Source organism: Kordia sp. (assembly GCF_022447245.1).
Classification (GTDB): domain Bacteria; phylum Bacteroidota; class Bacteroidia; order Flavobacteriales; family Flavobacteriaceae; genus Kordia.
Map to the genome: position 1 here is coordinate 1 of NZ_JAKVBC010000009.1, position 57,671 is coordinate 57,671.

52 protein-coding genes, 1 tRNA gene and 3 pseudogenes (1 of these 56 running past the window's edge) are annotated in these 57,671 nt (G+C 34.1%); 31 read left to right on the plus strand and 25 right to left on the minus strand.

Translation table 11 applies throughout. The annotated features are described in order from the left end of the window. Positions 1–475 precede the first annotated feature (475 nt). The 3 genes from MK119_RS07775 to MK119_RS07785 are packed head-to-tail and all read right to left on the minus strand — an operon-like array spanning position 476 to position 4,200. Positions 476–1,300: a T9SS type A sorting domain-containing protein gene (locus MK119_RS07775; protein WP_290672636.1), complete on the minus strand. Its 825-nt coding sequence runs from the start codon at positions 1,298–1,300 to the stop codon at positions 476–478. A gap of 4 nt (positions 1,301–1,304) precedes the next feature. Further along, the gene (locus MK119_RS07780) at positions 1,305–2,717 is read right to left on the minus strand and encodes a hypothetical protein (protein WP_290672639.1); all 1,413 of its coding nucleotides are present in this window, start codon (positions 2,715–2,717) and stop codon (positions 1,305–1,307) included. Positions 2,718–2,727: 10 nt separating this feature from the next. Beyond that, a complete protein-coding gene (locus MK119_RS07785) occupies positions 2,728–4,200 on the minus strand; it encodes an SUMF1/EgtB/PvdO family nonheme iron enzyme (RefSeq protein WP_290672642.1) in 1,473 nt (490 codons plus the stop codon). 333 nt (positions 4,201–4,533) lie between these two features. Here MK119_RS07785 and MK119_RS07790 point away from each other — a divergent pair, with 333 nt between their 5' ends. Next, positions 4,534–5,271, plus strand: a complete 738-nt coding sequence (locus MK119_RS07790) for a LytTR family DNA-binding domain-containing protein (RefSeq protein WP_290672644.1) — start codon at positions 4,534–4,536, stop codon at positions 5,269–5,271. 16 nt (positions 5,272–5,287) lie between these two features. Then, on the plus strand, positions 5,288–7,219 hold the full coding sequence (locus MK119_RS07795; RefSeq protein ID WP_290672647.1) for a tetratricopeptide repeat protein: 1,932 nt from the start codon (positions 5,288–5,290) through the stop codon (positions 7,217–7,219). Positions 7,220–7,273: 54 nt separating this feature from the next. Here MK119_RS07795 and MK119_RS07800 read toward each other — a convergent pair whose 3' ends face one another. The 11 genes from MK119_RS07800 to MK119_RS07850 form a co-directional block, all read right to left on the minus strand. Further along, positions 7,274–7,432 (minus strand): hypothetical protein, encoded by a 159-nt coding sequence (locus MK119_RS07800; protein WP_290672650.1) that lies wholly within the window; start codon positions 7,430–7,432, stop codon positions 7,274–7,276. Between the two features lie 251 nt (positions 7,433–7,683). After that, the gene (locus MK119_RS07805; RefSeq protein WP_290672653.1) at positions 7,684–9,330 is read right to left on the minus strand and encodes a hypothetical protein; all 1,647 of its coding nucleotides are present in this window, start codon (positions 9,328–9,330) and stop codon (positions 7,684–7,686) included. Positions 9,331–9,335: 5 nt separating this feature from the next. Beyond that, positions 9,336–9,872 (minus strand): hypothetical protein, encoded by a 537-nt coding sequence (locus MK119_RS07810; protein WP_290672656.1) that lies wholly within the window; start codon positions 9,870–9,872, stop codon positions 9,336–9,338. Beyond that, positions 9,869–11,116, minus strand: coding sequence for a DUF6638 family protein (locus MK119_RS07815; protein WP_290672659.1), 1,248 nt, complete (start codon positions 11,114–11,116; stop codon positions 9,869–9,871). Before MK119_RS07815 ends, MK119_RS07810 begins: the two co-directional genes overlap by 4 nt. A gap of 336 nt (positions 11,117–11,452) precedes the next feature. Further along, positions 11,453–12,094 carry a hypothetical protein gene (locus MK119_RS07820; RefSeq protein ID WP_290672661.1) on the minus strand — a complete coding sequence of 214 codons (642 nt, stop codon included), beginning with the start codon at positions 12,092–12,094 and terminating at the stop codon, positions 11,453–11,455. Positions 12,095–12,108: 14 nt separating this feature from the next. Continuing rightward, positions 12,109–12,789 carry a signal peptidase I gene (gene lepB / locus MK119_RS07825; RefSeq protein ID WP_290672664.1) on the minus strand — a complete coding sequence of 227 codons (681 nt, stop codon included), beginning with the start codon at positions 12,787–12,789 and terminating at the stop codon, positions 12,109–12,111. A gap of 5 nt (positions 12,790–12,794) precedes the next feature. Further along, positions 12,795–13,190: a nuclear transport factor 2 family protein gene (locus tag MK119_RS07830; RefSeq protein ID WP_290672667.1), complete on the minus strand. Its 396-nt coding sequence runs from the start codon at positions 13,188–13,190 to the stop codon at positions 12,795–12,797. Between the two features lie 16 nt (positions 13,191–13,206). After that, entirely contained in the window at positions 13,207–13,614 is a 408-nt protein-coding gene (locus MK119_RS07835; protein ID WP_290672669.1) for a nuclear transport factor 2 family protein, read from the minus strand. 2 nt (positions 13,615–13,616) lie between these two features. Beyond that, complete coding sequence (locus MK119_RS07840; RefSeq protein ID WP_290672672.1) at positions 13,617–15,581, minus strand: AAA family ATPase; 1,965 nt, start codon at positions 15,579–15,581, stop codon at positions 13,617–13,619. A 144-nt stretch (positions 15,582–15,725) separates the two neighbouring features. Then, a complete protein-coding gene (locus MK119_RS07845; RefSeq protein WP_290672675.1) occupies positions 15,726–16,787 on the minus strand; it encodes a hypothetical protein in 1,062 nt (353 codons plus the stop codon). 330 nt (positions 16,788–17,117) lie between these two features. Next, on the minus strand, positions 17,118–18,506 hold the full coding sequence (locus MK119_RS07850; protein WP_290672678.1) for a microtubule-binding protein: 1,389 nt from the start codon (positions 18,504–18,506) through the stop codon (positions 17,118–17,120). Between the two features lie 438 nt (positions 18,507–18,944). On the opposite strand from MK119_RS07850, the gene MK119_RS07855 reads away from it, so the two are divergent. Further along, positions 18,945–19,076: a hypothetical protein gene (locus tag MK119_RS07855; RefSeq protein ID WP_290672681.1), complete on the plus strand. Its 132-nt coding sequence runs from the start codon at positions 18,945–18,947 to the stop codon at positions 19,074–19,076. Between the two features lie 96 nt (positions 19,077–19,172). Continuing rightward, on the plus strand, positions 19,173–19,979 hold the full coding sequence (locus tag MK119_RS07860; protein WP_290672684.1) for a hypothetical protein: 807 nt from the start codon (positions 19,173–19,175) through the stop codon (positions 19,977–19,979). Between the two features lie 13 nt (positions 19,980–19,992). On the opposite strand, the gene MK119_RS07865 is transcribed toward MK119_RS07860, so the two are convergent. From MK119_RS07865 to MK119_RS07875, 3 genes are all read right to left on the minus strand, one after another. Then, a complete protein-coding gene (locus tag MK119_RS07865; protein ID WP_290672686.1) occupies positions 19,993–20,733 on the minus strand; it encodes a hypothetical protein in 741 nt (246 codons plus the stop codon). Positions 20,734–20,778: 45 nt separating this feature from the next. Next, on the minus strand, positions 20,779–21,261 hold the full coding sequence (locus tag MK119_RS07870; RefSeq protein WP_290672689.1) for a hypothetical protein: 483 nt from the start codon (positions 21,259–21,261) through the stop codon (positions 20,779–20,781). A 105-nt stretch (positions 21,262–21,366) separates the two neighbouring features. Then, positions 21,367–22,509: an acyl-CoA dehydrogenase gene (locus MK119_RS07875; protein ID WP_290672692.1), complete on the minus strand. Its 1,143-nt coding sequence runs from the start codon at positions 22,507–22,509 to the stop codon at positions 21,367–21,369. 146 nt (positions 22,510–22,655) lie between these two features. On the opposite strand from MK119_RS07875, the gene MK119_RS07880 reads away from it, so the two are divergent. From MK119_RS07880 to MK119_RS07920, 9 genes are all read left to right on the plus strand, one after another. Then, the gene (locus tag MK119_RS07880; RefSeq protein WP_290672694.1) at positions 22,656–23,738 is read left to right on the plus strand and encodes an anhydro-N-acetylmuramic acid kinase; all 1,083 of its coding nucleotides are present in this window, start codon (positions 22,656–22,658) and stop codon (positions 23,736–23,738) included. A 91-nt stretch (positions 23,739–23,829) separates the two neighbouring features. Continuing rightward, positions 23,830–25,056: a Glu/Leu/Phe/Val dehydrogenase dimerization domain-containing protein gene (locus MK119_RS07885; protein WP_290672696.1), complete on the plus strand. Its 1,227-nt coding sequence runs from the start codon at positions 23,830–23,832 to the stop codon at positions 25,054–25,056. Between the two features lie 21 nt (positions 25,057–25,077). Next, the gene (gene nhaD, locus MK119_RS07890) at positions 25,078–26,496 is read left to right on the plus strand and encodes a sodium:proton antiporter NhaD (RefSeq protein ID WP_290672699.1); all 1,419 of its coding nucleotides are present in this window, start codon (positions 25,078–25,080) and stop codon (positions 26,494–26,496) included. Between the two features lie 64 nt (positions 26,497–26,560). After that, positions 26,561–27,247 carry a MotA/TolQ/ExbB proton channel family protein gene (locus MK119_RS07895; protein ID WP_290672702.1) on the plus strand — a complete coding sequence of 229 codons (687 nt, stop codon included), beginning with the start codon at positions 26,561–26,563 and terminating at the stop codon, positions 27,245–27,247. 9 nt (positions 27,248–27,256) lie between these two features. Beyond that, complete coding sequence (locus MK119_RS07900) at positions 27,257–27,643, plus strand: biopolymer transporter ExbD (RefSeq protein ID WP_290672705.1); 387 nt, start codon at positions 27,257–27,259, stop codon at positions 27,641–27,643. After that, complete coding sequence (locus MK119_RS07905; protein WP_290672708.1) at positions 27,643–27,903, plus strand: hypothetical protein; 261 nt, start codon at positions 27,643–27,645, stop codon at positions 27,901–27,903. The genes MK119_RS07900 and MK119_RS07905 overlap by 1 nt, the downstream gene beginning before the upstream one ends. Before the next feature lie 133 nt (positions 27,904–28,036). Then, on the plus strand, positions 28,037–28,792 hold the full coding sequence (locus MK119_RS07910) for an energy transducer TonB (protein WP_366512783.1): 756 nt from the start codon (positions 28,037–28,039) through the stop codon (positions 28,790–28,792). A 153-nt stretch (positions 28,793–28,945) separates the two neighbouring features. Beyond that, positions 28,946–30,166, plus strand: coding sequence for a folylpolyglutamate synthase/dihydrofolate synthase family protein (locus tag MK119_RS07915; RefSeq protein ID WP_290672711.1), 1,221 nt, complete (start codon positions 28,946–28,948; stop codon positions 30,164–30,166). A gap of 67 nt (positions 30,167–30,233) precedes the next feature. After that, positions 30,234–30,308 (plus strand) — tRNA-Val (locus MK119_RS07920). 55 nt (positions 30,309–30,363) lie between these two features. Here the strand turns inward: MK119_RS07920 and murF are convergent. Both murF and gldJ read right to left on the minus strand, forming a co-directional pair. Then, a complete protein-coding gene (gene murF / locus MK119_RS07925; protein ID WP_290672714.1) occupies positions 30,364–31,635 on the minus strand; it encodes a UDP-N-acetylmuramoyl-tripeptide--D-alanyl-D-alanine ligase in 1,272 nt (423 codons plus the stop codon). A gap of 81 nt (positions 31,636–31,716) precedes the next feature. Next, a pseudogene (gldJ, locus tag MK119_RS07930) lies at positions 31,717–33,395 on the minus strand (gliding motility lipoprotein GldJ). Positions 33,396–33,620: 225 nt separating this feature from the next. Between gldJ and porU the strand changes: the two are divergent. From porU to MK119_RS07970, 9 genes are all read left to right on the plus strand, one after another. Beyond that, on the plus strand, positions 33,621–37,496 hold the full coding sequence (gene porU / locus MK119_RS07935; protein WP_290672717.1) for a type IX secretion system sortase PorU: 3,876 nt from the start codon (positions 33,621–33,623) through the stop codon (positions 37,494–37,496). Between the two features lie 38 nt (positions 37,497–37,534). Beyond that, positions 37,535–38,776 carry a type IX secretion system outer membrane channel protein PorV gene (porV, locus tag MK119_RS07940; protein ID WP_290672720.1) on the plus strand — a complete coding sequence of 414 codons (1,242 nt, stop codon included), beginning with the start codon at positions 37,535–37,537 and terminating at the stop codon, positions 38,774–38,776. A 266-nt stretch (positions 38,777–39,042) separates the two neighbouring features. Beyond that, positions 39,043–39,525 carry a cytidine deaminase gene (gene cdd, locus MK119_RS07945; protein ID WP_290672723.1) on the plus strand — a complete coding sequence of 161 codons (483 nt, stop codon included), beginning with the start codon at positions 39,043–39,045 and terminating at the stop codon, positions 39,523–39,525. A 252-nt stretch (positions 39,526–39,777) separates the two neighbouring features. Beyond that, on the plus strand, positions 39,778–40,776 hold the full coding sequence (gene pdhA / locus MK119_RS07950) for a pyruvate dehydrogenase (acetyl-transferring) E1 component subunit alpha (RefSeq protein ID WP_290672725.1): 999 nt from the start codon (positions 39,778–39,780) through the stop codon (positions 40,774–40,776). Positions 40,777–40,782: 6 nt separating this feature from the next. Beyond that, a complete protein-coding gene (locus MK119_RS07955; protein ID WP_290672727.1) occupies positions 40,783–42,426 on the plus strand; it encodes a pyruvate dehydrogenase complex dihydrolipoamide acetyltransferase in 1,644 nt (547 codons plus the stop codon). Positions 42,427–42,499: 73 nt separating this feature from the next. Continuing rightward, positions 42,500–42,748, plus strand: a complete 249-nt coding sequence (locus tag MK119_RS24265) for a hypothetical protein (RefSeq protein WP_366512784.1) — start codon at positions 42,500–42,502, stop codon at positions 42,746–42,748. Positions 42,749–42,819: 71 nt separating this feature from the next. Then, on the plus strand, positions 42,820–43,449 hold the full coding sequence (locus MK119_RS07960) for a M20/M25/M40 family metallo-hydrolase (RefSeq protein WP_366512786.1): 630 nt from the start codon (positions 42,820–42,822) through the stop codon (positions 43,447–43,449). Between the two features lie 107 nt (positions 43,450–43,556). Next, the gene (locus MK119_RS07965; RefSeq protein WP_290672730.1) at positions 43,557–44,237 is read left to right on the plus strand and encodes an SDR family oxidoreductase; all 681 of its coding nucleotides are present in this window, start codon (positions 43,557–43,559) and stop codon (positions 44,235–44,237) included. A gap of 102 nt (positions 44,238–44,339) precedes the next feature. Beyond that, positions 44,340–45,008: a YceI family protein gene (locus tag MK119_RS07970; protein WP_290672732.1), complete on the plus strand. Its 669-nt coding sequence runs from the start codon at positions 44,340–44,342 to the stop codon at positions 45,006–45,008. Here MK119_RS07970 and MK119_RS07975 read toward each other — a convergent pair. Next, the gene (locus MK119_RS07975) at positions 44,979–45,269 is read right to left on the minus strand and encodes a hypothetical protein (RefSeq protein WP_290672735.1); all 291 of its coding nucleotides are present in this window, start codon (positions 45,267–45,269) and stop codon (positions 44,979–44,981) included. The two genes, MK119_RS07970 and MK119_RS07975, sit on opposite strands and share 30 nt — an antisense overlap. Before the next feature lie 205 nt (positions 45,270–45,474). Then, positions 45,475–46,221, minus strand: a complete 747-nt coding sequence (locus MK119_RS07980) for a thioredoxin domain-containing protein (RefSeq protein ID WP_290672737.1) — start codon at positions 46,219–46,221, stop codon at positions 45,475–45,477. 224 nt (positions 46,222–46,445) lie between these two features. Between MK119_RS07980 and MK119_RS07985 the strand changes: the two genes are divergently transcribed. The 4 genes from MK119_RS07985 (at position 46,446) to MK119_RS08000 (ending at position 50,687) form a co-directional block, all read left to right on the plus strand. Beyond that, positions 46,446–47,948, plus strand: coding sequence for a ferritin-like domain-containing protein (locus MK119_RS07985; RefSeq protein ID WP_290672740.1), 1,503 nt, complete (start codon positions 46,446–46,448; stop codon positions 47,946–47,948). A gap of 18 nt (positions 47,949–47,966) precedes the next feature. Then, positions 47,967–48,758, plus strand: coding sequence for a hypothetical protein (locus tag MK119_RS07990; RefSeq protein WP_290672743.1), 792 nt, complete (start codon positions 47,967–47,969; stop codon positions 48,756–48,758). A 178-nt stretch (positions 48,759–48,936) separates the two neighbouring features. Next, positions 48,937–49,869: a DUF692 domain-containing protein gene (locus tag MK119_RS07995; RefSeq protein ID WP_290672746.1), complete on the plus strand. Its 933-nt coding sequence runs from the start codon at positions 48,937–48,939 to the stop codon at positions 49,867–49,869. Then, positions 49,869–50,687 (plus strand): DNA-binding domain-containing protein, encoded by an 819-nt coding sequence (locus tag MK119_RS08000; RefSeq protein WP_290672749.1) that lies wholly within the window; start codon positions 49,869–49,871, stop codon positions 50,685–50,687. Before MK119_RS07995 ends, MK119_RS08000 begins: the two co-directional genes overlap by 1 nt. A gap of 181 nt (positions 50,688–50,868) precedes the next feature. Here MK119_RS08000 and MK119_RS08005 read toward each other — a convergent pair whose 3' ends face one another. Then, the gene (locus tag MK119_RS08005; RefSeq protein ID WP_290672752.1) at positions 50,869–51,444 is read right to left on the minus strand and encodes a hypothetical protein; all 576 of its coding nucleotides are present in this window, start codon (positions 51,442–51,444) and stop codon (positions 50,869–50,871) included. Beyond that, entirely contained in the window at positions 51,441–52,352 is a 912-nt protein-coding gene (locus MK119_RS08010; protein ID WP_290672754.1) for a hypothetical protein, read from the minus strand. The genes MK119_RS08005 and MK119_RS08010 overlap by 4 nt, the downstream gene beginning before the upstream one ends. A 134-nt stretch (positions 52,353–52,486) precedes the next feature. Between MK119_RS08010 and MK119_RS08015 the strand changes: the two genes are divergently transcribed. Beyond that, positions 52,487–53,416 (plus strand): DUF4349 domain-containing protein, encoded by a 930-nt coding sequence (locus tag MK119_RS08015; RefSeq protein ID WP_290672756.1) that lies wholly within the window; start codon positions 52,487–52,489, stop codon positions 53,414–53,416. 110 nt (positions 53,417–53,526) lie between these two features. Next, positions 53,527–54,126, plus strand: a complete 600-nt coding sequence (locus MK119_RS08020) for a SprT-like domain-containing protein (RefSeq protein WP_290676957.1) — start codon at positions 53,527–53,529, stop codon at positions 54,124–54,126. A 3-nt stretch (positions 54,127–54,129) separates the two neighbouring features. On the opposite strand, the pseudogene MK119_RS08025 reads toward MK119_RS08020, so the two are convergent. Both MK119_RS08025 and MK119_RS08030 read right to left on the minus strand, forming a co-directional pair. Then, positions 54,130–54,429, minus strand: a pseudogene (locus MK119_RS08025) (nuclear transport factor 2 family protein); the annotation flags it as partial. 15 nt (positions 54,430–54,444) lie between these two features. Further along, the gene (locus tag MK119_RS08030; protein ID WP_290672759.1) at positions 54,445–54,585 is read right to left on the minus strand and encodes a hypothetical protein; all 141 of its coding nucleotides are present in this window, start codon (positions 54,583–54,585) and stop codon (positions 54,445–54,447) included. A gap of 174 nt (positions 54,586–54,759) precedes the next feature. Here MK119_RS08030 and MK119_RS08035 point away from each other — a divergent pair. The 3 genes and pseudogenes from MK119_RS08035 to MK119_RS08045 all read left to right on the plus strand — a co-directional run. Next, positions 54,760–55,836 (plus strand): annotated as a pseudogene (locus tag MK119_RS08035) (mannose-1-phosphate guanylyltransferase). A gap of 5 nt (positions 55,837–55,841) precedes the next feature. Beyond that, on the plus strand, positions 55,842–57,332 hold the full coding sequence (locus tag MK119_RS08040; RefSeq protein WP_290672762.1) for a DUF389 domain-containing protein: 1,491 nt from the start codon (positions 55,842–55,844) through the stop codon (positions 57,330–57,332). A 76-nt stretch (positions 57,333–57,408) separates the two neighbouring features. Beyond that, positions 57,409–57,671 carry the 5' end (the start) of a DUF3841 domain-containing protein gene (locus MK119_RS08045; protein WP_290672765.1) on the plus strand. 349 nt of this gene lie beyond the right edge of the window, so 263 of the gene's 612 nt are visible here — the first part of the coding sequence; it begins with the start codon at positions 57,409–57,411; the stop codon falls past the right edge of the window.

A 57,671-nucleotide genomic window follows, 5' to 3' on the forward strand; every position in this document is an offset into this window, starting at 1 on the left:
AAAACCCTTATCATAACTGATAAGGGTTTTTTTGTGTGAGAAATTTAAGAATTTAACTTCTAATCCTTCATGCCTTCCAACTTACTAATGCTGAAGAATACTTATTTTTAGTAATAGTAAATTGTTTTTTTTTACAATCGGTATTACTTTTTTTAGATGATCATTATAGTTGCTAGATATCATAAAGATTAGTCATAATACAATATTCATGGTAATATACGCCTAACTTAGAAAGTTCCTATGGTGTATAAATCTAAGAGTGATTCACTTAGATAAATTGAAAAAAATTGAATATTCAATCAATAAGAGTTTCCTGTAAAAAGAAATGTATCAAATATTTGGAGCTTGTGAATAAATTTGAGCTCCATGTTAGCCTATTTTTGTTTCAATAGATAGAGAATAACAGTATTTATAATATAGTAAACCTCTTGAGAGATCAACTCAAGAGGTTTGTGAAACAAAAAATAGAAGCTTATTATTTTACAATAAGCTTTTTGGTAGTCTTACTATTATTAGACGTTATGTTAACAAGGTATAAACCAGATGCAATATTGCTTACGTCTATAGTGTTGTCTGCAGATAATTGCATTGCAATCTGTTTTCCTGCATTATCAAATACTTCTATCTCAATATTTTTTATGTCAGTAGGAAGTACTATTTGTACAATATCACTTGCTGGATTCGGATATAAAGATAAAGTAGACAATTCATTTTCTTCTTCAACAGATAAAGTATTAAAGTCAAATGTACTCATACCTGATACTGCCGCTGCATTAGGATCAACAACATTTACAAACTGAGCCATTCCATTATCTATCATATCTGCCTGCATAAAAGATTTTAAAGGCGTAACTGTAGTAGCTAATGCTGAGTTATTTTCTAATATCCTCATTTCTCCAGATGTTGGACTTCCATTTACTGTAAAGGTAAACATATTAGAGTTGGTAGCTGCGGAAGGAGCTGGTAAAGCAGCTGGACTACCTAAAGTCTCAGTAACTAAATATCCATCAATAGCCACTTGTCCTATGGCAGTTCCATCAAAGAGCGTTGCACTCGCAGCACTCCCTAATGAAGTTGCAGAACCTGTATCAATTGTTACACCGTCAGGAAGGATTATGGTAAAACCATAACTCTGTACCGAAGTAGCAAAGTTATTAGAGCTTGTATTTGGTACAGCTTGTACTGTAAAGCTATATCCTCCATTATGTTGTAATGTATATGTGTAGCCATCTTGTGCTTTTAGCTGTATAGCTAGAAGAAAGATAAAGCTTGTGATCAATATTTTTATTGTATTTTTCATAAGATTAGTTTTCTGGTAATTGTTCTTGAATTTGATATGTACTAAAGTTTAGGAAATTGCCTGGATGCGCTAATACATTTTGTAATAGAATAGGTGTATCAGGTGTTGTTCCAGTGTACTGTGTACCTCCATCCATATTTATATCATGTACATTATATCCATTTATTACATAGGTAGGGAAATTTAAAAAGTCCCCAGGATCATTTAATACTTCTGAAAGTATACTTGGAGAGTCAGGTGTTGTACCTGAATATTGTACAATAGTATCTCCATTTGCATTTCCAGCCCATAAAGCCATATCACCGCTTCCCAACTGTACTCTTGAATTAGTACCAAATACAGCAGTAGAGTTTGTGGTAAAATCTACATTTGCTGAAGGTGCTACAGATAATGATCTCGTAGCTTGTGTCATCACACCTAAATGATTTCTATGTTTTACAGTTATAAAGTAATTACCTGTAACACCTCTTAAGATAACATCAGATGTCCCATCTAAGGCAACAATATCTCCATCACGTTGTACTAAGGCAGATGTGCCATCAATAACTAATGTATTATCTGCGCTACTTCTGATTTCAATCCACACCCAGTCAACAATATTATCAGCAGGCGCACCTACTCCAGAAATTCCACCATTATTAAATACATTGGAGTCTGTTATCATATCTGCTGGATCATAAGGACTGATTTTAGGAATCAAATTCCCTAAACGTAAATTATCATTCATTAAATCATCATCATCCGGGTTTAAGATAGGTCCTTGCAAGAATACCGCTGCTCGTACTCTTAAATCTACAATTTGGTTTGGATCTAAGAAACCGTTAAATTGATCAACATCAAATCCGTCACCATTGCTACCTTCGTATAATACCGTAAGTGATATATTGTCTAATGTAGTCGCTGTTAGAGCAGTAATGTCAAACCCATCACCATTACTACCTTCGTACAATACTGTCAGTGATGTATTATCGAGTGTAATTGCATCTAATGTATCTAGGTCAAATCCATCACCGTTACTTCCTTCATACAACACTGCAAGCGATGTATTATCTAGTGTGGTGGCGGCGAGTAATCTATTTGAAAACCCATCACCATTACTTCCTTCATACAATACTGTAAGCGATGTATTTTCAAGTGTAGTAGCGGCTTGAAGTCTGCTCGAGAATCCATCACCATTGCTTCCATCATATAATATTGCAAGTGAAGTATTATCAAGTGTAATAGCAGATAGTGTTCTGTTAGAGAACCCATCACCATTACTACCTTCATATAGTACTTCAAGTGAAAGATTAGTGAGTGTGATAGATGATCTACTTTCTAGGTCAAAACCATCACCATTCGATCCTTCAAACTGAGCAGCAACTTGTATACTATACAGGAGAGAAATAGACAATAAGAAAAGAATTCTTTTTTTCATCTCCTTCATCTTATGGTGCAGTTCTTACAGCTCTAAATCCTAAACGGTTATTTCCAATAGCAATTACTGTTGCTCCATCAAATCTATCAGAAACTCTAATGAAGTTGGATGAATTTAACCAACTTCCTCCTCTAAAACCATATCCGTCTCCTGTACTGTTATTTGGCCAGTTGGCTACAGTACCATTTCCAGTAGAACTGATAATTCCATTTCCATGAATACCTGTAAAGCTACGTCCTTGAGAAGTACCTACTGTGACACAACGCTCGTATAAGTTTCCAGACATTTCCATGATTCCATAGTACGTTCCACCAGTTTCTTCACGGTTGTTATTGATAGCACTCGCTGCAAAGATTCCGTTACGTAATGGTCCATCAATAGTTACATTTGTAGTTGCATAGCTTGCATTTCCTGTATTTGTTTCTGGATTGGTAATTCGCTCACTTGAAAAACCAGAGTTTACTAAATTGTATGCGTTAGAACCAATATTAGCACTTCCCCAGGCAAATTCTCCTGATTTTGGTAATACAGGTCCGCGACATGCTTTTTCGTATTCTAATTCCGTCATTGGGCGCATTCCTACCCAATCCATGTAGGCATTTATATCTGCTGGACTTAAATAACTGATGGGTCTATCGGGAGCAGAAGTTGTAGCACTTGCAGAGCCTCCTGTCCATGATATCGTATTTCTATCAATCTCCGAATCACTATTTTTGTGTGAAGCATCGGTAACGTCTCTATTTGTTTTTTGTATTTCAGTTAAACTGTTAAAGAATCCCAGCCATTGAGCTTCACTTACTTCATACTTCATACAGTAAAAATCATTATATCCTTTTGGCCAGGAAGCACCTAAAGTTCCAGCTTGGTCTCCACCATTAATATTGTCTCCTGTGTAATATAAGCTTCCAGCTGTATTCGCAATTGTAATAGCATTTTCAGAAGTTACCTGATAAGAAGAAGTAGTTGCAAATCCTCCTGAATAGAATTTGTTTGATTCGTTACCAGTAGTTCCTCCCAAGTAAAAAGAACCTTCTGGTACGTATACCATTTCAATAGCAAATACTTGAATATCTATAATGTCATCAGTATCTAAAGAGCCAATGTTCCAGCGTAATTGTGTATTTTGGAAGTTTACGCTTCCACTTCCGTCTGCAGATCTATAAATAAAAGCTCCCATACCATCAATTGTTACATCTAAAGTTGAGCCTGGTGCAGCTACTGAATTTGCTTGACTTACAATACCATGTAACCAACTTCCGTTATTTACTCTGTATTTGATAAATACCCAGGCTGCGTCCCAGTTAGATGGACCTGAGCTGATTCTCCATGAATTTTCCCAAAAAAGATCAAATTCTACATGTACCCAGTTTGAAGCTTCGTTCAAATTTTCAAGTGATATGTTATTCACTTGAATATTATTTGCCTTTGTCGAAGTGCTAAAGGCAAAGAAAATTAGCATTAAGAATAGTGTAAATTTTTTCATTACTTTGATTTTGATTGTTAGTATTTAGATAAATTGTATGTGTAATCTTGTAGCATTCATATGATATATTCTTGACTATCAAAATTTGGGGTAAGTCTAATATCGATTCAAATATATGTGAAGAAAAAGTTAAGAAGTGCAGTTTTTGTATAAATGGAAGCAAATGTTGTATAGATTGTTTTTGCGAAAAAAAAGATGAAAAAAAGTGAAAATCCCCTTGTTTGTTAACTATTTAAGAAACTAAACCGCATATACATATTTTTGAACCAATGATACGAACAACGTCAGAAATTAACCCGAAAAGTGTACCTTTAGGCTATAAAATTAACCCTTATGCTAAAAGCAATTTTAATAGATGACGAGCCAAAAGCCCTGGAAAGCCTTTCCTGGGAATTGGATAATTTTAGCGATGAGATAGAAATACTCGCTAAGTTTACTGATCCAGAGGAAGCATTGACCTATATAGAGCGAACTCCCTGTGATTGCCTTTTTTTAGATATTGAAATGCCTACCATGGACGGGTTTCAGTTTTTAAACCGACTGAAAACTAAAGACTTTGCCGTAATTATCACCACTGCTTACAATGAATATGCTATCAAAGCCTTAAAAGAAGAGGCTATTGATTATTTATTAAAACCCATAGATATGGATGATTTGAAAGTAGCTATTTCTAAAGTAAAAAAATATATTTCTAGAAACGATGTTTCCACTGAAAAATTTGAACGTATTCTATCTGATTACAATAGACGATTTAATAAAAAACGAATTACAATCAATACAGATGGAAAACTCATTTTTCTAGATTTAGATGACTTACTTTTCGCAGAATCTGATGGAAATTATAGTACATTGTATTTGACAAATTCAAAGAAAATAGTACTTACAAAAAAACTGAAAGAAGTCAATGCCATGTTGCCAGATGAACGATTTTTTAGAATTCACAATTCATATATTGTCAATTTAGACAAAATCAAAGAGTTTATAAAATCTGATGGTTACGTCATTTTGGTTTCTAATCATAAAATACCAATCTCAAGACAACGTAAAGCCGCGTTCTTGGAAAAATTATAAAGAAAATTTAAAATGTATGTACCAATTACTTAAGAATGCATTGTTCATTCTTTTTCTCTCCTTATCTGCCGTTAGCTTTTCGCAAAGTACCGATGCTACTTTTGTGGAAGTTGCCAATGCACTTTTACAAGAGAAACCAAAAGAATATGGTGTTCTCGATATAAAGTTAAAGAGATACAAAAGAGATTCACTTCAGCTTCAACAGCTTATAGGTTTATATAAAGAGAAGAAGTATTTAGAAGGAGAGAGTTATGCATTGAATGCGATGGGTGAGTATTGTCGAAATACTTCGCAGTATGCCAAAGCAATATCATTTCACGAAAGTGCTTTAGCGGTAGCTGAACGTGCTAATAACAAACAACTTCATGTGCGGTCACTCAATATGTTAGGTGTTGTGTATCGTAGACTTGAAGATATTCGAAAAGCGTTAGATTACCATCAAGAAGCGTTGGTATTAGCAGAAAGTATCGAAGATCAAACAGATGTTGTAAAAAAGAGTATTGCCGTTTCCCTGAATAGTATGGGAAATATTTATTTGGTCTTAGAGCAATACGATTTGGCAGTACAACGCTTTAAGAAATCTATGAAGATTGAAGAAAGTGTTGGGAATAAATTAGGTTTGGCAATTAATTATCATAATATAGGCTATGCTAAAGAAGCTACAGGAGATTTAGAAGGAGCTCTTGTTGATTATAAAGAATCCTTACATTATAATAATGAGATTGACTCTGATTTGGGACGCCTTATTTGTAAATCAACTATTGGTAGGATTTACATTCAACAAAAGGAATATCAAAAAGCAGTCAAAATGATCACTTCTGCTTTGGAGATTGGAAAAGGATTGCGTGATAATTTTCATCTTTCTGGCGTGTATCTTAATTTGGGTTGGGTACATATTGAATTGGAAAACTATAAACTAGCACAAACGTATTTGAATGAAAGCTTGACTTTATCTAAAGAGTTTAATTTAAAAAGTGCTGTTGCAGAAACGTATATGCATTTGTCTACATTGTCCAAAAGGCAAGGAAAATTTGAAGAGGCTTTATCTTTTAGAGAGCAATCCTACGAACTGAGTGAAAAGATTCGAAATGATCAAAATTTTAGATATGTGAATGACTTGATTGTTAAGAATGATCAAGAACGTTACAGTCAAAAAATTGAAAACCTAGAAAAAGAAAATGCTACCGTAAAGCAAACGTTGAAACGAAACAAAAGCATTTGGATTACAAGTAGTGTTGTATTTGCGTTTTTGGCCATCATGATTTACATATTGTACAGACAACGTTTATTGAATAATGAGAAGGAAATTTTGACGCTAGAGCAAGACATGTTACGCAGTCAGATGAATCCGCATTTTGTCTTTAATTCGTTAAACTCAATCAAACAATATATTATTAGTAATGAGCAAAAAAATGCTGTTCATTACTTAAATAAATTTGCAAAACTAATTCGTAAAATATTAGATGCTTCTCGTGTAAAAGTAGTGTCGTTGAGCGACGAATTGGAAACGATGGACTTATATATGAGTATTGAAAATATTCGCTTCTCTAACGAGATTAATTTCGAAGTATTAGTGGATGAAGATATTGATCTTGATCAAATAAAGATTCCATCATTGGTATTGCAACCTTTCTTAGAAAATGCGCTTTGGCATGGATTATCGTCCAAAAAAGGAGAAAAAAATATAAAATTATCTGTCAAGAAAACCCAAGATGATTTTGTTACAATTGCTATTGAAGACAACGGAATTGGTCGTGAGGCAGCACAGAAAATCGCAGCCAATAAAATCGTAAAACGAAAATCTATCGGAATTACACTAACCAAAAACCGTTTGTCAAACTTCGTAAAAGACTTCAAAAACAGCTTCACTGTTCATTTTATGGACTTAAAAGATCAATATGAAAATCCAAGAGGAACGGAAGTTGTGCTAAATATTCCATTGCGATAGTTTTTATTCATTGCGAGAAATTTTGTTTTGAATTGTATTCATTTTACTAGCTATCTATGCTTCCTGAGATTTAATCTTTTCTGGGGCAGCTTGTTGCATGCTATTTATTTGATCATAATAAGTTGTATCTGAGTTTGGAGTACTATGGTTTTCTTCTTTTTGTTGATTCACTTGATTTTCTAACTTTTCTAATAATGGCTTGAGTGTTTCCATTGCTTTTTGTACAACTTTCTTTTAAAGACGAGCTATGATTGCATCTTCATGCTTGATGAGTAATTGTAGTAAATCATCAGGGATGTTGTTCTCTTCTTTTATATTTGACATGATTGTATAGTTTTGGTTAGGTTAAAATAATACATTAAATGTAGCATAAAAATCAAGAAATATTATTCATGTTGCTGATAGTGAGTTTTTTAAATGAAAAAAGCGAGCTATCGCCCGCTTTTAAAAGTATTTATTGATGTTTATTTTTCTAAAGAATCTTTCACAATACTGTCTTTTACAACAGTTATAGAATCTTTTACAACTTCTTCTGTACGTTTTCTACTTGGATAAATATCTGAATCCGATAAGTTTTCGGTCATTTTCCATGTTTCTCCCAATTGATTTACAATTTGTTCATTCCATTTGGAAGGATGTTTGGCATCAATCCAAACTACATCTTTATAGGAAACGTCTACCAATGCTAAATCTGGTGTAGAACCTCCATCAAACTGATTGCTGTTTTCTCGTTTTGCCGCAATAGTACTAAGCATGAACAAACGTCTTTTTCCAGCGATGTCTCTAATAAATGGTCTAAATTCAACGGGTTTATTTACATTCCAGTCATACTCTTTGCGCGATTCCATTACTTTAGCCGGCATTGCAGAAACTCCTGCCAAACCTTCTTTTTTATTAGCGTGGTTGTAATAATACACTTTATCACTTCCGTCAGCAGGAATAAAAACACTGATAGATAAACCTGTACGTTCATTTCCAATAGGTTCTAAACCAAACCAATGATATAAACCATCGTATGCATCATTTGCAGAACCAGTAAATTTAAAGTCAGTTACAAATGGTTGTTGATTTTGATCTTCTTTTAAATCTGGAATTTTCACTGCAGTTTTCTTATTCCAAGGTAATGGATCTGTAAACCCGCCTAAAAACATCATTGATTTTGCACGGATACGTGATACTTTTTCAGATAAAGTATTTTGACGTGTTAAGTACGGGTATTTTTGAACATCTTCCGCGGGAATAAATGTTCCTTTACCAATTAACAAACGCTCCATATAATCTCCAAAATCATGATCTCCAGTTTCTACTACCATTACGCCGCCAAACGTTGGATATGGGAAAAAGAAACCATTCCATTTAATCAAGCTTACAACCTGAACCCATTTTCCTTGATCGTTTTTCATGTAGTAAGCTTCATGTGGTTCATAATTGAACAATTGCCAAGGGTTAAAACGTTGTACAACTGCGTTGTATGTATTTCTACTAAACGCTAACGATTCTCCAATGGAAAACGTTGCTTCAATTCTATTTTCGTTTGAAAATCGAGGAGAAGGTGAGGTACTTGATACTGAAAATAATTCTTCAATATTATCTTTTGTACGTTGAATAAAATAATCTTTTGAAGGTTGTACCGCCATGGTCCATTGATTGCGATCGTCTACACGAACCAATTGTGGTGGCGAAACTTCTTGGGTTTCAGTAATTGATTCATATGCCATTGTTTTGATATTGTTGTAGGGCTGAATACGTTCGTTTCTACTCAAAGGTAGTTCTGCGATTTCTTGCAGTTTCATACTATTGTATACATTGTACGTTTGCATGTATTCATACATACCCATTGTAAATAAAATAATATAAATTAATGATACTGAAGCCAGCGTTAAAAAAACTTTCAATAGTTTCTTAGGTGTGCTGACTGTTCTTCGAAACGATCGGATTCCGAAGTATAATATTGCACCGAACACTAATAATACAGACAAATACTTTCTTAAAAAGAGTAAAAACGGTTGGTAATCATCTCTTAAAATAAAAAGTGCACAAAAAAGGATCAATCCTACAAGAATGAGAATGATTTTTTGTTTTGTTCCACGGTTCCAAAATCTTTTTAGCATAGTTCTTATTTTAATAATCCTTTATCTTTTAAACGTTCTCTAGCACTCTTTTTTGGTGCTTCAGGTTCTTTGGTAGTTTCTTCTTTTGTATCTGTCTTTTTATCATTAGAAAAGCTTTCGGCAGCTTCTTGTCCTTTTTCTTTAATGTCGTCAATAATTTCTTTGCCTGTATCAACTACTTTATCAATAATTTCTTCTGATTTATCTTTAACACTGATCATAAAATTTGCTAAATAAATTCCGATCATAATCCCAATCAATGCTGATACATATTGATATTGTATTCCTATACTTTGTACAAAAGGTAGAAATAATACAACAACCAGTACAAGAAGAAGAAAGATATTTATATAGATAAATCTTGGCATAAAACTTTGTTCTACAATGAATCCTTTCTTGCTATTTGCTGGCAATTGCAATTCTTTAGAATTAAAAAGTCTATTAAAAAATCTATACAGTTTATTGTTTTTAGATTCTAGCCAATAGATGCTAATTCCAAAAACAACGCTAGCTGCAAATACAATAAATTCCAATATGTTCATGAGTTCCAGGTGTTTTGTTTTATTAATTTGATGACCCAATCTTGATAGGAGCTATCCCAATTGTTAAATTCGGTATAAAAAGTTTCTTTATCATACCAATACAAGAAAAGCGGATCTTTATAGGTGGCAGTTTTTACAATAAGTTTCCAAATGAGCTCTTGTAATTTTACAGGAATATCTGGAGAAGGGATTTGAATACAAGCAAGTATTTCTGGTGTCAATCCACCATCAATCGCTAATGCATTTGGATCTTTTGCTTTTAATTGTAAGCGATCTAAAATCATGAGTTGCTTACGTGTGCTTGCATCCAAACGATTCAAATAGCGCTTATATACGTTTGAATTTTCTATGATATCACTTAAAGAATGTGTAGCATCTTTGAGGTGTGATAAGAAAATAGTTTTTTTGACACGTTCAAAATATCCAATAGTATCACTTTGTTCAGGATCTAAAATCAGCATTTTTTCGGCGGCCAATGCGCTAAAAAAACGTTCATCACTAATATGAAATGATTTCGTACTACTAGACGTTTTGACTTTGTCAGCTTCTTCTTTGTTTTCAAAAATTAAAATGTTTTTGCCACTGTCTTGCTTTCTAATCACATACACACCACCAAAAGCTCTGGTGTAAAATGAAGTCGTCAAAAAATTCATACGATCCATTTTTAGTGTACGCGATCGTAAATCGCCGTGTTTTCTGGCAGAAGCTAAAATTTTTAAATGTAAGCTTTCTTCTAAAAAATTATCTTCTTCATTAAACTCTTTAATCAGTTTTAATTGTTGTTGTTGTATGTTGTACAAATCATCAATAATAGTAAAATCAACCGAGATTTGATTATATTTCAATAAATCTTCAGGTTCATAAAAAGCATCGATATACTGATCTAAATCTACACAAATAGCGGCATCACGTGTAATGTCTTTTATAATGTGTTTTTGCTTTTTAAATATGTGATGCATAATGTCTTTATCAAAACTATGAAAAGGCGAATATGCAGGTTTGTCATTTTGTTTTGGTGAAAGAATGATAGCGTTTGGATTGGCTTCTCCTGAATTTAAGTACAAAAAATCATTTTTTTCATCGGCAATTTCAGGACTCCATCCCATAGCATCAATATGGAAACTACTCAGTTGTGTAGGAGCAGTTCCTATAAAAGAGAGACATTTATTATAACGTTCCACCAAAGCACCTGTAACAGGAACTAAGGCAGCGCCAAATAATTCAGATCGTTTTAGTTTTTCCATGTGTTAATTTAATTCACCTTTTTCCAAAAATAAGGTATCTCTTGCTAAGATACTTTATAAGTAGCTGATTTTTGTTGCTTGTTACAGCGAATACATTGTGCAATTTAAAATTCTTGACGAAAAATGATGCTCTAAAGTAGAAAAATATAGCTTTTTTAGCTAATCTGCATAAAAATGGGTTTCCAGTTTTTTTATAGTCGTAATTTCAATAATTTCGACCTGTAATTGTTGAATCTAGAGTAGGTGCAGTTTTTTGAAGCTGTGTTGCAAAATATCTTTGGAGCATATTAATTATTAAAACATGAAATATAAATGTACATAGGAAAAATAACTGTTTCATACTTTTTTTTGATGGTTTATATAATCTTGTGTTTCAGGAATGATTCGTTGCCATTCACTATACGAAATAGAAGCAATATTGGAGGCTTTTAGTTCGGATATACAACGTTTCAGCAGTGGATATATAATTTCATATTTGGGCATTTTTAAAGCATAAGATTTTTTGATGATGATACTATTGATATGCCAAGAAATATCTTTTTCACTATATTTTCGAATCATACGATATATGAATTCATTTTCAATATACTCATTGTTTCGCTTAGGATCAAAGATTACTTGAATGTTAATCCATTTGCTATGTTGAAAATCGTCATATTGAGCGTGCATCAAAACAGTATAGTCATCAATTTGTCCTAAAAGATAGCTATCTTCTAATATGCGAAATCGATGTTTTTCTATAAATAGTTGAAAAAGTTTTTTCTTTATTTTTTTACGCCCATGTCTTCTGTGTAATTTTGGTTGAAGCCAATACAATAAAGGAGCTAATAGAATAGTAACGATTAGTGGAACTAACAATCCTATTCCTATTTTTTCTACCCAAGGTAATGATTCGTCGGGGAAAATTGCTGTTAGTGATGGTGCAAGACAAACGAAATAGGTTAACAAAAAGTATTTTAAGAAGTTTCCTCTTTTCATTCAGAATCGATCGTTTAAAAAGTTGTCCAAAGTACTCCTGTGACATCATTACGATCAATAAGCCCATTGAAACGACTATCCATACAATTATCTCGATTGTCGCCAAGCACAAAAACTTTTCCTTCTGGAATAATCAAAGGTCCAAAATGATCTTTATTCCATTTTTGTTGATATGCGTTTTGAATTTCTGGGTGTATACGATTGATAGGAGTTACCAACCTCGCTTTTTTCAATTTACATCTACGAGCAAGTTTATCTTCTATATGAGCTATATAGGTATTTCGACCTTCTTTTTTATTTATTAAGAAGAGTTCTGTATTGGTGTATGGTAATGATTTGGTCTCTTGTTCCGTTAAAATATAAGAATGTTTTAAGCTGTATGCTTCATCAAAGTTTTTTCCATTCACAAATAGAGTTCCTTTAATAATTTGAATTGTATCGTTTTCTATGCCACACAATCGATGCATCCAAGTAGCTTTGCCAAGTAAAGCATCGTTAAAATTATACGTGATAAAGTCGCCTCGTTTTGGAGTGATAAGGTTAGAAGCTAAAGTATATGAACCATGTTTAATGTTGGGTTCGTTACTAGAAGTCGGAATTGAATATGCAACTAGGATTCCTGAAAATTTTAATACATGATAAAAAATTACAAGACCAACAAGAATGTATAGCGTGATTTTTAGTTTTTTATTCAAAACCGTTAGCGTTTAATATAATATACTTCTGCAATTTTTTGATCTTTCACTACATACATTACTACAAATTCTTTCGGTGTTCCTCCTTTTTTATAGATTACTTTTTCTTGATCAATGATTGTATTTCCAGAAACAATTCGTTTTTCAATAAAGCTATATAACTCAGGTGTGTTTTCGAAGAATTTCCCATAGCGCTCAATCAATTTTTCTTTTCCTTCATAACGTAGTTTTTTTGGAAAGTCATATACCTTAATGTCATCACTGAACAAGGCTGCATAAGCATCTATATCATGCGCATTGTATGTTTCCATTTGTTTTTGTGCTATAATTTTTATCTCAGTATTTTCTTGTGCCGTAGCAAAAGAAGTCAGAAATAGAAACAAGAAAAATAGTTTTTTCATGGTAGATTGGTTTATGTTATTGTGGACGCTTTAGAAAATTTACTTCTTTGATTTTATCATTTTCAACCTTATACATAACAATATATTCTAGAAAAGGTTGCTCTTTTTGAAACTGAACGTTTTCTTGAAAAATTACAATGTTACCTGTCACTATTTTACTTTCAATTTCGCAATATAAATCAGGATTTTTTCTAAATAGGTCCCCAAAAAGTTCACGTAGTTGCTTTTTTCCTTTTAAAAATTCTTGTTTTGGGAAGTTGTAAAATGTTACATTATCAGTAAACGTTGCCGCGAAAGCATCAATATCTTTAGCATTGTATGCAACGATTTGCTTTTGCACTATAATTTCAGCTTTATTTTGTTTTTGTGCTTGAATACCCAAAAAAGGTGTTAATATCAACAGTAAAATAATAATTTTCCTCATGGCTAATTCAATCCTTCTTCAAAACGACTGCGCGCTTCGGTTCCAATTTTCATTTGCATGATTTGCTGTTCTACTTTACGTGAGAAATCAGTATCTGCAATGGTAGCAACATTGTCTAAATAACGAATTACTTCTTGCTTACGGATTTCAGCAAAGTTGAGTCCTTTCATATTAGATTTCATGAGTTCCTTTAACATTCCCAATTTGGTGTCATAATCTTTTTGGAAATATAACTCCGGATTTTCAAACCAATCGTCTTCCAAATTAAAGTCTGTCAAACGTAATGAAATGGCACTTTGAATGTTTCGAATATCTCTGGAAGAGAAAAACGGAAATTCTTTCTGAACTTCACTATATAAAGTTGAGTAGAAAACATGATCGGTAAATGCATTGTTTTCCAAAGTTTCATTAAAGATTCTTTTGATTTTATCATCTTCTGGCTCAGTAATGTTTCCTAAAATTTCACCAGCACTATTTGCTAAAGTTTGATCGCTTAAATATTGATAAGAAGGATGATCCTTCATAGAAACAAATCCAGGTAAGGTCTTCTCAATTTTCGACCACCAAATATAATCTTGATCTAAGAAATCTTGCTCAGTACGGGCACCATCAATTTTAAAACGCCCTTGAATTCTAGAAATTACCGCTTTGTCTAATTGTTCAGGTAAGTTTGTAAATAATCCAATAGAACTGTTTCCGTGATTTACAGCATACGCACCTTCTGTATAACGTAAAAATACACCAATCACTTCTTTTACACCGGCAGAAACGCCTTGTGCAGTACGTTCTTGTAAATTATTTTCAGCATCATCAATAGGTGCAAAGATCAATCGTGATGGATCTTGCATAGGTTTCATCCATTGTACCATTTTTTCTGCCGATCCACCTTGAAAGGTAGAAACAACCGTATCTGGCATTGGATGAAATAAGAATGGAATGTCCAAATGATCGCAGTGTTCTTTTAGCATTGTAGCTATGGCAGCAATCAACATACTTTTTCCTGTTCCTGGAATTCCATATCCCATAAATACAGGCATAAAACCACCGAGTTCTTGAAATGGATTTCTTTTGGTAGCTATGTCGTAACTCATCAAACGTTCAACCAAACGCTTGGCAAAGTGTTTTGCGTCTTTGTTACCAACAATTTGCTCAAAACGAATCGGATTGAATTCCACACTTTTGGTGCTTCCAGTAAAAATGGTGTCCCAACCTGCAATAGAAAAATCAGAATCTTCTAATTGATATGTTCTGTCTGTAATAACTTCAGTATGATCTAAGGCACCTTTACGTTGAATAATTTCATCTAAATAGGCTTCAAAGTACATCACTGTAAAGTCAATCACGTCTTGTTCAGAGTTGATCAAATTCGGATGATTCATGTATTTGTCATAGTAAAACAACTGGCATGAAATTCCCTTTGTAGGAGATAACAAAGAAACTTCCGGAATACCTGCAAATTTGTTTCCCATCACGGTATTTTCTTCCGAAGCTTTTTCTTTGAGTTTAGAAACAACATAATACGCCAAACTGAACAACATAAATGCAGTTGCTGTTTGCTGTTTAGATTCGTATTCTTTGCGTTGATCTGCTGAAAGTCCAGCTCTTTTTTCATGAAGAATAGACAAACCTGACGAATCGTAGTAACTATCGCGAATCCATAAACCAATGGCAATAGCCTCCTGTAAGTTGAACAGTGTTTCATTGAGCGAAAGTGGTAAAGCAACAGAATCTGGTAACAAGCGTTTTTTAAGACTCAAGATGGTTTTAGAAATTGAAATGGCGTTTCCGTCAGCATTTCCCTTGGCTTTGGATAGATATAATAAAATATCTTCCTGTTCTTTATTGCCGTCTCTACTTCGTGCTTTATAACCTTGTTTCCATTGGGCACTTTTAATGAATGAAGAAGCTTCTTCACGTAAAATGGTCAATTCTGTTTTTTTGATAGGAAATGTCGGTTGTTTTTCCATGTATGTTTTGTTATTTGTTTATCTGTTGAATTGTCAATTCGTCAATTTATTTTTTTACTTATGTTGATCTATTTGCTTGTCAATTTGCTATTTGTCAATTCGTTTTTTCAAACTAAGGACACTAGCGAAGTCGAAGTGTTGGCTTTATAATTCAGGTAACTCTTCTACTTCAAAAGGTTCATGATGCAGGTGAATAATAGTGTTTGGAATTTTCCCATACAATAACTGAATGACTCTGTGTGGCGCTAAAATGTATTTGTGCGTAGTTACATCTCCCCAAACTTGAATCTCCTGCTTTTTAAATGATAGCAAATCATTGCTCACTTTTGATGAGTTTACTGAATTGATCGTTTCTACTGTAGTTGTTAGTGAAAATGAATTCAATTTGACATCTTTTGCAGCGATGGCTTGCAATAAAGCTTGTGTTATTTCATGATCATCTTTAGAAAATATACTGTGTAAAATTCCCAAATCAACACGTTTTATTTTACGCGGATGTACATTCTTTAGTCGTTTGTCAATCATATACGCCATATTGGATAAATCTTGATAACGATCGGCACAATCTTTTATGGTATCGTAAATTTCTTGTTCTACATCTTCGTCATGCTTATAGTCAAAATACATAAAGCAAATAAACGGCCTGTTAAGTGCTACATCATAGAAAGCCCAGTCGAGCACATAAGTTGCAAACGTACTTTTTGTCTTTTTGATTTTTCCTAAAACAAACTTTTTGAATATTTTCTCTTCCTGAATTCTATTGTAATACAGCGAAGAAGAAGCTTCAAACAAATCGCGTTTGCTCACATGTTGCTTTTGCACCATTAACTGATGAATAAACTTTTCTTTGAATTCGCTTGCATCAGGTAATTTGGCTTTAAACTCTTCTTTCAAATCCAAATCGTTGTGAATGTAGCGCAATTCTAAATAGTTTGGAAAACCAGATTCGGTCAAATCTACCTTCATTTGTTCTTCATCAAAACGATATTTCAATTGCATTACTCGCAACGAAAATGCCAAGCGTTTGCAATAGTTTTCTAAAGCTTTTAGTTCTTCTTTGGTGCAAATTCGATAATGATTCCATTCCACCAAATTAATCTCAAATTCATCCAAAACATGCATCACCATTCGGTAATACAAATCATATTGCGCGTCCGATTCTAGTGCAGCAGAATCTAAAGGTGTTGTGATATCGTTTATAGACATTAAAACAAAATTATATACGTAATTACTCGATAATCGAGCTTCAAATGTTTCGACGCTTGCGTCAATTTTTTTTAGTCGTTTTTTATAAACGGCTTCGCGAATGTTCCTCGAAGTAGATAACTATTTTTTGGCATGTCCGCAATACGGTCAGGCTTTCAGCTATATCTTTTTAATACAATCATTACGAGATGCATTTTGAAGTGGTATCAAAATCTCCTAAAAAAGAACCAGATTCCTTCGTCGCAAACTCCTCGTAATGACGTTTCAATTGTTAAAAAGGATGCCGCTTCTATCCTTCATGCAACATCGATTACTATGTAGTGTTTAGAATTAACCTAACAAGTCATCAGAACCACCACCATCATTTGACGGTGCAGAATTTCCTCCGCCACCTTCGTTTCCAGTTGGAGTGTTGTCGTTTCCGCCAGCATCTCCTGTAGATGGGTTTTCGTTGTTTCTATAATATTCTTCGAATAATTCTTTCATGTCAATTCCGTAACGATCAGCAAAGTTCTTGCGGATTTCAACATCCTTTTCACGAATTTCCTGTAACGATTCAGCATAACTGCTGTAAATACCTTTCATTACTTTTTCGTGTACAGGAATATTTTCCATCATATCTTGACGTGCTTTTGAACTTGCTGTGTACATTGCAGCTAGCGTTTCTCCAATTTTTTCATCAGTTTTTACACCTAAGTGTTCTAAGATTGCAGCAAACTCTTGATCTGTACGCGCTTTTAATGCAACTACATAACCATCGTAATAACGAATTCTTTCTTCTGTATCCGATTTTAGTTTTGCTCTATGCGTTTGTAAGTTGCTACGTAAAGATGTTAATACTTTGATGGTTAAGTTATGCTTGTGAACAAAACTGTCTTTACTTGCAGCCAACGTAATGTAAGCCGTTCGTAAACCATCTAATTCTTCAACTTTTTGCTCAAGCTTTGTAATTTTAGCCAATGCTTCCGAATATTCAGGCGATTGCTTGTCTACAATTTCTTCTATTTCTTGACGTGCCTGACTCAACAATGCTTTTTGTTTTTCAAGTTCAGTTTCTGTCTCTTCTTTCTTTTCTAAAGCTTTCGTGTGATTTTTACTTGCTTCTACAATAGCGTCTTGTAGTCTGTCCTCAACCTCTTTGATTTCAACCTCACGATCTTTCAAACGTTTTACGGCAGCCTGACTTTTAAATGAAAGTTCTTTCAACAAGGTTTCTGTATCAGAACTTTCAATACGCTTTTGAAACATTTCTTTTGCCTTTGAATCTGCAAACTTCCTGTCTTTTTCAGCTTGTCCTAACTCTTCTTTTTCTCTTTTAATTCTAGACTTTCGACCCCAAAGGTTATTCCACCATGTATCTGGCTTATCTAAAGCAGCTTGGTATTCTACTTTGGCTTTATCCAATTCTTTTTGAGCATCATCAATAACGCGTTGTTCTTCATCGTTTAATGTTGAAAAGCGTTCAAATATGATTCCTACTTCGTCTTGATAATCTGTTAAATCTTTAATGGCATCGAGAAGTGATGTACGATCTTTTTCAGCCATATCCACCACATTATCCAACGTTGCATTCAATATCTTTTGGCGTACTTCGGGACTATCTTCTTGGGCAAGCTTCGACTTCATTTGGTCGATTGCTTTTCCCCAATCTACTTTGTCATTAGATTTTTGTTTTTGTTCTGCTCCTGAAGTTTCTAGTAAATCAAAATCGTCAGCCATATACTTAAGTGGTTTTTATTAATGAATGTATTTTTTTGTCGTTTGTTTTTAGTACTAGTTCTTTGAAACGTATCCTACTAAATGCGTAAAAAAACGTTTTTGAAACTAGCATTTAAATATAAAGAATTTAACAGTAATATCTGTCTATTTTTTTTCGAGTTGTTACAGGTTGAAATTAAAAAAATGAATTTACGGGTTATTTTGTAGTATTTTTTGGGAATTACGCTTTTTTTCAAGCTTATTATGAGGCTTAATTTCGCTTCAACTTTCAATACATTTGGATAAGATGACGTAATGCTTCTGGGTTTGAAAGAAAATACTTTAAAATATTGTTTGGTTAAGCTCCTTGATACTAAGGATTTAAAAATACGCATTATTAAGTATTGTTTTGAGCTAGTTTTTGAAGAATATTTATAAAACCCTAAAAAAATTAACTAAATGAAACCAGCAAAGACAACTATTCAAATCGGTAATCAATTTAAAGAAGTAGAAATTTTTTATGATGAAGTAAAAGAATCCCAGTTGAACATTGCCATCGATAACAATCAGGTTACTGTTTCTCAAGAATGAGAGTACTTGTTTATTGACTTCCCGATTTTGGTATTGCAATAGAGAAAATTTTGGCACCTTTCTTGATGAAGTTTGGCAACGTTAAAATCAAACTCTATGAAATTAAAAACTTTACTATCTTTACTTGTATGCTACTTTGTTTTGAGTGTAAGTCATGCGCAAGGAAAATTGAACAGAGCTAAAGACGACCTTTCGGGAAGCAGCTCTTCTACTAGCAGTAATTCGCGTTCTTGGAATGATGATGACGATGATTGGGGAGATGATGATGGCTTCAACTTTTTTGAAGGTGTTTTTTTTGAAATAGCTTATCATGCAACTATCGGGATTCTTATCGGTGATGGGGAAAAACGTTATTTTCATAAATATCCGTATTCTCATGGTTCACATGGAGAATATGCGTATCCAGAAGATAATGTTCCTATGAAAACAGGACAATTAATTTTGTCAAATACGTTTTTCACTAGCGGGAAACAATTCTATGGAAATGATGTAAAATTAAATTATCGCTTTGTACCCTTAGCTGGAATTGAAGTCAATCATTTGCATTTTTTTGAAGAGAACCCAAAAAGTGAGTTAGGGGTTAGCTCTTTTATGTTTAATTACTATAGAGTTCGCGAACAATATGTAACTGCTTTTTGGGGAGTAGGAGCTACACATGTTGGCAATGGAGTAGATGAAACAGGTTTTACATACCAAGTAGGCGTAGATGTGTATTTGCATCAACCTATTAGTATAACTGCTTTGTGGAAACAGAGTTTTATCAACGATTCTACTATCGATGAATTAAAACTAAATGCACGATATCATCTCAAGCGTTTTTCTGTTCATGGAGGATACAATCGTTACAAGCTAGGATCTGTACGAATTAATGCTTTAAGTTTTGGAGTAGATTATCGTTTTTAGATAAAACTTATACTCACTCAATAACTAAACTTTTTAAGAATGCATCCAGTGCTTTCAATGACTGCGGATAAATGTCTTCGCAAGTATCTAATATGAGTACGTATTGAATGTTTTCGTCAAAGCGATGAAAGCTAGATTTTACTTGATAAACTTCGAGTGTTTCATTCGTACTGTCTTGATCTTTAAAAGGAAAATTTTGTGCAGCTTCTAATTGCAAGCCTGGATATGTTGGTTTGGGTCTTTCTAATGCCACAAAATTAAAATGTCCGCCTCCAATGTGTGTATACATTTCTTTATTGATGATTTCATAAGCTTCGGAAGGTTGTAAACTGTCAAATCGATTTGTTGCTATTTTGTCTGGATACTTTCCAACAAATCTATTCGCATACTGTTTGATGTCTTCAATTCCGTCTGCAACATGAATCATAAGCATAATGGTATAGTCAATTGGAACGTCTTTGTCATTTAGTTCAGCTTTAGGGCTTAAAACCACCACAGCAGTACGTTTGTTATATTTAGAAATATTCCAATTCCATGTAGAATCAACGGTAAAACGAACTCCTAAAGCTTTGCTGATAAATGTATTTTTAGCGCCATTGGGTTGATAGTCCCAAAGTTCTTGGGGCTTATACTCTTTAGCAGCATCGGGCGTTTTAATTTTTTCTTTTAAAGCATTGCGAAGCACTTCATCAATGGGGCTTGGAGTGCCTAATTTTGTAGCAATATCTAATGATTTTTGAGTATGACTAAACATGCCGGATAAATAAGAAGCAAATGTATAATCGTGCCAAAATGCTGTTTACCGAATATTTGGATTTAGTTTTTCTGCTTTGAAGAAATTAAGCATAGATTCTTTAGGTTTTGACGAATGTGCATAATGATTTCCTAAAAACCAATACGATATATAATTTGAGGTGTCGAGTGCAATTGCTTTTTGAAAAGCACTTTCTGCAATTGGAAATTGCTCGTCATCGTTTAAATTGTACCTATAATGTGAAATGGTTCCCGTAAGCAACCATTCGTCTATATTTTGTGCTTTCTTTGCAGATGCTTCTTGAATCTTTTTTAATCGTTCTAAGCTTTCTTCTCTGCTAATATCATACGTCCAAGTTTCTGACCAATGATTAAATGCTTCTTGATGTTTTAAAACAAAATCTAAATCCTCTTGAATCAAACTAAGGTAACTAATATTCTTCAAATTAATCACATTAATATTGGAGAAAGCTGGAGTACTACATAAAATGGTAAAAAGTAGAAAGCAGCGAAAATATATTTTCATCATGGTTTTATTGTAAATGTTCCTCCTAAAGTACTTTTTTGTATGACATAAAAAAAGTGCATTTCAAAAAAATGCACTTTCTTTTATATAATGTATGTTATTTTGAGTCTATTCTCTGATAACGCCTCTTGAAATTACGATTTTTTGGATTTCAGAAGTTCCTTCGTAAATCTGAGTAATCTTGGCATCACGCATCAAACGTTCTACATGGTATTCTTTTACGAAACCATTTCCACCGTGAACTTGAACAGCTTCTACAGTGGTTTCCATTGCTACCTTAGAAGCATATAATTTTGCCATGGCGCTCGACATGTCGTAGTTATTACCTTGGTCTTTATCCCAACCAGCTTTCATTACTAAATGACGCGCTGCTGTGATTTCCGTGTACATATCAGCTAATTTGAAAGCAATAGCTTGGTGATTGCAAATTTCAGTTCCAAATGCTTTACGCTCTTTCGAATATTTTAAAGCCAATTCATAAGCTCCAGAAGCAATTCCTAGGGCTTGTGCAGCAATTCCAATACGTCCACCAGAAAGAGTTTTCATAGCAAACTTAAATCCGAAACCATCTTCACCAATTCTATTTTCTTTAGGAACTTTTACATCATTAAATTGTAATGTATGTGTATCACTTCCGCGGATTCCTAATTTATCCTCTTTTGGGCCAATATCAAAACCAGGAGTTCCTTTTTCTACGATAAACGCGTTGATTCCTCTGTGTCCTTTATCTTTATCTGTTTGAGCAATTACTAAGTATACATCAGCACGTCCACCACTTGTAATCCAGTTTTTTGTACCATTAATTACATAATGATCGCCCATGTCAATCGCTGTAGTTCTTTGTGAAGTTGCATCACTTCCAGCTTCAGGCTCACTCAAACAAAAAGCACCAACATTTTCTCCAGTAGCTAACTTTGTTAAATATTTTTGCTTCTGCGCTTCAGATCCATAGGCTTCTAAACCATAACAAACTAATGAGTTATTTACAGATACAATTACAGAAGCAGAAGCATCAATCTTAGATAATTCTTCCATAATTAAAATGTAAGAAATCGTGTCCATTCCACTTCCTCCATATTTCGGATCTACCATAATTCCCATAAAACCTAATTCGCCCATTTTACGAACCAACTCATTTGGAAACTCTTGTTTATTATCGCGTTCAATTACTTCAGGAAGTAATTCCGTTCTTGCAAAATCTCTCGCTGCATCACGAATCATGATGTGTTCCTCTGTAAGATTAAAATCCATAATCGTATATTGTATTAGAAAATTTTTAAAAAAGTCGCACAAAGATAATTCTAAAATAGCAGATTTTCAATAATAAGCGGTTATTTTTAAGAATTCTTAATTTATCTATGTGTAAATTATGAATCTTGTTAGAAAGTGAATTTAAAATGACAAATTTTGAATACATTTACAATATGAGTCTGTACAAAGTGATTGGTGTCATGTCGGGAACTTCCCTCGACGGAATTGATCTTGCCTATATACATTTCGAAAAAACAACACGCTGGAAATTTGAAATTCTGGTAGCAGAAACGATTCCATATCATAAAAAAATACAAGCAAAACTTCAAGAAGCTATTGGTTTTAACAACAAGGATTTAGGAGAGTTTGATGTTGGTTATACAGAACATTTGGCAAAAGTTATCAATGCATTTATAAAAAAATATGCGATTGCTGAAATAGATGCTGTGTGCTCGCATGGACATACGATTTTGCATCAACCAGAAAAAGGAATTACATACCAAATTGGCAATCTGGAGATTTTAGCAAAATTAATTCAACAGAAAGTAGTGTGTGATTTTAGAGTCCAAGATGTGGAACTTGGCGGACAAGGAGCTCCATTAGTTCCGATTGGAGATGAATTGTTGTTTTCCGAATATGACTATTGTTTGAATTTGGGTGGATTTGCAAATGTATCTTTTCATAAAGAAGGAAAACGAATTGCGTATGACATTTGTCCCGTAAACATTGTGTTGAATAAATATGCCAAACAATTAGGGGTTGATTATGATAATAAAGGAAAACTGGCTAAATCTGGAAATTATTTATTAAGTTTAGGTGAGGAATTACACAATCTACCATATTACAAACAGAAACCTCCAAAATCCTTGGGATTGGAATGGGTTCAAGAAGAAATTTTTCCACGATTAGAATCGGCTAAAAGAAAAGAGATTGATTTGTTGCGGACGTTTACAGAGCATGTGGCAAGGCAATTAGCAAAAAACTTTACAATTAGATCAAAGGTTTTAGTCACTGGTGGAGGCGCATACAACGATTATTTGCTAGAAAGAATTAAATATCATAAAGAACTCGATTTGGTAAAACCTGTCAACGAATTAGTAGAATATAAAGAGGCACTTATCTTTGGTTTTTTAGGTGTATTACGCTTGCGGAATGAGGTAAATTGTCTGAAAAGTGTTACAGGTGCATCCAAAGATCACGGTTCGGGAAAAATTTACAATTATCATTAAGTTAAATTGTCTTAAATGTATGCTTCTAAGAAGCGAACAATTTTTATATTTGCTGGAATACAAACTATTATAGTACACAAAATACATATACTTGAAAGAATTACTTAAAATATACGAAAACAAAGCACCTGAGATTGTTTTTAACTGGAAAGATCCGGAAACAGACGCGGAAGGTTGGACAGTTATCAACTCACTACGCGGAGGTGCTGCAGGAGGCGGAACACGCATGCGCAAAGGATTAGACATGAATGAAGTGCTGTCGTTAGCAAAAACGATGGAAGTTAAATTTACAGTGTCAGGACCTGCTATCGGAGGTGCGAAATCTGGAATCAATTTTGATCCACATGACCCAAGAAAAAGCGGTGTGTTAAAGCGTTGGTACAAAGCAGTAGCGCCTTTATTAAAAAGTTACTACGGAACTGGAGGAGATTTGAATGTTGATGAAATTCACGAAGTAATTCCAATCACAGTAGACAGTGGAGTTTGGCATCCGCAAGAAGGTGTTTTTAATGGACATTTTAAACCAACAGAAGCAGATAAAATAAACAGAATCGGACAATTGCGTTTAGGAGTTATCAAAGTGATAGAAAGTCCAGTGTTTTCTCCTGATGTTTCTCGTAAATATACAGTCGCTGATATGATTACAGGTTTCGGAGTAGCCGAAGCTGCACGTCATTTTTATGATATTTATGGTGGATCTATCAAAGGAAAACGAGCTATTGTTCAAGGTTTTGGAAATGTTGGAGCAGCAGCAGCGTATTACCTATCGCAAATGGGGGCAAAAGTAGTTGGAATCATCGACCGAGTTGGAGGTGTGATCAATGAAGAAGGATTTTCTCATGAAGAAATCAAGGAATTTTTCTTGAACAAAGATGGAAATACACTGGTGGCAAATAACATGATTTCTTTTGAAGAAATGAACCAACGCATTTGGGAGTTACCAACAGAAATCTTTGCACCATGTGCGGCATCACGATTAATTACGCAAGAACAGATAGATAAAATGATCGATACTGGATTGGAAGTAATTACCTGTGGAGCAAATGTGCCGTTTGCAGACAAGGAAATCTTTTTTGGACCAATCATGGAGCATACAGATCAAAAAGTGAGTTTAATTCCAGATTTTATCTCAAACTGTGGAATGGCACGCGTTTTTGCCTATTTTATGGAACGTAGAGTTTCTATGACTGATGAAGCTATCTTTGAAGATACTTCTAAAATCATCAAAAAAGCATTACAAAATACATTCAAGAAAAATGCTTCAAAAGTAGATGTAAGTAAAACTGCTTTTGAAATTGCATTAAAAGAATTAGTCTAACCATCAACTTAAAATACAGAAATGGAATCAGCAATAATAGCCGTATTTGTCTTAGGATATTTAGCGATAACCTTAGAGCATAATTTAAAAATTGACAAGCTTATTCCCGCATTAGCCATGATGGCAATTTGTTGGGCATTCGTCGCTTTCGGAATCGAAGATTTTCAAAATTGGTTTGACTCTGGAGCACATGCATTAGTCGGTGGAGAAGGCGGTTTTGGAGAGCTCGCCAAACCTGAAAAGATGCACATGATGGAAGAAGGATTGTTGCATCACTTAGGGAAAACCGCAGAAATACTGGTATTCTTACTTGGAGCAATGACGATTGTAGAGATTATTGATTATTTCAATGGTTTTGCTACAATCAAAGGCTTCATTAAAACCCGAAGTAAAAAGCGTGTCCTTTGGATTTTTGCATTTTTAGCATTCATCTTATCAGCTATTATTGATAACCTTACGGCAACTATTGTACTGATTTCAATTTTACAAAAAATTATCTCTGATAGAAACATTCGTATTTGGTATGCAGGTTTAATTATTATTGCAGCAAATGCAGGTGGAGCATGGTCGCCAATTGGAGATGTAACAACAACTATGTTGTGGATTGGAGATAAAGTATCTACAGGAAAACTATTTGGTTACTTATTCTTACCATCTTTATTATGTATGATCGTGCCAACATTTATTGCTTCTTTCTTAAAGCCATTTCAGGGAAGTTTGCCAGAAGAAGAAGGTGTTGAAGAAAATAAGCCACACCGTTTTGGGCCAACAATGTTATACTTAGGATTATCTGCAATTATTTTTGTGCCAATTTTTAAAGTAGTAACACATTTACCCCCTTATGTAGGGATGATGTTGTCATTGTCGGTAGTGGCAATATTTGCAGAAATGTATAGTAATTCAAAATTCACGATGGCAGTTGTAGGTGCTAATGAAGGTCATGAGCATGAAGAAGCTGGATCTACACATCACAGTCCTGTGCATCATTCTTTATCAAAAATTGAATTGCCAAGTATCTTGTTCTTTTTAGGAATATTAATGGCAGTAGCAGCATTAGAATCTTTAGGCTTGCTATTTGGTTTTGCTGATTGGTTAAAGACAGCTACGCCAGGATTAGGAACAGAAATGGATCCTAACGGGGTTTCAGATTTAGTAGTAATGGCATTAGGAGTTGGATCGGCAGTAATTGATAATGTACCCTTAGTAGCAGCTAGTTTGGGAATGTTTACAGAACCATTAGATCATCAATTATGGCACTTTATAGCTTTTGCAGCAGGAACTGGAGGAAGTATGTTAATTATTGGTTCGGCGGCAGGAGTAGTTGCTATGGGAATGGAAAAAATAGATTTTTTCTGGTATCTCAAAAAAATATCTTGGTTAGCCTTTATCGGATTCCTTGTTGGTTCGGTAGCTTTCATGATAATACGAACCTTATTTTAAGTCTGTAACGAGTATACTTAATTAACAAAAACACCGTTATTATAGTCTAAATCAAAAAACAACTATGTTATTATTTCAAACCCCAACAACACCTGTTGAAGATCCAGAAAGCCAAGAAAAAACCTTTTCTATTATTCAATTAATCATTGATGGAGGAATAGGGAGTGTTATCATTATTAGTGTGCTTTTAGTATTGCTTGCAGTAGCTTTATATATTTATTTTGAACGTACATTTGCTATTAAATCAGCGTCTAAAATTGATAAGAATTTTATGAATCAAATTCGGGATAATGTCTCTGCTGGAAAACTAGATGCAGCCAAGATGTTATGTGCACAAACAGATTCACCAGTAGCAAGATTGACCGAAAAAGGAATTTCTCGAATAGGGAAGCCGCTGGAAGATATTAATAAGGCTATTGAAAATGCAGGAACATTAGAAGTATATAAACTAGAAAAGAATGTAAGTATTCTAGCAACCGTAGCAGGTGCGGCACCAATGATAGGGTTTTTAGGAACTGTAATTGGTATGATTATCGCTTTCCAAGAAATGGCAACCAGTGGTGGTCAGGCAGAAATGGGATCATTGGCAGAAGGTATTTATACAGCAATGACAACAACGGTTGCTGGTTTAGTAGTGGGAATTATTGCGTATATTGGGTACAATCACTTGGTTGTGAAGACGGACAAAGTGGTGCATCAAATGGAAGCAAATGCAGTAGACTTCTTAGATTTATTAAATGAACCTGTATAATAAAGTTCTATGAAGTTAAGAGGTAGAAATAAAGTAAGTCCAGAATTTAGCATGTCGTCCATGACAGATATTGTATTCTTGTTATTGGTATTCTTCATGTTGACTTCTAACTCACCAAATGCACTTGATTTACTCTTACCAAAAGCAAAGGGGAAATCAACAAATACACAGAATGTTTCGGTTAGTATAAAGAAAAACCTCCAAGTGTATATTGATGCAGACCGAGTCAGAGAAGGGCAAATAGAATCAAAATTGAAAGCAAAATTAGCAGGGCAAGAAGCGCCAACCATTATATTGAGAGCTGAAGAAGGTGTTCCTATTGAAAAAGCTGTAAATATTATGGATATCGCTAATAAGAACAAATATAAAATCATTCTAGCTGTTCGACCTCAATAATGAGTTTGCTTGAAACGAGGAATAAAAAATTTAATTTACCCTTCGTTTTTATTGCAGGTGTAATTTTTCTTTTAGGATTGGCATATTTTGCAAATTATTTAGAAAATTTATCTCAAAAAAACATAACAAATGTTGAGGTTAAGTATACAGGAGATGAAAAAAGAATAAAAATTCAAGTTCAAGAAAATGCAACTATTCTTCTAGATGGAACGAGAATTGATGCAACTCAACTTGAAGAGATACTAAAAAATACAATTTGACGGTTATGCAAATCCAGTCATTAGTATAGAAGTGGTAGAGAATGTTTCGATATCAAACACTATCAATATCATGGAGATTGCAAGAAAAAATAACTATAAAGTCATTCTTGAAGAAGCATCAAAATAAAGCATTATGTCAGTATTTGATACAGAGCACAAACGAAAATCGGCAACAATAACTACAGTATTGATGGTTATATTATTAATACTAATGTTCATATTTGGTAAAACATATATGGATCCGCCTATTGAAAGTGGAATTGCTGTAAACTTTGGAAATACAGATACAGGAAGAGGTGAAGTAGAAACACAGAAAAATCCAAAACCCGTAGCAAAAACTTCAGAACCTGAGGTGGTAGAGGAACCTGAGGAAACAGAACCTGTAGAAGAAACACAGCCTGATACATCATCAGAAGAAGTAATAACGCAAGATTCTGAAGAAGCTATTGCGATGAAAAAGGCGGAAGAAGAAAAGAAGCGTAAAGCGGACGAAGAAGCTAAAAAGAAGGCAGAAGAAGAGCGTATTGCAAAAGCAAAAGCGGAAGCAGAAGCAAAAAAGAAAGCTGAGGAAGCTAGAAAAAAAGCTGAGTTTGATGCATTGACAAAAGACTTAAATAGCGATGGTGGAACTGGTAGTGATGATGGAGAAGGAGAAGGTCCAGGAGATGGAGATGGAAACAAAGGGCATCCTGACGGAGATCCGTATGCGGCAAGTTATTATGGGCAACCAGGTTCAGGAGACGGCGGTGCAGGTGGTTATGGTTTGCGTGGAAGAAGCAAGTTAAGTGGCCAAGCTGTTCAGCAAGAATGTAATGAATATGGGAGAGTGGTAGTGCAAATTGAAGTAGATAGAAGCGGAAAAATTATCAGTGTCAATGCTGGTGTATAAGGTTCTACAATTACAGCACAATGCTTATTAGATGCGGCTGAGAAAACGGCTCGTACATATAGATGGAATAAAGATGATAAAGCGCCTAAAAAGCAAGTAGGGTTTATCGTTGTGAAATTCAATCCGAATTAAAAAAAAGCATATCATTTTTTAATGACAGATATACAAGCCTTATCATGGTTGGAAGCCCAATATGAAACTTCTTATCAAAAAAAAGGTGCTTCAAACAATTCTGAAGCTTGGGATTTAGTGAAAATAACCAAGTTTGCAGAACATTTAAAAAATCCTAATTCAGCATTTAAAAGTATACATGTGGCTGGAACCAATGGAAAAGGTTCTACAAGTCACATGATTGCTTCCATATTACAAGAAGCAGGTTATAAAGTTGGTTTGTATACATCTCCGCACTTAAAAGAGTTAAGAGAACGTATCCGTATCAATGGTCAAATGATTTCTGAAGATGCAACTGTTGAGTTTGTGAAAAGCTATCATCAATATATAGATTTGGAGAAACTCTCTTTCTTTGAATCAACTGTGGCGATGGCATTTCATTATTTTGCTCAACAAGAAGTGGATATTGCAGTGATTGAAGTAGGTATGGGTGGTCGTTTGGATTCTACGAATATCATTATGCCGGAAGTAAGTGTTATTACCAATATAGGTTTTGATCATGTGCAATTTTTAGGAAATACATTGTCTAAAATTGCAGCTGAGAAAGCTGGAATTATCAAGAGTCATATTCCGGTAGTAGTTGGCGAATATCATGAAGAAACGTTTCCTGTTTTTGTTGAAATAGCTGAGAATATGAATTCAGAGTTATATCTCGCAGAAAAAACGATACAGCAATACTATCAAACAGATCTTTTAGGTGATTATCAGCAGAAAAATTACAAATCTGCAGTACAAGCTATTCGGTTGCTAAAAGGCTTTCAAATAGAAGAAAAACATATTAAAAATGGGTTATTGAATGTAATTTCTAATACAAATCTGCAAGGAAGATGGCAAGTCTTAGCAAATCACCCAAAAACAATTTGTGATACGGCGCATAACAAGGAAGGTTTGCAAATAGTAATGGAGCAATTGCAAAAAGAAAATTTTCAGCAATTACATATTGTGTTTGGAGTTGTAACTGATAAAAATCTAGAAGAAATATTTCCGTTATTTCCAGAAAATGCAATTTATTATTTCTGTAGTCCAAAAATAGAGCGCGCACTAAATGTTTCAGAATTACAGCAAAAAGCAGCAGTGTATGATTTAAAAGGGAGTGTATATGGTTCTGTTTCAGAAGCCTATATGACTGCGCAAACAAAAGCTACGAGTGATGATCTTATATACATTGGCGGAAGTACATTTGTCGCAGCAGAAATACTTTGAAATTTTTATGTTTAAATTTTGCTAGATATAAAATCTATTTTATATTTGCATCCGCATTAAGCAATAAGGGTGATTAGCTCAGTTGGTTCAGAGCACCTGCCTTACAAGCAGGGGGTCACTGGTTCGAATCCAGTATTACCCACAAAAAAAAGCTTCTTATTACAAGAAGCTTTTTTTAGTTTATATCGGTTGGGATGTTATAGTAAATCTAAAATTCGTTCCAAAGCCATTCCACGCGAACCCTTTATTAGCAAAGTGCTATTTTGTATTTCTGGAAAATGACCTTTTAAAGATTCGAATGTATTGTGAATACTAATATTAGAATGTTTGCTTTCGGTAACTCCAAAATTTTCTCCTATTAAATAAATATGATCAATTGCTAACGAACCTGCATATTCATTTATAAACTGATGTTCTTCGGCGGCGCTTTCTCCAAGTTCAAACATGTCGCCTAAAAAAGCAATTTTAGTTGTGTCTGTTAAGTTTGAAAAATTATCTAAAGCAGCTTTCATGCTTGTAGGATTCGCGTTGTACGCATCTAAAATAATTTTATTAGAGTTTTTATGTTTAATTTGTGATCGGTTGTTAGAGGGGATATAAGTTTCAATAGCAGCTTTTATTTGTGAAAGCGTTACATTGAAATATGTTCCGATGGCGATAGCTGCAGCTATATTTGAAAAGTTATAGCTGCCGATTAATTGACTTTGTATTTCTATGTTATTTACGATAGCTTTTACCATTGGATTTGCGTTTAAGAAACGGATAGTAAGTGCATGTGTGTCTGAACTTCCAAACGTGTAATTCTTTGCGTCTCGGGTTCTTTCTACTTGTTTAGGGTCATCTCCATTCACAAAAATAAGTTTGTCATTAGCTTTTAGATGATCGTAGAGTTCGCTTTTTCCTTTAATAACACCTTCAACACTGCCAAAACCTTCTAAATGCGCTTTTCCGAAATTTGTAATATATCCATAATCAGGTTCGGCAATGTTGCTTAAAAACTCAATTTCTTTTTGATGATTTGCGCCCATTTCTACGATTCCAATCTCGGTTTTGGATGTCATGGAAAGTAGTGTAAGTGGAACACCTATATGATTGTTTAAATTGCCTTTTGTGGCAGTGGTTTTATATTTTAGAGAAAGCACTGCATTGATGAGTTCTTTTGTAGTGGTTTTTCCATTACTTCCTGTGAGACTTATGATAGGAGTGTTTAATTGCTTACGATGATGATTGGCTAGTTTTTGGAGTGTTTCTAAAACGTTTTCTACAAGAATAGTATGTGTTTTTAGTTCGTATTCTTTTTCATCGATTATGGCGTACACAGCTCCTTTCTCTAAGGCGTCTTTTGCGTATTTATTTCCATTGAAGTTTTCTCCTTTTAATGCGAAGAAAATACAGTTAGGGGCGATGTTTCTTGAATCAGTCGAAACTGTCGGGTATTTTTGAAATATAGAATATAATTCTTTGATCATTTATGCGTAATTAAATAAAGTTAAAACGAAAAAAAGCCCTGATATGGTCAGGGCTTTTTTTAATACACAAAAGTGTGTTTATTATTTTCTTGGACTCTTTCTTCCTTGCGCTTTTGAACCTACTCTTGACATTGCAAATCTAAATCCGATGTAAGAAGTTGCCATGTATTCAGGGAAAGCTCTTCTTTGTGCAGGGTCAATCCAGTATGCTCTATCTTTCCATGAACCACCTTTGTAAACTCTGACGTTGTCATCAATTAAAGTAGTTCTTGTGTTAGATTTGTCATACTTTCTTAACATTCCAGTTGAATCAGAAGATACAACGTGCTTTGGAGCATTATACATTCGTTTCGCATCCATTTTTCCATTTTCAGCATCTTCTTCGTTAAATAAGTCAAAGTATCTTGAAGAAGAAACATCACCATCGCGATAGTTTCTGTTGTCAGACTTGTCAAAGTTAGTTCTCAAATATGTTTCATTTTCATTAACTGGAACTTGTGCTAATTGACCAGGAAGGTTTCTTGGCATAATTCGTCCATTTGCTAAGGTATCTTGAACCATTGTTTCAGTTGTTACAATCTCAGCTTTGCCTTCTTGGTTGATTTTGTTTTTAGTGTAAACGTTACCACGATAGTAATTGAAGTCACTTGCTTCGTCATCTACAATTGGACGATAAACATCAGAGACCCATTCTGCAACATTTCCTGCCATATCATATAACCCAAAATCATTTGGTGGGTATGACTTTACACGAGCAGTTATATCCGCACCATCATCAGACCATCCAGCATTTCCACGATAATCACCCTTTGAATTCTTAAAGTTTTCTAACTGATCTCCACGTCTTTTTCTGTTTCCACTTCTTGTGAATTCACCTTTCCATGGATATTTTTTTCTACCACGTACGTTGTTATACTCTCTTAATCCATCTAAACCTTTAGCTGCATATTCCCATTCAGCTTCTGTTGGTAAACGGTATTCTGGTAAAATAACCCCAGAAGTACGTTTAGCGTATACGTTTTTATCTACGTCTGCAGAATCTTTTTTCTTATTTGATTTTTCTGCAATCCTTCCTCTGTACTCGTCAATCTTACCACCGTACGTTTTTGTAGGGTCGGTTAAATATGCTTCTGTACTGAATGTGCTTTCAGGATTTAAGCTATCAACAGACTTTGCTCCTTTGGCAATATATCCTTCGCGTTCTAATACAGCTTCGTTAACTCTATCAGTTCTCCACTGGCAGAACTGTACAGCTTGAATCCAGTTTACACCAACTACAGGATATTCAGCATATCCAGGATGTCTTAAGTAGTTAGTAGTCATTGTTTCGTTAAATCCTAAACGATTTCTCCAAACCAATGTGTCTGGCAATGCACCAGTATAAATGTTTCTGTAGTTTTCTTCTTCTGGAGGGAAAACAGTTTTTGTCCAATATAAGTACTCTGTGTACATTAAATTAGTAACTTCTGTTTCATCCTGTAGAATGACTGTACGTGTTGTTGGTTTGGGGTATTGTTCCAATCGTGCATAGGGTCATCCTGAGTTTTTCCCATTGTAAAAGTTCCACCTTCCACAAATACTAATCCAGGAGCAGTTTCCTGATCTTTGTATTTTGTGTTGGCTGTGAATCCTCCATCTTTACCATCAATACGCCAGCCTGTGGCTTTTGAAGTATTATTTGATGATGATCTTTTACAGCTAAAAAATCCTAGTGACACTACTGCGACAAGTAGCATAATTCTTAATGTTCGCTTTTTCATAGTCAAGACTTGAGTATTGAAAATTTTAGGTTTGCAATATAGCAATTAAAGGTAAAATATCAAGATTAATTTCAAAAATTAATGTGACATGCCACTTCAATTATAAATATCATATAGTTTTGATATAACGACCACAGTTGTTATTTATTATTCTTAATTTTGTTTTTTTTAAAAAACAGCTAAAACATTGAATAATATTTCAATGTATTTATCGTTAAAGATGCAATGAAAAAAACTCTTACTTTTTTATTAGGACTCCTTTTTTTAAGTGCTAATGCGCAAAACAAGCACTTTGATTTGACGTGGAGTGATGCACCAAAAGAATTTTCAAAGGAAAATTCGTCTGTGAAATTGCCAACATTTAATCAAGAATATTTTGTTAGCAATGACGATGGTACGATTAGTTTTATAGCACAATGGGATGATGATCGTTTTGTGAATAAGAATTCTATGCAGATTGAAAATGTAGTGTATGGAACTATCTCAAATCAAAACTTAGGTGAAATTGATACACAAAGATTGCCAACATCACTTCAGTCAAAAATTGTAAATTCTGGTGCCAGAGGAAAAAATGCACACATATTGATTGTGTCTCCTTTAATTAGAGAAAACGGGGTGGTTAAAAAAGTGCTCAGTTTCGATGTTAGCTATACATTTTTAGCTAGAAGACCGAATATCAGAACTAAAAACAACACTACAATTACAAGTTCAGTACTTGCTAGTGGTAACTTTTATAAATTTTCGGTAGTTGAATCCGGGATTTACAGATTAGATGCTAATTTTTTAAACCAAGTAGGTTTAAATACAGGAAGTATTGATCCAAGAAAAATAAAAATTTATGGAAATGGAGGAAGAATGATTCCTCACAGAAATTCTGAGAATGAATATTATGATGTTACTGAAAACGCAATTACAGTTTTTGGTGAAGAAGATGGAGAGTTTAATGCACAAGATTATATCTTATTTTATGCAGAAGGAAACGATGTGTTTAATCAAGACAGTCAAACACATATCAACGCATATTCTGATAAAACCTATTACTTTATTACCGCAGATGGTACAGAAGACGGGAAACGAATTCCGGAAGCAGTACAGCCGACAGCAGCGCCTGATATAACTATTACAACGTATGACGATTATCAGTTTCACGAAGTAGATAACGTAAATATTGTAAAGCTTGGAAGAAGATGGTTTGGTGACGTATTTAATATTGAAACAGAACGTACTTTTAATTTTACATTGCCGAATTTAGTTACTTCTGAACCTGTTCGTATTGGTATAAAGCCTGCGGCAATTTCTAATGGTATTACAAACATGAATACCATTATTAATGGACAGCCAGCAGAAAATATCAATGGACAACCTGCATTTAATTTTACATTCCCACAAATCAATGATTCAAGATTAGCAACAGAACACAATGTAAGTGGTGTACCTGCTAATAGAAATGGATTAATCATAGATGATGTAAATCTAAGTTCTAACGATTTAAATATTACATTGAATTATCAAAATAATGGAATTGCAGGTTCTATTGCATATTTAGATTATATCTCAGTGGAATCAAGGCGTACACTGATGGGAATTGATGATCAATTCAAATTCAAATATAATGATGCTCGAAATATTGTAGGAACTGGAGAATTTGTCATTTCAAATGCTACAAAAGTTTATGAAGTTTGGGATATTACAGACATCTGGAATGTAACAAAAGTGACAAACACTGATGCTTCGGTAATTTTCTCTTTCAAAGCACCTATGGGAGAAATTAGACAATATATTGCTGGAGATACTTCTCGATTTTTAATTCCAACCATTGAACCGAATAATCAAGTGCCAAATCAAGATTTAAAAGGATCTATTTTTGCAAATGGCGATGTGGAATACATTATTATTTCTCCTGAAAATTTAGCTTCTCAAGCAGAGCGTATTGCAGAATTTCACCGAGGAAACTCAGGAATGAATGCGCAAGTAGTAACACTTAAAAATATTTACAACGAGTTTAATACTGGAAATCCAGATATTGGAGCTATTCGTAATTTCCTAAAGTATGTATACGACAATGCTACGGTACCAGAAAATCGCCTAAAATATGTGTGTTTCTTTGGCGATGCCTCGTATGATTATAAAAATAGAGTGCAAGGAAATACCAATATTGTTCCTGTTTTTCAAGCGTATGATAGTTTTAACTTGACGAGCGGTTTTATGACTGATGATTTCTATGGAATGATGGACGATGATGAAGGGACAATGGCTGTGACTGATCGTTTAGATATCGCATTAGGAAGAATGTTAGTGCTTGATCCAAATCAGGCAAAAAACATTGTAGATAAAACTTTAGTATACTACAGTAAAGAGGCTTTTGGCCGTTGGAGAAATACCGTAACGATTGTTTCTGATGATGCAGAAAACAACTCAGATAAAGACTTAGAAGTTGATTTAGATGCTCTTGGAGATGTAATATCCACCGAGAAGCCATTTATCAACATCTCAAAAATACATTCAGATGCCTTTCAGCAGCAATCATCAGCAGCTGGTGAGCGTTATCCAGAAGTAAATGAGGCAATCAAAGATAATATTGCATTAGGATCTTTAGTAGTTAACTATTTTGGTCATGGTGGCGAAGATGGACTTGCTGGAGAACGAATTTTTGAAAAAGGAGATTCGCAAGAATTAGCGAATGATTGTCGCCTTCCTTTATTTATTACCATCACTTGTGAATATACACGTTTTGATAATCCTTTGCGTGAAACCGCAGGAGAATTCATGTTTTGGAATGAAGGCGGAGGAGCAGTTTCGCTGCTTACGACAACTCGACAAATATTCCAAAATGTTGGAGTAAGTATCAATGAATTGCTGGCAAGATATCTATTTTCGTATGGCTCCAATGAATATGAACCAGTGTCAGAAGCGTTACGTTTAACAAAGAACTTAGTAACGACTACCAACAAAAGAACGGTTTTCTTTATTGGAGATCCAGCAATGAAATTGGCAATTCCAAGACCAAGAGTAAATCTTACTGCTATCAATGATGTGCCAATTACACAACCTACAGATACACTCAAAGCGTTGAGTAGAGTAAAAATGGCGGGTAACATTACAGACGACGCAGGAAACTTAATGAATACCTATAACGGAACTGTTTTTTCAACGATTTATGATAAAAATATTCAGCGTCAGACCTTAGCAAATGACTTTCCTTTTGTGATGGACTTTGAAACGCTAGGAGAAATTATCTTTAGAGGAAAAGCAGAAGTTGTGGAAGGTGAATTTGAATTTGAATTTGTAGTACCGCGAGATATTACAATTCCTGTTGGGAATGGTCGTATCAGTTTCTATGCAGAAAAAGAAGGTGTTTTAGAAGATCATACAGGGTATAATGATAGTTTTAAGGTTGGAGAACTCAATGAAGATGCGCCTGAAGACAATGATGCACCAGTAATTAACCTATTCTTGAATGATGAAAGTTTTGTTTCGGGAGGAATCACTAATGAATCCCCTTTCTTATTAGCCAAACTATCAGATGCTAATGGAATCAATACGGCAAGTGGAATTGGTCATGACATTGTTGCTATTTTAGATGGAGATGAAGTCAATCCAATTGTTTTAAACGATTATTACGAAACCGAATTAAACGATTACACGCGTGGAACAGTGAAATTTCCATTGCGTGATTTAGAAGAAGGAACACATACATTATCACTCAAAGCGTGGGATGTATATAACAATTCTTCAACAACAGAAATACAGTTTACAGTTTTCAATGAAAACAACTCACTCACTATTACGAATGTGTTAAATTATCCAAATCCTTTTGTAAGTTATACAGAATTTTGGTTCAATCACAATAGTTCCAATGAACTTGATATAATGATTCAGATTTTTACAGTTTCTGGAAAAGTAGTACGTACTTTAGTAGGCAAAACTAATGCAGGTGCTAGTAGTAAAGATTTTAGCTCATTGTCAAGAGATATTGTCTGGGATGGAAAAGATGATTTTGGCGATAAATTAGCAAAAGGAGTCTACGTATACAAGATTACCGTAAAATCTCCGTTAACTAATCAGAAAGTTGAAAAATTTGAAAAACTTGTAATACTATAAATAAAAACTATATTTGTTAAAATTTAACTGAATTCTGAATGAAAAAGATATTTTTATCCTTATTTATTTTAATCCCATTGGGAATGATTGCACAAACTACAGTTGTGAATCCAAATGATACTAGAGTAATAACAACAGGAGTTCCTTTCTTATTAATTACGCCAGACGCAAGAGCAGCTGGAATGGGAGAATTAGGAGTAGCTACATCTCCAGACACTTACTCACAACAATGGAATCCAGCAAAATATGCTTTTGCAAATGAACAAATTGGAGTCGGAATCAGTTATACGCCCTATTTGAGCGACTTAGTAAATGATATATTTCTAGGAAACTTAACATTTTACAACAGAATTAGTGAAAGAAGCGCTTGGTCTGCAAGTATAAAGTACTTCAGTTTGGGAGAAATTGAAATTATTACGCAACAACAAGCGGACATAGGAAACTTTACACCGTTAATTGAAAGACCTAACGAATTAGCAATTGATGCGTCATATGCATTACGTTTAAGTGATCAATTCTCTATGTCGGTAACAGGTCGTTTCTTACGTTCTGACTTGAAATTGCAATCGCAACCAGATGTAGAAGCCAATGCAGCGAGTACATTTGCAGTAGATATTGCTGGTTACTATCAATCAGAAGAAACTGCATATGATAGTTTCAACGGACGTTGGAGAGCAGGATTCAATATCTCAAACTTGGGTCCAAAACTAAAATATGACGAATTAGGTCAAGAAAACTTCTTACCTACGCAATTAAAATTAGGAGGTGGATTTGACTTCATCTTTGACGAATACAACAAATTAGCAGTAAGTGTTGAAGTAAACAAATTGTTAGTGCCAACACCACCAAAACTCGGATTTGTTGATTTAGATGATGATGGAAATCAAGATACAGACGATTTGTCTACACCTGACGTAAATGAAAATGAGCCAACAATCATTGTAGAAGGTCAAGATGATGACGTAAGTTTTGTTTCTGGAATCTTCCAATCATTTGGAGATGCGCCAGGAGGTTTCAGTGAAGAATTAAAAGAATTTACCTATGCTTTAGGAGCTGAATACTGGTATCAAGATTCATTTGCATTACGTGCAGGATACTTTAATGAAAGTGAAATCAAAGGAGCTAGAAAATTCTTTACGCTTGGAGCAGGATTCAAATACAGTGCAGTAAAAATTGATGTATCATATCTATTCTCTGCATCTAAAGTTCGTAATCCATTAGAGAATACATTGCGTTTTTCTTTAACATTTAACTTAGGAGATACCTACGACGAATTATAAAATTCATCACATAAAAATATCACAAAAACCTTTCAAACTATTTGGAAGGTTTTTTTGTTTCTACAAGACTTTAAACCTCGCAAAAAAATAAACTTTCAAAAAACAAATCCAAAATTCAAGAACTTAAACATTAGTAAAAATAGAATCCAATGCCTATTACCTAAAACCAAATGCCAGAATTGAAGGCAATTCCATAAATAATCACTATATTTCTAAGCTGATTTGATCTGAATGGATCAACACATGATAAAGAAAATAAATTTCACATGCAGGAAATAAAAATTACAGCAACACTTACGTGTTACGATCATATAGAGGAACTTCCTCAAAATATACAAAAGCTAATGGAGCATGCAGTAGAAGCTCGTAAAAAAGCCTATGCACCATACTCTAAATTTAGAGTGGGAGCAGCATTGCTATTAGAAAATGGAGTTGTTGTTACGGGAAGTAATCAAGAAAATGCAGCCTATCCATCTGGATTATGTGCAGAACGTGTTGCTATCTTTCACGCGGGAGCACAATATCCAAATGTTAAAATCCAGCAGATAGCCATTACAGCCACTTCGGACAATCATATCAATAAAACACCAATTCCACCATGTGGCGCATGTAGACAATCGATTGCAGAGTATGAAATGCGTCAAGATGAAGCGATCGAAATTTACTTTATGGGCGCAGAAGGAAAAATCATGAAATCAAATTCCTTAAAAGATTTATTGCCGTTAGTTTTTGATAAATCGTATTTATAAAGTTTGAAAAAAAAGCGAATTATTTAAGAATATACGATCAAAAAAAGGTTTGTTGATAACTTTACTTTTTTCGAAAACGTTATCGAAAGAATAAATCATGTTAAAAGAGCGATAATTTGCTATTACATTTTTTCACTTCTCATTAAAATAGTATTTTTGTTAATCGTATATCGAACAAACAACAACAAATAATAAACCCTAAAATGGTTTTTCGGTTTTCAAAAAATCACAAAACCAACCAATTTGAAATAAATGGAAAAAATCACTAAAGAAGTATACCTCAAGTGGTACGAGGATATGTTATTTTGGAGAAAATTTGAGGATAAACTTGCTGCCGTATACATTCAGCAAAAAGTACGTGGATTTCTTCACTTATACAATGGTCAGGAAGCTGTGTTAGCAGGATCATTACACGCAATGGATTTGTCAAAAGATAAGATGATTACTGCCTACAGGAATCACGTACAACCAATCGGTATGGGCGTTGATCCAAAAAGAGTGATGGCAGAATTATATGGAAAAGCTACCGGGACATCACAAGGTTTGGGAGGTTCTATGCACATTTTCGCACCAGACAAAGGGTTTTATGGTGGTCATGGAATTGTAGGAGGGCAAATTCCTTTAGGAGCTGGACTTGCTTTTGCAGACAAATATTTTAAAAGAGAAGCAGTAACTTTATGTTATATGGGTGATGGAGCGGTTCGTCAAGGTTCATTGCATGAAACTTTTAACATGGCAATGAACTGGAAACTTCCTGTAGTATTCATTTGTGAAAACAATGGATACGCAATGGGAACTTCTGTTGAAAGAACAGCAAACCATACAGATATTTGGAAACTTGGGCAAGGATATGAAATGCCTTGCGGACCTGTAGATGGGATGAATCCAGTAAAAGTTGCAGAAGCTGTAAGTGAAGCTATAGAAAGAGCTAGACGTGGTGATGGACCAACATTCTTAGAAATGAAAACCTACCGTTACAGAGGACACTCAATGTCTGATGCACAAAAATATAGAACAAAAGACGAAGTAGCTGAATACAAAAAAATAGATCCTATTACGCAAGTAAAGGATATTATCTTAGAGAAAAAATACGCTACAGAAGATGAAATCGCAGAAATGGACAAGCGAGTGAAAGCTTTAGTAAAAGAATGTGAAAAATTTGCTGAAGAATCTCCATATCCAGAAAAAAATGTAATGTACGATACCGTATACGAACAAGAAGATTATCCATTTTTACCTCATAAATTATAATAAAACATGGCGGAAATTATAAATATGCCGAGACTAAGTGACACCATGGAAGAAGGTGTTGTGGCATCATGGTTAAAACAAGTAGGTGATAAAGTTGAAGAAGGTGACATTCTCGCAGAGATTGAAACTGATAAAGCAACAATGGAATTTGAATCTTTCCATGAAGGAACGTTACTTTACATTGGAGTTCAAGAAGGAGAAACAGCACCAGTTGATTCATTATTAGCCATTATTGGTGATGCAGGAGAAAATGTAGATGCCTTGGTAAAAGGTGGAGCAGCTCCACAAAAACAGATAGAAGCAAAAGAAGAAGTTAAGCAAATAGAAGCACCAAAAGCTAGCCTTGAAAAAGTAGAAATGCCAGCGGGAGCAATCGTAGTAACAATGCCACGATTAAGCGATACCATGGAAGAAGGAACTGTTGCTTCTTGGTTAAAACAAGTTGGTGACAATGTAGAAGAAGGAGATATTCTTGCCGAAATTGAAACAGATAAGGCTACAATGGAGTTTGAATCTTTCAATGAAGGAACATTACTATACATTGGAGTTAGAGAAGGAGAAACAGCACCCGTAGATAGCGTTTTAGCAATTATTGGAAAAGAAGGAACTGATGTTGATACGGTTCTCAAAGCAGCAGCTTCAGGAGAATCTTCTACAAATGAAAGTACTCCAGAAGCGGGAAAAGAAACAGTAGAAGCAAAAACAGAAGCGCCAAAAGCAGTTTCTGGAAACGCATCTTCAAATGGTAGAATCATTGCTTCACCATTAGCAAAGAAAATTGCAGCAGACAAAGGAATTGATCTTTCACAAGTACAAGGAACAGGAGATCACGGACGTATCATAAAGCGTGATGTGGAAAACTTTACGCCAGCAGCGACTGCAGCTCCAGCTCCAGCAGTAAAGACTTCAAGTCCTGCTCCAGCAGCAAAAGAACCTGTAGCAGTAACTCCATTTGTGCCAGCAGGAGAAGAAAGCAGCGAAGAAGTGAAAAACTCACAAATGCGTAAAACAATTGCACGTCGTTTAGGAGAATCTAAATTCTCAGCGCCACATTACTACTTAACAGTAGAATTGGACATGGACAATGCAATCGCTTCTAGAAAAACAATTAATACAATTCCAGATATCAAAGTGTCATTCAATGATATGATCGTAAAAGCCTGTGCAATGGCATTGCGTAAACATCCGCAAGTAAATACTACTTGGAATGATACTACTACAGAATATCACAAACATATTCATGTTGGTGTAGCCGTAGCAGTTGACGAAGGATTGTTAGTTCCTGTATTAAAATTTGCAGACCAAATGAGTTTAACTACCATTGGTGGAAAAGTACGTGAATTGGCAGGAAAAGCTAGAAATAAAAAGATTTCTCCAGCTGAAATGGAAGGAAGTACATTCACTATTTCAAACTTAGGAATGTTTGGAATCTTAGAGTTTACTTCAATCATCAATCAGCCAAACTCAGCAATCTTATCTGTAGGAACTATTGTTCAAAAACCAGTAGTGAAAAACGGAGAAATTGTAGTTGGAAATACAATGAAAGTAACATTAGCCTGCGACCACAGAACAGTAGACGGCGCAACAGGAGCACAATTTTTACAAACTTTAAAACAGTACGTAGAAAATCCTGTGACAATGTTAGCATAATCATAAATCACATCGAAAATCCCACGAAAGTGGGATTTTTTGTTTACATTCATCATCAATCAAAAAAATACTCATGAAACATTTAAAAAACATACTTGCTATTTGTCTTGTTTCACTTGTTATCTTCTCGTGTAAAACCAAAGAAGTAGTTATAGAAGCGCAAGAAGTAGACGATATTGTAACCTATTTGGCTTCTGATGAGTTGGAAGGAAGAGATACGGGAAGTGAAGGAATTGAAAAAGCGGCTACCTATATTGAAAATTACTTTAAAGACTTAGGTGTAAAGCCTTTTTTAATACGGATCGTGATAATTTTGAGGTAAAAGGAAAGAAAGCGTTTAATGTAATTGGATACTTAGAAGGAAACAATACAAGCCTAAAAAATGAATATGTAATCTTAGGAGCGCATTACGACCATATTGGATTTGCCGAGGAAGTAGATGGTGACAAGATTGCCAATGGAGCCAATGATAATGCTGCAGGTGTAGGAACTGTAATGGCAATGGCAAAATACTTTGCCAAAACGAAAAGCAACAAAAGAAGCATTTTATTCACCTTATTTTCTGCTGAAGAAAAAGGATTGTTAGGATCAAAATACTTAGCTGAAACTTTAAAAAAGGAAGATTTAAATTTATACTTAATGTTAAATTTTGAAATGGTCGGAGTTCCTTTAATAAACAAAGATTATGTAGCATATGCTAGTGGATATGAAAGATCGAATCTTGCTGAAAAAATGAATGAATATGCAGGGAAGAAAATTGTAGGATTCTTTCCAAAAGTAAAAGAGTATCAACTATTCTACAGATCTGATAACTACCCATTCTTCAAAGAATTCAAGGTGCCTAGTCACACATTCTGCACATTTGACTTCACTAATTTTGATCATTATCATAAAGTAGGAGATGAGGCAGATATTATGGATTTTGAGCACATGGCAAATTTTGTAAATACATTTCTCCCAGCAGTAAAACAGGTAATAAATACGGAGACACAGGAAATTAAAATGAATCCTGATACGAAGTAATTATTTCATTTTATGAGTATCTGATTATACAATTTAAACCAAAAAAATACTTCAAGTACACTTAGCAAAGTCAAAGTGTATCGAGAAATACCAGAAAAAAAATAAAAATGAAAAACGTCATCATCACAGGAACAAGCCGCGGAATTGGTTTTGAACTCGTACATTTATTTGCCAATGCAGGATATAATGTCTTGGCGTTATCGCGAAATGAAAAACCAATTTCAAATCTCACCTATGATAATATTACCTCTTTTGCTTTCGATTTATGCAAGCCAGAAGATTACGGTAGAGTTACAGATTTTGTGAAAGAAAACTGGAGACGAGTTGATATTGTAATCCACAATGCGGGTTCATTACTTAACAGACCATTTGCAGAAACCACTATGGAAGATTTCGAATGGATTTACAAAGTAAATGTATTTGGTGTCGCAGAATTGAGTCGTGTACTATTACCATATATGGTTTCGGGAAGTCATGTTGTAACCATAAGTTATATGGGAGGAATTCAAGGAAGTATGAAATTCCCAGGATTGGCAGCCTACAGCTCTTCTAAAGGTGCTGTAATTACTTTGGTAGAATTATTGGCAGAAGAACACAAAGAACAAGGAATCGCTTTCAATGTGCTTGCTTTAGGTGCCGTGCAAACTGAAATGTTAGAAGAAGCTTTTCCGGGGTACAAAGCTCCATTATCAGCGTTGGAAATGGCAGAATACATTTATGACTTCTCATTGAACGGAAACAAATACTACAACGGTAAAATAATGCAGGTTTCGAGTTCTACACCTTGATTTTAAGTGTGTAAAACTACTTTTTGACACTTTTTTTACATTTGATTGACATATGGAATAGGCGATTCAGTCTATATTCGTTGAAATGTAAAAAATAAAATCATGAAGAAAGTCAGAAACATCGTGTTATCATTAATTGTATTAATAACTGTATTAGTAGTTAGTGGTTACACAAAAAGTGAATCAAATACGGAACAAAAAGAACATCTTTCTTCAATAGAAAATAAAGAACAACAGACCATAAATCTATTTGTTACACACGGGCACTGCAGTACACCATTTGCTGGAAATGTAAGTAATCTTCAATTGAATCTGTATGCCGGTAGTGAACTAAAAAATCCCATAGAAGATATGGATCTTTCGTTTGAAGTAGATCCAAATACATTTAATGTTTGCAGATCTGAAGAATTAACTCAAAGTATTAGAAGACCTGGTTTATTTGTTGGAGAACAGAACGAAAAAATCACCTTTATATCTACAAATGTATATACGATGGGATTGGACTGGTATGAAGTAAATGGTAAAATGTCTATAAAAGGAATTGAAAAAGAGGTGAAGTTTTTTGTAACAGGCATACGTGATCCAAAAGAAATTATGGCAAGTTCTTTAGTGTTAAGCGGTCAAGTAAACTTATTCGATTGGGGTATTGACTATGACAAAATTGTAAATGGAAAATCGGATGCAGTGTCTACAAAATTATTGTATTTAAATATGAAAATTGATACACAAAAGTATCAAACCTCATTTGTAACTGTGAATATGAAGCAGTAGAAATTTATATTTTTCTAAAAAAGGAGGAATAAATTGCGAGCCACTTCCATCATGTAATATCTCATCAATGACAATGCAAGTCATGAGAATTTCAGCATGATTTTCATTTTCTTTGATGTCAACGCTATAACTATCGCGAAAAGTAAATAATTTTTTACTAATAGTTGCTACTTCACGGTTATTTCGCATAAACGAAAATTCGTGTCCCCAAAAAGAGCCTTCAATAGCATAGTCATTAGATCCGGGAATGTCTAAGGTCAATTTCTTTTTAAACCAACTCCATGAGTAAGTGTTATCAAAAGCAATTCGCTCATAAAACCATCATAGAATTCCGTATCTATCGACATAATATATATCAGAATTTCCTTTTCTATAAATAAGAAAAAAAGAATGCATTTAAAAATCATCCAAACTAAAAAAAGGAAGCTAATTTAGCTTCCTTTCATAATTTTTATATGTAATAGAATTACATTTCTTCAATAATTTTTTCAATCAACTCTGTGGTTGAAGTATATGCAAGGCCTTCTTTTTTAGCAATATCAATTGCTTGTTTGGCTCTCTTTAATGCTTTGTTATAATTCCCTGTTTTATATAATAATGCTGCATGTGTATCTACATTATAATAGTTTTTTTCTAGCTCAATAGAACGTTCTACAGCCTTGATGGATCTTAGTAAAATCTTCACATTATCTTGTGTTTTATAAGCATTCCAAGCTAGAGAATTCAGTTTAGAAGAAGAGTTCCAAATTGAATCAATATTTGCTTGACTAAAATCATTTACATCAAAACTATTGCCATCTGTTTCCGTAGATTCGATGACTGTTTCTTCTATTTCAACTTCACTTTTCATGTATTTTTTAATCAAACCTTCCATACGCACTTTACTCATCGCTCCTTCAATTTGTTCTAAATTAGAGCTGTTTTTAATGAATAAATACGTTGGCATAGCGGAAATTTCTAAAGCGTCATCTACCTGACTTTTATCTACGTCAATCTTATAAAAATCAACGCGATCTTTGTATTTGGCATCCAACTCTTTCATAATTGGATCCATACGTTTACAAGGTCCACACCAAGTTGCATAAAAATCTAACACTATCAATCGATCATTGTTTACGAGTAGCTTTGATTCAGCATCATCGTCAGATAGCTCAGTTTGCGCAAAGGAGGGAATTGCAAAGCAAAGCATCAATAAAAGCAATACTTTTTTCATAAGAATAAATTTAATTTGTTTTAAATGTAACATAAAAAAATCATGCCAAAAAATTTTATTAATTATTTTGGTGATTAGATATTTTCTTAAATATCAAACGATTAATTATTATTTGAATTGTATCTAAATTAGGTTCGTATGTGTGAATTACGTAATTCTACTTGGCTTTTTTGAAAAAACATCCGTTAAATTTATGGATACCATATAACAAAACTAACCACATTATGAATGGATTACTCTTTCAGTTACCTAAAACGGTAACTAAGTCAAATCTCAAACAAGCAATGCAACAAGCTATTGAAATTGAGATTGCTACGATTCCCGTCTACTTATACACCTATTATTCCATAAACAGAGTTCCTTGTCAGTCTGGTATAGAAACCCAAATTCTAGCAGACATGAAGGCAACTCAAAAAGGAAAGAAAAACAGAAAAACGGATGCGCAATTGCAAGAAGCAGCACAACAGTTAGCTTTGGATATCATGGTTTTTGCCAACAAAGCAGGCGCATTGATTATGAGTGTTGCCGTAGAAGAAATGTTACACATGTCATTATCTTCAAATATTAAAAATGCATTAAAGCCTCCGTATGGTGGTACTCCAGAATTGGTCGGAAAAACACCAAAAGTTTGGCCAGCATATTTGCCAGGACACATCCCTGGATTTCCAATTAATCGAGGGAAATTAAACAAAGAACAATTACATGCTTTCCTATTAATTGAAAGTCCATTACCATTTACAGGCGGAAAAGAAAAAGGGAATGCCATTGAATACACAACAATTGGAGCATATTATGATATGATTATAAAGTGTATAAATGACGAGTTAAAAGACTCTGATTTTAATGGTGATGCTCCACAATTGGTGCCTGGGAAAGGATATTATGCGCAAAATAATATCGATACAGTATATTACGATAAAGATCATAAAGCACAGTTTCCAAATGATGAACACAGTGGTGGATTGATTCATGTAAAGGATAAAAAATCTGCAGTGTATGCGATGGACGAAATTGTTGAACAAGGAGAAGGTGCAAGTTTCGAAATAAATATTGACGGAAAAAAAGATAAAATAGTAGGCGATCATTTAACACCTACTGGAGAAGTTGTGTGTCCATTATTCCCTTTAGGAAGCGGAATGACAAATCCGTTAGATTATGATGATCATGAGGCTGACCATGAATTATCGCATTTTGATAAATTCTTAGAAGTGTACTGTACGATTGAACGTAAAAATCACGAATTAAATACTTTTCTAAACACGAAAGATTTTGACTTTACGAAATACTTTGTAAGAGACCTTCCAACCAATCCAAGCACTTCTGATTATCCAAAAGCAATTCAAGATGTTTCCAATCTAACGAATGCAATTTATACATACATCTTTGTGATGGCAGAAGCATGTTATAAAACTGCTGGTCATAAACAATATGAAATCTTTATGTTTGGAATTCACAAATCTATGATTTGGTTATTAGACAATTTGTGTGGGACAATGGCAAAATTAAATTATACAGATAGTCATGGTCAAACGCAAAATGTTGCGGCAACTCTAGAGGATTACAATTTTGATCCTTCATCAAGTCCAAAATCTCAAATAATCGACTTAGCAGGAATTGCTATAGCATCAAGTTCTATAGTCTCTCAAGGCTTATTAGATAGAATTAAAGACCTGCCAGATGTGCCTTTAGAAGCTTATTTAGTTGAAAACAATAAAGGGATTATGTAATTTAAAAAGTGTAAAAAAATGAAAGATTTTAAATATAGCGCATTAAACAGTTGCGGAGCAAATAGTTGTAGCAAATCAAGTTCGAGCGGACCTAATAATTGCGGAAGCAGTAGTGGCGCATCAAATGGATGTGGAAGCAGTGGAAGTAGTGGTTCAAATGGTTGTGGAAGTAGCGGAGGATCTTCTAACGGTTGTGGAGGCTCAAGTACACCATCAAAACAAAAAGACATTGCAGTGCCTTTAGAATTGCATGCATGTATGGGATTAAACGCTTGTAAAGGGCATGATCGCTTTGGAACCAATGGTTGTGCTGGTTCTGGATATTGTGCAACCCAAGTTCATAGTTGTCATACTTTAAACAATTGCCGTGGTCAAGGTGGTTGTGGATTGTATGGAGATACCGAAGAGCAATGCCGCCCTGGAGCCAATGACTGTGCATGGCAAGGAAGTTGTGGAACACCAATTCCTGCAGAACGTTTTATTACCCAAGGACCAAATAAAGGAAGAAGTGTGTGGCAGTTGGCTCGCAAGCTTTTTGAAGAGCGCATGGATAAATCGCGTAGAACGGTAAAAGATGCACCTTTTCAATATGGACCGCCAATCAAATGGTTGCGTGCAAACGGAAGAGGAGAATCTTGTGGAAGTAGTGGAGATAAATATTGTTCTTTTGGATTAAACAACCCAGAGAAAAGCGCCAATGAATTTTGTCTAGAAAGCAGTAAAGAAATCAACAATACGCTTGAAAATTGCGGTTGTGATGATGATAAAAAGAAAAAGAAATCCTCAAAGAAGAAAGCTGCTAAAAAGTAAATAGTAGTATAATATAATACGTCATTGCGAGAATTTTGCGCATTGAGCGAATGTGAAATGCAAAATTCGTGGTAATCTGTGAGTTTCAAAAACATTACATTTTTTTGATATAAACAGATTGCTTCGTCTTACTTCTTCGCAATGACGTATTAAAAAAGCAAAAGTAGCCAACAAAATAATGAAACAAAAAGTACAAGAACTTCCCGATTTAGGCTTAGGATTAGGGCTGCGTGGAGAACATTTCAATCATATACTAGAACATCGGCCAGCGGTAGATTGGTTTGAAATTATTTCCGAGAACTTTATGGATTCTGGTGGACGACCACGTTATGTGTTGGATCAAATTGCAGAAAAGTATCCAATTGTTATGCACGGCGTTTCTATGTCAATTGGTAGTACAGATCCATTGAATTTTGAATATCTAAAAGGCTTAAAAAAACTAGCTGATGAAATCAATCCGAAGTGGATCAGTGATCATTTGTGTTGGACAGGTGTATTGAGTCTTAACTCGCACGATTTATTACCTGTAGTTTTAAATGAAGAAAGTCTGCAACTCATAACTACTAAAATAAAACAAGTACAAGACTATCTAGAACGCCCGTTAATTCTAGAAAACCCAAGTACCTATTTAACCTTTCAGCAATCTACTATTCCTGAATGGCAGTTTTTAAAATACATGGTTGAAGAAACGAATTGTGGCTTATTACTCGATGTAAATAATGTGTATGTGTCTTCGTTTAACAATGAATTTGATCCTATTGAATATATAGAAGGTTTGCCATTCGAAAGTATTGTACAAATGCATTTAGCAGGACATCAGCATAATGGCGATCATATCATTGATACACATGATAGTCCTGTGGTAGATCCTGTCTGGGAATTATTCAGTTTGGCTTGGGAACGCACTGGTGGAACATCAACTTTATTGGAATGGGACGGAAATATTCCAGAATTTGATGTTTGTCATGAAGAATTGCTCAAAGCGAAAAACTATATGGATGGTTTCAAAAAACAATTTGTAAGGTCTGAAGCTATTCAGAAAGATGAGCAAATGGTTTCCAATCCGATAGATTTTTTAGTGTCGAATGTAGCGAAAGATTTTGTAGAGTAATGGAGATTAAAAGAGATACAGCAAGTGAAGTAGCAGCAAAAACATTTTCAGAAATTCAACACTGGATGCAACATCAATTAATGCATCCACAATTTGGAGGTGATTGTGAAACGTATGTGAAATCTACTTCCAAACTTTCCGCCAAACAACATTTACAAATTTATCAACGTAGTTATATTGCACGATTGCGCGATTGTATGGAAGCGCAATTTCCAGCTTTAAAACATGCTTTAGGAAGACCGTTATTTTTACAATTTACCGATTTGTATTTGCTAGAATATCCTTCCAAAAGCTACACTTTAGGTGATTTGGGACAATCTTTTGGGAAATTTCTAGTAGAAACACGTCCAGACAAAGATGCTGAGGTTAAAGAATCATGGCCAGATTTTATGATAGAATTGGCAGACTTTGAATTTTTAGTCAATACGAGTTTCGATGAAAAAGCAGATGAAAATTACCAAAAAGCAACATCAAAAACGAACGAAGAGGAATTGGAATTAGTTCCAGTATTTCACTTGTTAAAACATGACTTTCCCATCAGCTCTTATTACAAAGCCGCAGTAAATGATCGCAATCCAGAATTGCCATTTGCAGAAGAAAGCTATTCTGCATTATTACGTCATAATTACAGATTGGGACTTTTTGAAATATATCCTATTCAATATCAATTCTTGATGAAATTCAAAACAACAAAATCTATAAGTAGCGCAAAGCAGTTTCTAATAGATCAATTCAATATTGATAAGAAAGAACTCGAAAGTCATTGGCAACAATGGAAAGCAAAATGGTTGGAAGAAGGTTTTTTCATCAAGAAATAATGAATTGACATTAAAAGCACAAATCGTCAGATTGATTGGTGAATCTTAGATTCGTTGTATCGAGATTTACTATGAATTGTCATTACGAGGAGGGAAAAACGAAGTAGTCTTTACAATTAAGAAGCAGATTACCACAAGTTTTCGAAACTTTCACAATGACATTTCTAACAAGTTTAAAAATCTAATGATCTAAACCTTCAAAGCTAAAAGAAGTATTTACTTTAATTGCGCCATCAATCAAAATTGTAGCACGCTTTATCACTACGAGAACACTATCTTTTTGCTTGTATTTTGAATTTATTAAAGAAGTGTAATATATCTTTTGGGTAATAATGCTATCATTTTGTGATTGCATTTCACCAGAAAATTTTAAGTCTTCGATTGCAATCGTTTTGATAGAATCCGAAAGCGCCGTATTAAACTTATTAGAATCCGCCAATTGTTCTTTAATCGTTTCTGCAAATTCAGGATGTTTTGTCGCTAAAAGTTGAGCTTCATAATTGTCTTGTAATTTAGTTGAAATTTCAGCATTTAAGTCCTTTACATCAAAATTGGAAGTGCTGAACTTGAAACTTTCGCTGTTAAGCTTATCGTCCAAATCAGATAACCCATTTCCATCAAAACGATCTTTATCAATTGTATATCGATACGAATTAGAATCTTCTGTGGGAGACGGTGCATTCTCAGATTTAGAAGAAAATTGGTTGCATGAAATACACAATAAGAAACCGAATATGTACAATAGCTTTTTCATCATTGAATCATAAATTTAAGTTTCACAATCTTATTGTTTGCATAGACTTTATCCAAAATCTGCATCTTTTTTAAACTACTTGTTGGAATGGTTAATAAATTGATAAATTCCTTTTTAGTATACATTTCAATCCCCAAATTATTTTTAAAAACACGGTAAATTTGTGCTTTCTCAGCAATCAATCCATTCAATTGTGCGCGACGCCTTTGCCAATCATCTTTATTGCCATTTGCATAATATAAAAGCATTAACGCATAATCGTCTGTTTGTAATTGTACATTTTTATGCGAACTCGAATTGATATGTCGCAGAATGGTATCTGTTTTATGATAAGGCGATTTGACAACAAACTTTAATTGCTTTTCAGAAGTTGCATACGTAAAACAACCCAAACTATCAGTTTTAAAATACAAAGAAGATTCATTCTCTCGAATCACTTCAATATCTAATGAAATTTTTGTAATTGCTGCTCGTTGATCGGCATCCGTAAAACAAAATGTAAAAGTATTTTCAGATGGGTATAAGCTATATACGCCAAACGCAAGTAATGGAAGTAATAAGAATAACCAAATTAATTTTGGAAAACGCTTAGTGCTTTTTTCAATTTCAGTTCCCGCTTCAACTTCTCCACCTTGTTGTACAAAATCATTCCAATTCTCATAACCAACATATACACTTAATAAGTTAAGCATGTCAATACGTGGCAACTTTTCAGCATCATTCTTAATATAGGTGTAAAACCATTTTTCACTAATGCTTCCTTTTGTTTTACTACGTAAATCTTCTTGAAAATCTGCAATGGTACTTCCTTTCCACTCACGAATATCGCTTGAAGCCGAGTGCGAAGCAAGAAAAGTAGCAGCAATTTGTTGTTTTAAACGTAAAAAGTGATATGTTTTATCTGTGTTCAATTAAAATGTAAAAATCAGATAATCAGTTATTTGTATTTTGTAAAATAATTTACAAAGCCATTACAAGTTATTTACAAAGCTTCTTGTAGAAACTCCGATAGGTTTGTATTCGTAATCCTTAAAAATATAAAATTATGAATGCAAATACATTAAAACAAGCAGTAAAATCTACACTATATATTTTTCTAGTATTAATTTATATATCCTGTAATGGAAATAGTTCTGATGCTTTTAAAGAACAACTTACGTTAGAAAATGTAGATTTAAAAAATGATTATGATGGAGTAGAAGATAATGCTCCAACTACATATAAATATGATGCAGATTTTAAAGGAAAAGATAAAGGCTTTGCATATACACAACCTAAAACAGATCAAACTTTATCTTCAAACATTCCAAGCAATTTAAAAATTATCAAAACCGCAAGTACGCGTTATAAAGTAAAAAATATTGAACAAGCACTTGTAAATATTAAGCAAATGATGAATTTACATGGAGGTTATATTTCTGAATTGCGGTATGATAACAATTACAACGAAAAGAAAAATAGATTCACGATAAAAATTCCAAAAGAAAATTTTGATACAGTTTTGGATGGTATTCAAAAATTTGCTGAACAAACCGATTATGTAAACATTTCAACAACTGATGTTACCGAAAAATACTTAGATGCACAAACACGTTTACAAACAAAGCTAGAAGTAAAAGAGCGTCTGGAAGCTGTATTACGTAAAAATGCAAAAACAGTCAAAGACATTCTGGCAACAGAAAACCAATTGCGCGTTATTCAAGAAGAAATTGAAGTGGTACAAGGAAAATTAAAATACATGAGCAATAGAGTTGCATTCAGTACAATACAAGTTGAGATTTATGAAACTATCGAGTACAAAGAACAGCCAGTTGCTTATAAAAAAGGATTTGGCACTAAACTTAAAGAAAGTTTATTGACAGGTTGGAATTTTATTCAAGAGCTATTGTTAGGAATTTTATCAATATGGCCAATTGTAATACTAGTTGTTGTTGGATTGATCTTTTTAAGAAGATGGAGAAAACTTAGAAAATAAAATCTAAGAAACTACAATCACAAACTGACGGTTCTAATTCCCGAAATCGTCAGTTTATGAATGATTTATTGCTATTTCTTTTCAAAACAAATATGTACTTTTGTGATACCGTGAAAGAAATCTTAGCCAAATACATTCCTGAACGCGCTGTTGATCCTACTTTTGAACTCATAAAGACGCATCAGGTACATTTAAAAATTGTAAATCAGCGTGTCACACGACATGGAGATTACCGTAGAATGCCTGATGGAAGGCACATGATTACCGTAAATGCAGGTGAAAACAAATACCGCTTTTTTGTGACCTTGATTCATGAAATAGCACATTTAGTTGCTTACGAAAAATATGGACATGCCATAAAACCTCATGGAATAGAGTGGAAGCGAACCTTTCAACAATTGATGCTACCATTTATCAATCCGCAAGTATTTCCAACAAAGATTTTACCAGTTGTCGCTAATCATTTTAAAAACCCAAAAGCTAGTAGTGATACAGATGCAAAGTTTGCATTAGCTTTAAAACAATATGATCCAGAAAATGACAAACATTATGTTTTTGAAATTCCGCTAGGAAGTACGTTCCGATTGCATAATGGAAAAATATTTCAACGCGGAAACAAGCGTGTCAAACGTTACGAATGTGTGGAAATAGCTACGGGGCGTATGTATCTATTCAATCCAAATGCTGAGGTAGAGTTGTTGCGGAGTTAAATTTTATTTATGATCTTTTGAATCATTAAATTGCCATAATACATTTACAATTTGCCACTTTCCATTAAGTTGTACAATATGCATATAATCAATCCATTCATCAGCCATAAGTTTTACGGAAGCTTTTTTATCGTGAATGTCTAGAATCACAATTTCTTTTTTTGGTTTTTTTGGGAATTGATCTCCGTTTCTATTGTAAGTTGCAGCTAACAAAATCATAGCATCTCTAAGAACTTCTCTTAAATATTCTTCTCCTGTTTTTTTGTGAGTCCAGAATGTTCTTTTTAACATTCTTGGATGTGCAGATCGTTTAAATTGTTAAGGTTTTGCATTGTGTTGTGATTCAATATAATCCAATGCCGCTTGCTTTACAGCTAAGGAATCTCTTAGAGTTTGTGCATTTGATGAACTAGAAAATAAGAACATAAACGTTACAATACTGAGAAAAGCATATTTCATGATGTGTATTTTAAAAGAGAAATAGTTAAGATACTTTTTTTTAAAAAAAACTAAGTGCTTTTATGATACACCTATGTTATAAAGCCGTTAATAATTTACAGTTTTGTTATTTTTTTCAGCAATCTGTATTATATTGCTTACATAATCAAAAACCTACCACGAATATTGACGACAATGAACAAGAATTATTATGCAATTCTCATGGCTGGCGGTGTTGGATCGCGTTTTTGGCCAGTAAGTACTTCAAGTTTTCCAAAGCAGTTTCACGACATGTTAGGAACAGGAGAAACACTTATTCAAAAAACATTTCATAGACTATCGAAGTTAATTCCAAAAGAAAACATCTACATTCTTACGAATGAAAAATACAACGATCTCGTTTTAGAGCAATTGCCAGAGGCGACACAAAAGCAAGTGGTTTTAGAACCTGCAATGCGAAATACTGCACCATGTATTTTATATGCTTCACTCAAAATTCAGAAAGAGAATCCAGATGCAGTCATGGTAGTTGCACCAAGCGATCATTGGATTGAAGATGAAACTGCTTTTATCAATAATTTACAAGCTTCATTTGACAAGTGTGAACAACAAAATGTACTGATGACTTTAGGAATTCAGCCTACGTTTGCCAATACTGGATATGGATATATCAATTTTGAAAAAAGTGAAAGTACAATTAAAAAAGTACATAAATTTACGGAAAAGCCCGATTATGATACTGCAAAACAATTTTTAGCAAGTGGAAATTATTTGTGGAATGCAGGAATTTTTATTTGGAGTGTAAAAACGATTGTAACATCTTTCCAACAATTTCAACCAACACTTTACAAACTATTTGAAGAAGGAGTTTCAGTTTATAATACTGACTCTTAAGATGATTTTATTCGAGATAACTATGCGAAGGCAGAAAATATCTCAATTGATTATGCAATCATGGAATACGCCACACATGTATATGTATTGCCAGCTACGTTTGATTGGAATGATTTGGGAACTTGGGGAAGTTTGTATGACAAATTGGATAAAGAGGAAAACCGTAATGCGATAGTCAATGCAAAACCTATATTGCAAGAAGCTAGTGGAAACATGATCCGAACCACGAACAAAAAAGTAGTGGTAATTGATGGATTAAATGATTATATTGTCGTTGATAAAGAAGATGTTTTGCTCATTTATCCAAAAGCAAAAGAGCAAGATATTAAGAGAGTTTTACAAAAAGTCAAAGATACCTTTGGTGAAAATTATGGATAATAGGCATGAGTACAGAAGGCGAAAATAAATTCAATTTTACAGAAGATGAACCGGCAACACCAAGCGCTGGAACACCAGTTGTAGATGACCCAAAAGGATTGTGGGAAGGTTTTAAGCGTTTTATACAAAATCTTTTAGATATTCGTGATGACGTTGATAAAGATCAAACCATTGAAGATGTAAAAAAGGATATCCCATTTAGAGGAGCTACCACGTGGATTTTAATCTGTTCCATCTTTATTGCATCAGTTGGTTTAAATGCCAATTCAACCGCAGTAGTCATTGGAGCCATGTTAATATCTCCATTAATGGGGCCAATTTTGGGTATGGGAATGTCGATCGCCATTAATGATATTGATACACTTCGTAAATCCTTAGTAAACTTTGGAGTGATGGTTGTGATCAGTATTTTAACAGCCTTTTTGTTCTTTGAATTTTTTCCTTTGCAGGAAGATAATTCAGAATTGTTAGCGAGAACCAAGCCTGATATTCGAGACGTACTGATAGCCTTTTTTGGTGGTTTGGCATTGATCATTGCTAGAACGAAAAAAGGAACCATCGCTTCTGTGATCTTTGGTGTGGCAATTGCAACAGCATTAATGCCTCCATTGTGTACCGTTGGTTTTGGGCTTGCAAAAGGAGGAACGCAAGGTTTGGGGTATGCAAGTGGAGCAATATACCTATTTATCATTAATACCATTTTTATTGCATTGGCAACTTTTTTAGTGTTAAAAGTATTGCGTTTTCCAATGTTAAAATATGCGAATTCTGCGAAAAGAAAACGTATTGCACGATTGGCATCAGTCGTAGCCTTGGTAGTGATGATTCCTGCCGTATGGACTTTTTGGAATGTATTACAAGAAACCAATATTAAAAGAGATTACAAATTATTTATAGATAAGATAGTAGCTAACGATCAGGTTTGGTTGCAAGAACGAAAAGAAGATTTAGACTTTGATAATAAAAAAATATCGTTGCATTTCAATGGAGAAGTCTCTTCAGAATTGGAAGCACAATACCGTAGTGATATTAAAAATTATGAGAGTATTAAAGATTTCGAATTAGAGATTTATGGCAACGAAAACCGAAGTGTAGATAAAATCTCGGATGCCTTGGATAGAGCTTATAAGGATTTAGATGAAAAAGAACTCGTAATTAAAGGTTTGCGAGAGAAAAATGAAAAATTAGAGTTAGAAAATCGAGATTTAAAATCTAAATTAAATTCTAATACTTCATTGCTAAAAGATAATATTGTTGCCTTTAGTACACTATCTAAAGATGCAAAAATCAAATACCGTGATCTACGACAATTTGGATATGCTAAAATGTTAAGTTCTGAAGATTTTAATACGGTAGATACCATTCCAGTAGCAGCCGTAAAATGGGACTCTGCATTGAGTGATAGTATTCAAACTGTACGAGAAGGAGAACTGAAAGCTTGGCTACGTGAAAAACTAGCACTTGATACCTTGATTGTAGAGCGTATTCGACAGTAACTAATACAAACAAAATATACATAGAAAGCGGACTTACTTTAGTTCGCTTTTTTTCTATTTATGCTTACGATATCAAATGAAAGTCAAACTATGGACCATACAAGATGAGCGCGGTTGGAATGAACTTCAAGAAAAAGGAGTCTATTCAGGGAAAAAAGAATTTGTATCTCCAGAATTTCTATTAGGCTATGATTGGTTACGTACACAAATGGAAAAGCGTATAGGAAAACCTAAACAACCAAATCAATATCCTGTTTGGGCTTGGTATCAATCCATAGATGTAACAAGGAAAAGGCCAGATTTACGTACTTCAGGACATTTGCCAACAGGAAAAATTGG

Bases quoted from the DNA above. Each gene is read 5' to 3' on its own strand.
- MK119_RS07840 (WP_290672672.1), bottom strand. From the start codon at position 15,581: ATGGAAAAACAACCGACATTTCCTATCAAAAAAACAGAATTGACCATT.
- MK119_RS07790 (WP_290672644.1), top strand. From the start codon at position 4,534: ATGCTAAAAGCAATTTTAATAGATGACGAGCCAAAAGCCCTGGAAAGC.
- MK119_RS07785 (WP_290672642.1), bottom strand. From the start codon at position 4,200: ATGAAAAAATTTACACTATTCTTAATGCTAATTTTCTTTGCCTTTAGC.
- MK119_RS07820 (WP_290672661.1), bottom strand. From the start codon at position 12,094: ATGAAAAGAGGAAACTTCTTAAAATACTTTTTGTTAACCTATTTCGTT.
- MK119_RS07845 (WP_290672675.1), bottom strand. From the start codon at position 16,787: ATGTCTATAAACGATATCACAACACCTTTAGATTCTGCTGCACTAGAA.
- MK119_RS07875 (WP_290672692.1), bottom strand. From the start codon at position 22,509: ATGGATTTTAATCTTACAGAGGAACACATCATGATTCGTGATGCAGCG.
- MK119_RS07895 (WP_290672702.1), top strand. From the start codon at position 26,561: ATGTTATTATTTCAAACCCCAACAACACCTGTTGAAGATCCAGAAAGC.
- MK119_RS08030 (WP_290672759.1), bottom strand. From the start codon at position 54,585: ATGAAATATGCTTTTCTCAGTATTGTAACGTTTATGTTCTTATTTTCT.
- MK119_RS07965 (WP_290672730.1), top strand. From the start codon at position 43,557: ATGAAAAACGTCATCATCACAGGAACAAGCCGCGGAATTGGTTTTGAA.
- MK119_RS07835 (WP_290672669.1), bottom strand. From the start codon at position 13,614: ATGAGGAAAATTATTATTTTACTGTTGATATTAACACCTTTTTTGGGT.
- MK119_RS24265 (WP_366512784.1), top strand. From the start codon at position 42,500: ATGAAACATTTAAAAAACATACTTGCTATTTGTCTTGTTTCACTTGTT.
- MK119_RS07880 (WP_290672694.1), top strand. From the start codon at position 22,656: ATGACAAATTTTGAATACATTTACAATATGAGTCTGTACAAAGTGATT.
- MK119_RS07900 (WP_290672705.1), top strand. From the start codon at position 27,257: ATGAAGTTAAGAGGTAGAAATAAAGTAAGTCCAGAATTTAGCATGTCG.
- MK119_RS07805 (WP_290672653.1), bottom strand. From the start codon at position 9,330: ATGCTAAAAAGATTTTGGAACCGTGGAACAAAACAAAAAATCATTCTC.
- MK119_RS07850 (WP_290672678.1), bottom strand. From the start codon at position 18,506: ATGGCTGACGATTTTGATTTACTAGAAACTTCAGGAGCAGAACAAAAA.
- MK119_RS07795 (WP_290672647.1), top strand. From the start codon at position 5,288: ATGTACCAATTACTTAAGAATGCATTGTTCATTCTTTTTCTCTCCTTA.
- MK119_RS07775 (WP_290672636.1), bottom strand. From the start codon at position 1,300: ATGAAAAATACAATAAAAATATTGATCACAAGCTTTATCTTTCTTCTA.
- MK119_RS07970 (WP_290672732.1), top strand. From the start codon at position 44,340: ATGAAGAAAGTCAGAAACATCGTGTTATCATTAATTGTATTAATAACT.
- MK119_RS07855 (WP_290672681.1), top strand. From the start codon at position 18,945: ATGAAACCAGCAAAGACAACTATTCAAATCGGTAATCAATTTAAAGAA.
- MK119_RS08015 (WP_290672756.1), top strand. From the start codon at position 52,487: ATGAATGCAAATACATTAAAACAAGCAGTAAAATCTACACTATATATT.
- porV (WP_290672720.1), top strand. From the start codon at position 37,535: ATGAAAAAGATATTTTTATCCTTATTTATTTTAATCCCATTGGGAATG.
- MK119_RS07995 (WP_290672746.1), top strand. From the start codon at position 48,937: ATGAAACAAAAAGTACAAGAACTTCCCGATTTAGGCTTAGGATTAGGG.
- MK119_RS07985 (WP_290672740.1), top strand. From the start codon at position 46,446: ATGAATGGATTACTCTTTCAGTTACCTAAAACGGTAACTAAGTCAAAT.
- MK119_RS07955 (WP_290672727.1), top strand. From the start codon at position 40,783: ATGGCGGAAATTATAAATATGCCGAGACTAAGTGACACCATGGAAGAA.
- MK119_RS07810 (WP_290672656.1), bottom strand. From the start codon at position 9,872: ATGAACATATTGGAATTTATTGTATTTGCAGCTAGCGTTGTTTTTGGA.
- MK119_RS07870 (WP_290672689.1), bottom strand. From the start codon at position 21,261: ATGATGAAAATATATTTTCGCTGCTTTCTACTTTTTACCATTTTATGT.
- murF (WP_290672714.1), bottom strand. From the start codon at position 31,635: ATGATCAAAGAATTATATTCTATATTTCAAAAATACCCGACAGTTTCG.
- nhaD (WP_290672699.1), top strand. From the start codon at position 25,078: ATGGAATCAGCAATAATAGCCGTATTTGTCTTAGGATATTTAGCGATA.
- MK119_RS07780 (WP_290672639.1), bottom strand. From the start codon at position 2,717: ATGAAAAAAAGAATTCTTTTCTTATTGTCTATTTCTCTCCTGTATAGT.
- MK119_RS08040 (WP_290672762.1), top strand. From the start codon at position 55,842: ATGAGTACAGAAGGCGAAAATAAATTCAATTTTACAGAAGATGAACCG.
- MK119_RS07910 (WP_366512783.1), top strand. From the start codon at position 28,037: ATGTCAGTATTTGATACAGAGCACAAACGAAAATCGGCAACAATAACT.
- MK119_RS07905 (WP_290672708.1), top strand. From the start codon at position 27,643: ATGAGTTTGCTTGAAACGAGGAATAAAAAATTTAATTTACCCTTCGTT.
- MK119_RS07815 (WP_290672659.1), bottom strand. From the start codon at position 11,116: ATGGAAAAACTAAAACGATCTGAATTATTTGGCGCTGCCTTAGTTCCT.
- MK119_RS07860 (WP_290672684.1), top strand. From the start codon at position 19,173: ATGAAATTAAAAACTTTACTATCTTTACTTGTATGCTACTTTGTTTTG.
- MK119_RS07990 (WP_290672743.1), top strand. From the start codon at position 47,967: ATGAAAGATTTTAAATATAGCGCATTAAACAGTTGCGGAGCAAATAGT.
- MK119_RS08000 (WP_290672749.1), top strand. From the start codon at position 49,869: ATGGAGATTAAAAGAGATACAGCAAGTGAAGTAGCAGCAAAAACATTT.
- cdd (WP_290672723.1), top strand. From the start codon at position 39,043: ATGCAGGAAATAAAAATTACAGCAACACTTACGTGTTACGATCATATA.
- MK119_RS07830 (WP_290672667.1), bottom strand. From the start codon at position 13,190: ATGAAAAAACTATTTTTCTTGTTTCTATTTCTGACTTCTTTTGCTACG.
- pdhA (WP_290672725.1), top strand. From the start codon at position 39,778: ATGGAAAAAATCACTAAAGAAGTATACCTCAAGTGGTACGAGGATATG.
- porU (WP_290672717.1), top strand. From the start codon at position 33,621: ATGAAAAAAACTCTTACTTTTTTATTAGGACTCCTTTTTTTAAGTGCT.
- MK119_RS07800 (WP_290672650.1), bottom strand. From the start codon at position 7,432: ATGGAAACACTCAAGCCATTATTAGAAAAGTTAGAAAATCAAGTGAAT.
- MK119_RS07915 (WP_290672711.1), top strand. From the start codon at position 28,946: ATGACAGATATACAAGCCTTATCATGGTTGGAAGCCCAATATGAAACT.
- MK119_RS07865 (WP_290672686.1), bottom strand. From the start codon at position 20,733: ATGTTTAGTCATACTCAAAAATCATTAGATATTGCTACAAAATTAGGC.
- MK119_RS07980 (WP_290672737.1), bottom strand. From the start codon at position 46,221: ATGAAAAAAGTATTGCTTTTATTGATGCTTTGCTTTGCAATTCCCTCC.
- MK119_RS08005 (WP_290672752.1), bottom strand. From the start codon at position 51,444: ATGATGAAAAAGCTATTGTACATATTCGGTTTCTTATTGTGTATTTCA.